Source organism: Xanthobacteraceae bacterium (genome assembly GCA_019454205.1).
Classification (GTDB): Bacteria; Pseudomonadota; Alphaproteobacteria; order Rhizobiales; family Xanthobacteraceae.
The window spans coordinates 2,207,183-2,264,853 of record CP075369.1 but is presented as its reverse complement, the minus strand read 5'-3'; the positions used below and the strand labels follow the sequence as shown (position 1 = coordinate 2,264,853).

Here is a 57,671-nt window from a genome sequence, read left to right as displayed (position 1 = left end):
AAGCGCGATTTTACGCGGGCATCATGCCGCAGTGCCGCCGCGCGAGGCGCTGATCCTGCTGGCCGTGCTCGGCCATCCATGGCTGCTCGCCGACCACGCCGAGGAGTTCGCCGAACTGGAACTCGCCCACGGCGATGCTGTCGCCTTGCGCAAGGCCATTCTGGAGGCAGCGGCGAGGGCCGATATTTCGACCTCCGAAGCGCTAGGAAAGCTGCTGGAAGACGCGGGGGTGGATGCGCTCCGGATACGCATGGAACGTGCCATTTCCCACCGCGCCGACTGGGAAATCCGCCCCGGCTCGGCCGAAAGCGATGTCCTGTCCTGGTGGCATCAAATCGTGAGCTTGCATCGGCGGAAGCGGACGCTATCTAGAGAGCTGCGGGAGGCAGAACGCGCATTGGGCGCCGAGCCGACCGAGGCCAACCTCGCGAGGCTGAAGGACGTGCAGAGCCGGCTTGCGGTTCTGGACGGAACCGAAGCCTTGATCGAGGGCTTTGGCGCGCAGTCGGGCCGTCCGGCGCGTACGATGTAGAAATTGTCAGGCTGATTCGGGTCTCCGGCAGCCTTGGAACACAAGGACTTGCTCGTGGCCTCCAAAGACAAAGCCAAGAAAGCCGACAAGAAGAAAGAAAAAGAAAAGGCTGAAAAGGCCAGGAAGGCAGCTGCTGTAGTGAAGGCGAAAGAAAAAGAGGCCGCTGCGAAGCAGAAGGCCAAGGACAAGGCTGCCAAGGAAAAAGAAAAGGCCGCCGCCGCTGCCTTGAAAGCGAAGGAAGCCGCCGCAAAGAAAAAGCCGCTGACGCCGCTTCAGAAAGCGCTCGCGGCTGCCGACAAGATTCCCGAGAAGAAGACCGAGCCGAAGAGCGTGCCTGTGCCGGCCAAGCAGGCCGGGAAAAGCGGTAGTGCCGGCAAGAACGCGGCCGCGCAGGGCGTGGTCGGCGCCACCTTCGGCAAGGCAAAGGATCTCCTGCGCGCCATCGTCGGCGGCAAGCCGATGCCCGCGAGCGCGCCTGCCGCGAAGGAAGCGGACAAGAGCCGCACCGCCGCCGGCGTCGAAAACCTCAAGCGTGTTTCGGGCGCGGCCACTGCGCCCGCGAAGGGCGGCAATACCGAGCAGCCCGCCGATGGCGAAGGTGAAGCCGGGCCGCTGCTCGATCTCTCCGACGCCGCCGTCAAGAAGATGATCAAGGCCGCGAAGAAGCGCGGCTATGTCACCTACGACCAGCTCAACGACGTCATGCCGTCGGAAGAGGTCACGTCCGAGCAGATCGAAGACGTGCTCGCGATGATGAACGAGATGGGCATCAACGTCGTCGAGGCGGAGGACGCGGAAGAAGCCGACGCCGACGACGATGACGATGATGATGCGGGCGGCGATCTGGTCGAGACCACCTCGAAATCGCTGACCACCACCAAGAAGTCCGAGCCGGGCGAACGCACCGACGATCCGGTGCGCATGTACCTGCGCGAGATGGGTTCGGTCGAACTGCTCTCCCGCGAAGGCGAAATCGCGATTGCGAAGCGCATCGAAGCGGGCCGCGAAGCGATGATCGCCGGTCTCTGCGAAAGCCCGCTGACGTTTCAGGCCATCATCGTGTGGCGCGACGAACTCGCGGAAGCGAAAGCGCTGCTTCGCGACATCATCGATCTCGAAGCGACTTACGCCGGTCCCGACGCGAAGAACCAGCCGGTGAACCCGAACCCGCCGATGGGCGGTCAGGCCGCGATCCGCGAGCAGCAGGCGGCCGCCGCCGCCGCGCGCCAGCAGGCGCCCGCCACCCAGCCGGGCGACGACGAAGACGAAGAAGGCGCGCCGCGTCCGCAGGAGTCGGACGACGACGAAGACGATATGGAGAACGCGCTTTCGCTCGCCGCGATGGAAGCCGAGCTGAAGCCGCAGGTAGTCGCGACCTTCGACAACGTCGCCGATGCCTACAAGCGGCTGCGCAAGCTGCAAGACCAGAACGTCGAGAACAAGCTCAAGAACTCCTCGCTCTCGCCCAGCCAAGAGCGCCGCTACAAGAAGCTGAAGGAAGAGCTGGTCAAGGACGTCAAGTCGCTCTCGCTCAACCAGAGCCGCATCGACGCCCTCGTCGAGCAGCTTTACGAAATCAACCGCCGCCTCGTCGGCTTAGAGGTGCGCCTCATGCGCCTCGCGGAAAGCCATGGCGTCGAGCGCGAAGATTTCCTGAAGAATTACCAGAACTCCGAACTCGATCCGAAGTGGCTGCTGCGCGTCGGCAAGATGGCCGCGAAGGGCTGGAAGGGTTTCGTCAATCAGGAAAAGGATCGCATCCGCCAGATCCGCCACGACATCCATGCGCTCGCGACCGAAACCGGCCTCGAGATTCAGGAATTCCGCCGCATCGTCCACATGGTGCAGAAGGGCGAGCGCGAGGCGCGGCAGGCGAAGAAGGAAATGGTGGAAGCCAACCTTCGCCTCGTGATCTCGATTGCCAAGAAATACACGAACCGCGGCCTGCAGTTCCTCGACCTCATTCAGGAAGGCAACATCGGCCTGATGAAGGCGGTCGACAAATTCGAATATCGCCGCGGCTACAAGTTCTCGACCTACGCGACCTGGTGGATCAGGCAGGCGATCACGCGCTCGATCGCGGATCAGGCGCGCACCATCCGCATCCCGGTGCACATGATCGAGACCATCAACAAGATCGTCCGCACCTCGCGGCAGATGCTGCACGAAATCGGCCGCGAGCCGACGCCGGAAGAACTCGCCGAAAAGCTCGGCATGCCGCTGGAGAAGGTGCGTAAGGTCCTGAAGATTGCGAAGGAGCCGATCTCGCTCGAAACGCCGATCGGCGATGAGGAGGATTCGCATCTTGGCGATTTCATCGAGGACAAGAACGCGGTGCTGCCGATCGACGCCGCGATCCAGTCGAACCTGCGCGAGACCACGACCCGCGTGCTGGCCTCGCTCACGCCGCGCGAGGAGCGCGTGCTGCGCATGCGCTTCGGCATCGGCATGAACACCGACCACACGCTGGAGGAAGTCGGCCAGCAGTTCTCGGTGACGCGCGAGCGCATTCGCCAGATCGAGGCGAAGGCGCTGCGGAAGCTGAAGCATCCGAGCAGGTCGAGAAAGCTGCGCTCGTTCCTCGATAACTGACACTCTTGCGTCATCCCGTGCGTGTCGCGGAGCGACGCAAGACCCGGGATCCAGATACCTGAAATGCAAAAACGCCGGGTAATGAACCCCGCGGTTTTTTACTCGCAAGTTGAATCTATCGAAAACCAGACCATGGGTCCGACTTCGGCGCTCCTTGTTTCGTGGGCAATTTTTGCTCTGGCGCTATTTGTGGGCTTATCACTTGTGGTGCGACCACCTGGGGCAAAATCTCTACTGGAGGGGGCAATTGCGGGATAAGCACCTCACTAGGCTCTGTTTTTTTTGTGTTAGGCGGGAGCGGCTGTTTTGGAGGGCCGTTGGGTAGCATTCGAGGCACTATGTTCTGAGTATTGGGGCGAGTACTTTCGATTTTCGGACTTGGCGGCGCTGGAACGTTTTTGGGTGCAATTACGACCGGAGCATTGTTTTTCGGTAAAGGTTCAAAGGATCGCGAACTTAATAAAGAGCTTTTAAAATTATTAATTCCCAGAACAGTAATCGCAATTGCCAAGATGAATACTCCAAGAACAAGCGCACGATTCTTCTCAAGTATTGTGGGAGCGAATGCGACTTTTAGGTCATGCTCTGCCTGCACTAACGCATGATAGGCATTCTGAGCCGGTATTCGAAGGGCCGCCCGTTTCGCTAATAAGTCGGCACTAGCTTGTCTTGCTCGATGTATTTCACCTCGGGCCTTAGTCAGGCGTTTTGCCTGTTCCTGTGCGACTTTGGTTTTCGCGTCTGCAATTTCTTTTGGGTCAATAGATTCTTTTGCGTTGTAGACAAAGCGCTGCTCAATAGTTTGTCGCCAACTTAGCAATTCACTAGTTATAGTGCTCCCAAAGCCAGAAATCGCTTGGATGCGACTTCGCGAAATATCTGCTGCAGTTTCTATTCCATAAGATGCAAGTTGAAGAGTTCGACCTCGTCCAACGTGTGGAATTCTTGCGGAATCGATTCTGAAGCGCTCTAAGAACTGTCTAGTTTGGTTGGCTCGCTTTTTTTGTTCGAGCTCACGAATCAATTTCTCCTTGTAGCTTGAAATATCAGCTAGCTCGTTTATTGCTCTAGTAGCCTCCTCTTTTGCAGTTCTGAATTGATCGCTATTTGAATACAAGTTCCAGTCAGCAGATATTTTCGCCCAGTTTTTCTCGGCAATTATCTTGTTTGTTTGAAGCGTATTTGCATCAAACGGAGTGCGGGTCGCGAATATTCCTGCTCCGATCAGTGAACCAACTCCTAAAACTTGTATTACACCTGTTGTCGTAAAAGTTAGTATGGCGCCGGCAGCAAATAGAGCGGCCGCTTGAAGTATTCTTCGCTTTCTATTGTCTCGAATAGAAGCAGCTTTTGGACTTACATTTAGATTCTGAACGCTGGCAATTAGAGTGTTTAGTTGCGGCGCAACCCCAGGATCTTTAATCGCAGATAGTGCGCCGGTGAGTCCGCGGATATCAACAGCCGCTACGGTGTAAATCTTCGAAGTAGTACCAAAAAGAAAAATTCCTGGAAAGACGGACTCCATTTTGCACCAAGGGCAGGTGCTTGCTGTGGAGGAATAGTGATGCGAAATATTGCTGCGGCAGGTTGTAATTGACTTTTCCATCTTTTGGAGAAGCTGAACCCAAGTTGCTGCACTCGGTCGTTGTCCACGACTCAAAAACGCACTTTCAAAAGCCGCAGCTACATCTTGGGGAATATCAACAAGCGTCGGTACTCCAGGCGGGGGCAGCATATTTGTAGTGACGCTAGACCGTGCGTAAGCAAATCGGAATGTTCCGATTGCTCTTTCAAGCTCGGGGGCGTCACGGCCGTTCGCTACTCGACCCGCAAAAGGATGACGACCCATGAAAAGCAACTGAAAGACCAGTACCGCTAAACCAAAAGTATCGTGATTAGTAGTCCTCAGTACCTTTGAGAAATCTATGCCCTGTAGTTCTGGAGGCGTGAACTCAGGTACACCGACTTTACATGTAAAAACTGAACTTCCTTGTCGAATCTGAAATGAGTCGCTATCGATTAGCGTAACAGTTCCAGTTTTTTCGGAGACCAGAACTCCAGAATGATTTATGTCACCGATCACGCAGTTGGTTGAATGCACCGCTGCAACCGCGCGCGCGACATTTAAAGCTACGCGCAGGAGAAACTTAAAGTTGGCATTCGGAAAATGAGTTTTGCGGCTAGAGGGGGAGTACAATTCGTGAATGGCCTTATGGCCAGTCACTACGTTCATCGAAAAGCCAGCGAACTTATGCTGGGAGTCAAAGAGTGCTTGTAATGGAAACGCGACAAAATTTGTATCTTTGGCGAGTTTGGCGTCGACCATAGCCTGTATTTTTTGATGTCTGCTAGCGGCTAAATTTGGAAGGTATATTTTTGCGGCAAGGTTGTTGCTATTTTCAATTAAATAAACACTTCCTTCCCCGCCTTGGCCGATTTTCCTTCCAAGACGAATTAGCGAGCCGAGTTGTGTGTAATAAGCCGTCATTGGTGGTGGTTAGCTCTAAGCGCGAGCAACAATGTCTTGTCATCATCGGTGCGATCTAAAACTGCTTTGCTTTGGAGAAAGGTTTTTAAATTCTTGGAAAGATATCTTGATCTGCCTGCGGTCACTCCCTGTAGAGCGGAGAAGAATTTGTCGAAAAAGGGTTGATGCGCCTTCTGAGAGGCCGTTTCTAAAACTAGAGATTCAATCCCGTCGGTAAAGACCGCAATGCGATCAAATCGGCCTTCAAGCGAAACTAGATTCACAGGCGGCAGGGGGTCTTGAGTTACAAAGAAGGTTGTCGATGCATATTCGCCCTGCGCGGGCCAGCTTGGAACTACATAGTTGTTGCTGTTTTCCTCAGCGACCACACAGGCGCCGTCGCCAACGTGAATTAATACGAAATATTCATCGGAAACTATCGCTGCAACCAACGTCGCAGCATAGTCTCGTAAACTTCGACTACTCTTTGACGCAATATGACCAATGGCATCGCGTGTTTGATCGATCCATGTCATGGCGGTCTCTTCGTTTATACTACGAATTGAGCCGCCATCATTTATGAACTTACTCACTGCGTTTGCTATGCTGCGAACAACAATACGCGAGCCAATACGAGCTAACTCAGCGCTCCCCGCGCCGTCCGAAGCAACTGCAATCAGTATAGAGCCTTCGTTGCCACTTTTTTCAAAGCAGACTGCAGAGTCTTCGCAGGGTTTATCTAGTATTACATGTGAAGATCCCGCGACGCTTGCGCTTACAATGGTCCAATAGTTTGATCTAGACACTTGCCCAACCGTTAGGTCCTGTTGGGTTTTGAAGTGGTACAGACTGACCAGGGTTTGATCTCGAAACCGAGCTAAGCGAGGCAGAAAGCCACTTGAAAAGCTCCTTGAACCTAAGTCCTTGCAGGTGCAGGGGCTCACGAGTAGAGATCTTTTTTAATGTATCGAAGTCAGCGCCCTCAACCCCGACCGCAAAAAAACTAAACGCATTACTCGCTTCGCCTTCCCGAACAAGTTGTGCGGCGTTTTGCCAAGCGTCCGTTGGGCCGCCGTCCGTTATTAAAAATACCCAAGGCTTATAGTACGGAATTTGGTTCGCTCTGTAAGCGTCTTTCCTATTTTTAAGAAGTTGTAAGCCTGTCTCGATTGCCTGTCCCATCGGGGTATCGCCCGCTATTGCGAGCGGAGAAGATTGAAACTGATCGGCTGTAACGAATTCTTGTTCTACTTTCACAGGGCCAAAAGTTACAATCGCTACCTCAACTCTTTTTACAGCGAGACTGTCAGACAATAGTTCGTCGCGAAATTGAACTAGCCCTTCATTTAGTTCGTTTATGGGTGCTCCGCGCATTGATCCCGAGTTATCCAGTAGTAGTAGACACGGGCATCTCCGATCCGGATTTTCCGCGAATGTAGTATCTCCAAATGGCTGCTGTTCAAAAGTTGGCTCTGACATTTCACTCCCCCCTACATCGTTAAATCTTGAGCTAAACTGAAAAAATTGACAAACAAAAAATATAGGCCTATATTCCTATCACCTTCCCCTTCAAAGGGGCGTTTCTCGAGGCGTCGTGAAGCGGGGGAGGGTGCGGCGCCCGCTGTCTCAGGTTCGCAGCCTGAAGATACCGGGGAGCCTCGGGTCACCGTCCGCGCGCAATACGACGCGCCGCCGTCCTCGCTCGTCGAGGCGCGAAGCCGCGAAACCGGTTTCGTGATGGCTGGAATGGGGACCGGAAGCGCGGGAGAAATCCCCGCGTTGCGCTTTGCCCGCTTACAGCGGGCCGCGCCAAATTCCGGTCCCGGAAGCACGGTCCTGAGGCGCTAGCAGACGCCGCCTGAGCCGGGCGCCGAGAGGCGTTCCCGCGAGGTTCACCCCTCGCGGGCGGCAACACCCACGCGCCTCCGGCGCCTGGCTCACCCCTTCTCAAGGGGTGCCTTCCCACCGAGGGTCAGCGGTGGATCACGAGAGGGAGCAACCAAAACGCGCGAGGCACTTCGCCCGCGCGAACGAAGGATGCTGCCTGCATGAAACGTTTTTCCGCTTCCATCGACGCGCTCGACAATCCACTCAAAACCGGCAATCCCGTTACGCACGAGCACAACGGCAAGCGCCTCCTGATGCACTCGCGCGAAATTCCGCCCGCGCCGAAAAAGCGTGCGGAGAAGCGCAGGCCGGAGCAGATCGCAATTACCGCGCAGGACAACGCGCCTCCACTGCCTTCGGATTTGCCGCGAACATTGCCGAAATCCATGAAGCCGCCGCGCATTGTCGCGCGCAATCCTTCGCTCGCTGCAAGCGAAGGGTGGCAGTTGCTCGCCAAGGCGATAGTGCGCGCGGCAGGCCATCCGCAGCGTTGTCATCAATCCGGCTGCCGCCGGGCGCGCGTCTGCATCGGCGGAAACGACGCCTGCTATGTCCGGGAGTTCGCCTTCGTCGACGTGTTCATGCAGCGCCATGTGCTGCCGCGGCTCAAGGCCGGTGCGCGGCAAAATGCCGATGTTGAGGATTGAAGATGGCGCTGGAACTTCCGCTTGCTTTCGCCGTTATCGGCTGAACCAGCCGGAAGCGCACTCATGTCCCTCATCTTCGATACCTCGAAAACCCGTAGCGAAGCATCGTTCGGCAGGAAAACCGCCGCCAGCATCGTGCTCGGCCTCGTTCTCCTCGTCGGCATTTATGCGTGGTTTTCGGCGGGGGCTTTCGGCACCATGCTGATCCTGCGCGGTGTCGCGGGCGACAACGCCCCGCGCGGACTGCTCGATGACAACGCCGCGCTCGCCTATGCCCGCAAACACGGTTATGCGGGCGAAGTGATTGACGTCGCGGCCGATGGCGGCCCGCAGGTGCAGCTTGCGCTCAAGCGCATCCGCGAAGGTGGCGTCACCGCGCTCTATGGTTTCTCCGGCGGCGGCTTTAACGCCACCGCAGTCTGGAATGCGCTGAAACCGGAGGAGCGCGCCCGCATCCGCCGCATCGTCGTCGTGGGTGCGCCCGGCATCACGAAAGCGAGCTTCCCCGGTGCGCGTGAAGTGGTCGTGCAGGAAGACCCGCCCGCCGGGCACATGGAAGGCCCGCGCGCGCTGCTGCAGTCTGGCAACTGAACCCCTGTAGAAGTCCGGATTTCGTTCTTTTCGTCCGCCTTGAATAAGGCGTGGATGGCCGGAATAAATCCGGCCACGACGAACCCGATGCATGGCCGCACATGATTCTCCGCACGCTTGTTGTTTTAATTTTTTCGCTCGCCCTCGCATTACCCGCGCACGCCGCCAAGTGCGGCGGCGACTTCGACCGTTTCATCGCCGAATTCTCGCGCGAGGCGCGCCAGCAGGGCATTTCGCAGCGGGTGATCGACGACGAATTCGAGGGCGTCCAGCAGGACGCCAAGGTGTTGCAGTTCGACCGCCGCCAGCGCAACACCTTCAAGCGTTCGTGGGAGGATTACGCGAAAACGCGTGTAACGCCCGCGCGCGTGAAGCGCGCGAAGAACCTGCTCCAGCGCCACGCGCGGCTGTTCGACCGCGTGGAGCAGCGCTTCGGCGTGCCGCGCGAACTCATCATGGCGATCTGGACAATGGAGACCGACAACGGTGGTGATATGGGCCGCCTCTCGGTGGTGAAGACGCTGGCGACGCTCGCGCACGATTGCCGCCGCACCGATCTATTCCAGAAGGAATTGCTCGCGGCACTGCAGATCATCCAGCGCGGCGACCTCACCAACAAGGAGCTGATCGGTGCTTACGCGGGTGAGATCGGCCAGACGCAGTTCCTGCCTAGTTCATACATAAAGTACGGGGTCGATTTCGATGGCGATGGGCACGTCAACCTGCGCCGCTCTGTGCCGGATGTGCTGGCCTCGACCGCGAACCTGCTCGCGACCAACGGTTGGCAGCGCGGTCAGCCTTTTGGCGAAGGCACGCCGAATTTCATGGTGCTGCGCGAGTGGAATCGCTCGGAGGTGTACCGCAAGACACTGCATTATTTTGCGGAGCAGTTGCGGAGAGAGTAGCCGATCAGCCGCAAACTTTGGCTGCTAACGTTTGATAATTGCATCAAGCAACCCACGCGGCGTTAACCTTTTCAAAACCACGAACCGGGTTCCACGCACAGGGGTGATGCTTCCTTAAGCGCGGTCGCGCAGGATTACCGCAATATCGGGGGAGAAGAGCTTCGCGAACGGGAGCCTTCGGAAAAATGCGCCGGACAGATAACTGCAACGGACAATCGCGCGCGCATAACCGCTGCATGGTGCGCCATGCTTAGCGTACCCACGCTGTTCATCGTCTTCTTCATCAATTTCGTGTCGCTGGGACTGGTCTGGTTCTACGTCATGCGCAGCTATCCGAATTTCGGAGCGGCGCGTTTCTGGGCCGCGGCTGCCTCAATCGCGGCATTGGGTGCTGCGACTTCCATCCTGCGTGGCATTGCGCATCCATTGGTGCCGATTGTCGCCGGTGGTGGCCTGTTCGTTTTCGCGGGCTTCCTCGCCTCCATGGGTATTCAGCGGCTGTACGAACGGCCGTTGATGTGGCGTCTGTCGTTTGTGGTCACCGGCATTTGCATGCTCGGCCTGACCGCTTTCACGCTATGGCAGGACAATATGCCGGCGCGCATATTTGTGTATTCGCTCGCGCAAGTAATCCCGCTCCTGGCGGTGCTGCCGCTTCTGCTGTCGCGCAAGAATGGACCGCAGCGTCCGGGCGCACGCATGACCGGGTTCATCACGGTCTTCTGCATGGTTATTTATCTGGCGCGGCCTGTTGCCAGCGCTTTCGATATTGGCGGCGAGGTATCGCTCACGGAATTCAATACGATGCAGGCGTCGTTGCTCGTGTTGCTCGTGTTTTCGAGCATGGCGCTCAACTTCGGTTTCCTGTTGATGGCGATCGACCGTCTGCGCGCGGAAGTGGCCGATCTCGCGCTCTCCGACGATCTGACGGGAGCCGCCAACCGCCGGCAGTTCCAGATGCGGCTGGAAGAGGAATGCGCGCGCTCCGATCGCACGCAGGATCCTTTCGCGTTGTTGATGATCGACCTCGACCGTTTCAAGACGATCAACGATAGCCAGGGTCACGCGGCCGGCGACGAATGTCTGCGGCTGCTGAGGGGTGTCGTGCAGTCCCAATTGCGCAGCGGGGATCTGCTTGCCCGCATCGGCGGGGATGAGTTTTGCGTCGTCATGCCTTCGACGACACTGCGCGAAGGCGCGATGGTCGCGCGGCGCGTGTTGCAAGCCTGCCGCACGAAATGGACGCCGGAGAATGGCGAGCCGATCTCGATCTCGGCGAGCATCGGCGTCGCCCAGTGGCGTAACGACATCGGCCGCCGGTCCGAGCGTTTGATCGCCGAAGCGGATCAGGCGCTTTACGCAGCGAAGCATAGCGGCCGGGATTGTTACCGGTTGCACGAACCCGCACTTGCCGAGCCTCTTCTCAAGCGGGCCTAATCGAACCTTCTATCCTTCGCGGCATGGAACTTTGCTGCCATGCTGCGCGTTACTCTACGCTTTGCGCGAATCCGCCATACCGGCCGCGCACCACGCGGAGGGTTTCGTCATGTCCGGCATTTCCGACGAACAGATCTCGCTGATGGTCGACATTGGCCAAAAGGCGCCGCTTTCGCTGAATAGCGAGAAGCGCCGCGCTATCGAAGGCCTGATTGTAGCGGGTTACGTCACGCCTTCGAACGAGGATGATGCATCGCTCGCGCCTTATGAACTTACGTCGAAGGCGGAGCGTTTTCTCTCCGAGCGCGGAGCGGGTCTGAACGAGGCATAACAATCGCCTATTGCCCGCCCATGAAGAATGTACTCGTTATTCTGAACGAGCGTGCAGGATCGCTGCTCGGCCGTAATGGCGGAGAGATTCGCGACATCGTCGAGAAGACTCTGGCCGGCCCCGGGCGCGAGATTCGCGTCGTTCTGACTCACGGCAGGGAAATTGTTCGCGAAATCCACAACGGCGCGAAAACTGGCTACGATACGCTCATCATTGGCGGCGGCGATGGCTCAGTGAATTGTGCTGCGAGCGCGCTTGCCGGTACCAAGCAGGCTCTCGGCGTACTTCCACTTGGCACCATGAACCTGTTCGCGCGCGATCTGGGGATGCCGCCGAAACTGGAAGATGCTCTTTCGGCGCTGGCTTCAGGCAAGGAACGGCAGGTTGATCTGGCGCGGTTGAACGGGCGGCTATTTCACACTCTGTCGGGTATCGGATTTTTCAGCCAGATGGCGCGCGCCCGTGAGGAGGTGCGCAGTCTTCCGGGCAAGGCGGTGCAGGTTGTAGCGGCTGCATGGCGCGCGTTCTCGCGGACTGGCCATTTCTCGCTAGAACTCGATATCGACGGCAAAAAACGCAGCATCGAAACCTATGCATTACTCGTCACTGTCAACCGCTTCACCGGTGAAGCGTGGCGGCGTGAGACGCTCGACAAGGGCGTGCTGGAATGTCATTTCGCGACCGACAAGGCCACAGCCGCACGATTGAAGGCAGGAGCCGATCTCGTCACGGGGCGATGGCGCGATAATCCCGGCATCGAAAGCTATACGGCAACGCGCGTGCGCGTCGAGCGTTCGCGCCGGCGTGCCTGGGTTGCGACCGACGGCGAACTGATGCGCGAATATACGCCGCTCGAATATATCGTCGTGCCCAAAGCGCTTCGTATCATCGCTCCCATTTGACGTTCGCAAGCGCCTGTCGCACGTTGCCGGAAAGTTTCATGGGCTGCGGGAAGTGCAAAAATCATACGACGTTATTGTGCTCGGTCTCGGTGCGATGGGCGCGGCCAGCGTGTATCAGCTTGTGAAGCGTGGTGCGCGTGTGCTCGGCATCGACCGTCATCACCCGCCGCATACATTCGGTTCGTCGCACGGCGATACGCGCATCACGCGCATCGCCTGCGGGGAGGGGATCGAATACACGCCGTTCGCAAGGCGTTCACATGAAATCTGGCGTGGTCTCGAAAAGGAAGGCGGAGAAAGCCTGCTCACGCAGAACGGACTGGCAGTCATCCAGAGTCCGGGCGGTGCGGCGTTGCATGGCAATGCGCACTTCCTCGAGACCACGGTAGAAGCGGCGGAAGCCGCGAAGGTTTCCTACCGGATGCCTTCGCCGGAGCAATTTCGTGCCCAGTCGCCGGCGTTCGCGGTGAGTGAGTCTGACAGGATTTATCTCGACGACACGTCGGGCTTCGTGCGGCCGGAACGCTGCATCGGCTTGCAATTGCGGTTTGCGAAAGAGCGTGGCGCGGAATTTCGCATGGACGAAACGGTCGTTTCGTTCGCACAGGAAGACGGCTTGGTTCGCGTCGTTACGGACCGCGAGCGCTATGAAGCGGAGCATCTCGTCGTGTGCGCGGGAGCGTGGCTGCGGGAGCTATTGAGAGAGCGCGAGGATGTTGCGCCGAGAATCCTGCGGCAAGTGATCCATTGGTTCGCAATTCGCGAAGGCGAGGCGTTCGAGGATTATTCGCCGGAGAAGTTTCCGGTGTTCTGCTGGCAGGTGCCAGAGCCGCAGATCGTCTACGGTTTTCCCGCACTCGACGGACCGGATGGCGGCATCAAACTCGGTACCGAACAATATCTTCCGGTGAAGTGTGTCGCGGATGTGGACCGCACGGTCAGCGATGCGGAAACGCGCGCGACCTACGAGACTTACGTGCAGCCGTATTTTCCCGGCATCAGCGAAAGATGTCTGCGTAGCGCCGTCTGCCTTTATGCGTACAGGCCGGATGCGCGTTTCATCATCGACCGGCATCCGCATATGGATCGCGTTATGGTGGTCTCCGCGTGTTCGGGGCACGGGTTCAAACATTCGGCGGCGATTGGCGAAACGATAGCGCAGGCACTTGGTGGCGAGCCGCACCTCGACCTTTCCGCGTTTCGTTTCGGTTCCGTCCCCGCGGAAGCGTGATTTGACGCCGCCGCTTGTGGTTTGCGACTTTTAATCCGGGAGTATCGGTACATGAGCCTCAATCAGGAAATCGCGAGACAGGCGCCGGGGCGGTTCTGGTATCTCGTCGCGCTGGTTCTCTTCATCGGCTCGATGCTGGCGCCCGGCGTTATCGTGCTGCTGACTGTGTTCGGGGGCGGCGACAATGTGCTTCGTCTCGTCGCGCCAGAAACGAAAACGCTACGCCTCGAACGCGGTACCTATTCGATTTTCTCCGACAGTCGCGCAGTGGTCGATGGCGAGGTAGTCATATCCCAGGGAAGCATTTCTGGCCTGCGTGTCACGATCCGCAGCGCGGCGGGGGCTGAAATTCCTGTCGTCGCGTCGAGCGTTCCGTCCCGCTATTCTTACGGCGGGCAAAGCGGTTTCAGCATTTTCGAATTCAGGATTCCGGAAACCGGTAACTACAGCGTTTCCGCGACTTATCGCGAGGCGTCGAACAACCAGCGTGGTCTGCTTTCCATCCGCAAGGATTTCCTCGGCGGCTTGCTAGGTTCGATTTTCGCTTCGGTCGGTGTCGCGTTGGTAGGCACTTTTCTCGCGGTCTTCATCTTCCTGCGCACATTATGGCGGCGGGCAAGCGTATTCCGGCAAGTGGCGGTCAAGGCGTTTACCGAACAGGCAACAGGCGGCCGTGGAACGTATACGCCGCCGGGGAGCGTGAAGCGGCCACAGCCGCAACCGGCGCAAAACGACTCGCCGGTGCAACACCAGTACGACCGCGACAAATAGAAGACGATACTCCGCCGTTCTCGCATCCCGCCAAGGCATGGAGCCGATGCGCGCGTGTCATGACTTGACGCCGCATTTCGCTGCAATGCGGCTTGACCTGCGAACAGGACGCGAAGAGAACGGGTCGTCGTGAATTCAATCCTCCAATCATCTCCCGCCACCGGCATCGCCGAGTCCCGCTATGCTTGGGTAAGGCTATGGGTCGCGCTGCTTGCGGGCGCGATCGGTTCGGTGGGCATGTGGTCGGTCGTGGTGATCCTGCCGGCGGTGCAGCGCGATTTCGGCGTACTGCGCGCGGACGCCACGCTGCCATACACGCTTACGATGCTCGGCTTCGGCATCGGCGGTGTTGCGCTTGGCAAGGTCGCCGATCGCTACGGCATCGTCATCCCGATGCTGATCGGCACTGCTTCGCTATCGGCAGGGTATCTTCTTTCCGGCATTTCGCCGACGCTGTTCCTGTTCGCGCTGACTCATATTTTAATCGGGATCGGCGCGTCGGTGACCTTCGCGCCGATGATGGCCGATCTCTCGCACTGGTTCACGAAGCGGCGCGGCATCGCAGTGGCGATGGCGGCATCCGGCAATTACCTTGCCGGGGCGATCTGGCCGCCCATCGTGCAATACATGTCGTCGTCGCTCGGCTGGCGGCAAACGCAATTCTGGATCGGTCTTTTCGTCCTCATCGCGATCCTGCCGCTTACGTTTGTGTTTCGGCCGCGCATCGCGCTGGCGGAAGCCGTGCAGGCCAATGCCGCGGCGACGGGCGCGCGCAACGCGCTCGGCATCTCCTCGAACGCATTGATGATTATTCTCTGCGTCGCGGGCGTCGCCTGCTGTGTAGCGATGTCGATGCCGCAGGTTCATATCGTCGCCTATTGCGGCGACCTCGGCTATGGCGTGGCGCGCGGCGCGGAAATGCTCTCGCTGATGCTGGCGTTCGGGATTATCAGCCGCGTCAGCTCCGGCTTTATCGCCGATCGTATCGGCGGTGTTGCGACGTTGCTGCTTGGTTCGTTCCTGCAGGGCGTCGCGCTGTTCCTCTATCTCTTCTTTAATGGCCTCACTTCGCTTTATGTCGTCTCGATCCTGTTCGGGCTGTTTCAGGGCGGCATCGTGCCGATGTACGCGGTGATTGTGCGCGAATATTTCCCGCCACAGGAATCGGGCGTGCGCGTGGGCATCGTCATCTTCTCGACCATCGTCGGCATGGCGCTCGGCGGGTGGGTGTCGGGCGCGATCTTCGATTACACAGGCTCCTACCAGGCGGCGTTCGCGAACGGCCTTGCGTGGAACCTTCTGAACGTCGCGATTGCGAGCTGGCTGCTCTTTACGTCGCGTTCGGGCAGGTCCGCGGGCGGCGCGGGAACGGCGGGAGCCAAGGCGTAAGCCAGCGAAAGTTTTTCCTGCCGAACCCTTCTGTTTTCCCGCCGCATCACCTACATGGCCGGGAACGGCTTTTCCGGGAATTCGGTCATGGCAGAGAAAGTATCGGTCACGATTTCGCACAAGCTGGGCAAGGAAGAAGCGCGCGGCCGCATCCAGCGCGGCTTCGCGGCGGCCCGCGAGAAGGGCGGCGGACTGATGAAGTTCGCGGACGAAACCTGGGACGGCGACCGGCTCTCCTTCAATGTGTCCATGCTCGGACAGAACGCGGCCGGCACCATCGACGTGCGCGAGGACCATGTGGTCATCGACGTCGCGCTGCCGTGGCTTCTCGCCAAGATGGCGGAGCAGGCGAAGGTTTTGATCGAGAAGCAGGGCAAGCAGCTTCTGCTGGAAAACAAGAAGCCTTCCGCGTAGCGGGCCGCCTCGACACGCGCGGCATGGCAGCACCGCGCGGCTTCCGATTGCGTGGAGACGGGGTTAGCGAATAGGTTGCGCGGCCTCTCTCCGGAACCTTCCCGCAAATGCCGCGCGAATCCCGCATCTTCTACGGCTGGTACATCGTCGCAGCCGTGTGCTTCATCACGACCATCACGTCGGGGCTGGCGTTCTATAACCTGTCGGTGCTGCTGAACGCCTTCGTGGTCGAGCGCGGTTTTCCCGTATCGCTCACCAGCGCGGCGACGGCGACCTTCTTCATCGCTGGTGGTTTTGCGGGCGTCGTGGCTGGCAGGCTGGTCGATAAATTCGATCCGCGCGCGGTGATCGTGGTGAGTGCGGCGCTCGGCGCGGTGTGCCTGTTCTCGGTCGGCTATCTCTATTCGACCTGGCAGTTGTTCCTGTTCCACGCGGCGTTCGGGGCGGCCTATGGCGGAACCGGACTGGTTTCGCTTACCACCATCGTCACGCGCTGGTTCAACGTGAAGCGCGCGCTTGCGCTTTCTGTCGCCTTCACGGGCCTTTCGCTCGGCGGAATTTTCATCGCACCCTTCGTCGCGCTTTCCATCGAGCGTGGGGGGCTGGCGGGCACCGGGCCGTGGATGGCGGCCGTGTTTTTTCTCGGCATCGCGCCGGTGACATGGCTGGCCCTGCGCGGCAGTCCCGCGCAATACGGGCTGGAGCCGGATGGTGGTGCTCGCGCGGCGGACGGAGCGCCGCAGGTACCAGTGCCTTCCGTGACCTACGCAGAAGCGAAGCGTTCCGGGTTCTTCTACGCGGTATCCATCGCTTATCTGTTTCTGCTTGGCGCGCAGGTTGGCGCGATCGCGCATCTGTTCCGGCTTGCGAATGTCCGCGATGGTTCGCGTACTGCCGCGCTTTCGCTGGCGTTTCTCGCCGCCGCCAGCATCACGGGACGGCTGACCGGCGGCTGGCTTCTGCTTCGCGTAAAGCCGCGCACCTTCGCGCTGGTGCTGATGGCGGTGCAGGGTTGTTCGTTGTTCCTCCTGGCGTTTGCCGGAGACCGCTTCGCCATTCTCGCTTGCGTGGTGATGTTCGGGCTGACCATCGGCAATTCGCTGATGATGCATCCGATCCTGCTGGCAGACCGCTTCGGCACGCTGGAATACGGCCGCATCTATTCGATGAGCCAGTTCGTGACCATGGTCGGCGTCGCCGGCGGGCCGGCCGCCATCGGCGTGCTGTACGACTGGAGCGCCGGTTATACGATCCCGTTTCTGGTGATGGCGGCGGCGACCCTGATCGGGCTGCTGGTGCTCATGTTCGGGACGAGGAAATAGAACGGCTTGTCCGCAGGTAGCGGGCGTGACTTCGCCGCCGACGCTACAAGCCGGTTCTCTCTTGTGTTCCCGTCGCCGGAAGCCTAGAGGCGGTCCGTCTTCTCGAAGTGTTTCCGCAGTAGCCGGACGTTGCGCAGGTTGGCGCGGAAGGCGACATCGAAGATGTCGCCGAGCACCGGAACTGTGCCAACCGCGCCGTCAATCGCGATATTCCCGACCATGCGCGCGACCAAATGACCGGGCGCGCCCATGCGCCGGGCTTCGAGCACGATCAGGCTGGAGATCGCGGCGGAGACCAGATCGCCCGCGCCGGGGATCAGGCCGATCACTGCATCGGCGCCGAAACGGATGTTGGTGCCGGGCACGACCAGCGCGGCGTCCATCAGCGTCGCCAGCCGCTCCAGCCGGACGAGGCGTTCCTCGACGCTTGCGCCGGTGGCGCGGTCGAAATCGCGTGCAGAATCGAAAATACGGGCCATCGAGGCTCTCCCTGACGCGGCGTCACATAGGTAAGGAGAACCATTCCGCAAGCGCAGGGTTGCCTCTGCGCAAAAAATACTGACGCGGGAAGGGAAAGGCGCTATACGCCCGCCCTTCGCAGGAGACCAGGAGACGGAGTCATGCTGCTGACGCTGATAAAAGGCAAGATCCACCGCGCCGTAGTGACCGGTGCCGACCTTCATTACGAAGGTTCGATCGGGATCGACCGCGCGCTGATGGACGCGGCCGGGTTTCTGCGAAATGAGCGGGTGGAAATCTACAACATCTCGTCGGGCGCGCGTTTTGCGACCTATGTGATCGAGGAGCCGTCGCAGTCGGGCGCGATCACGCTGAACGGCGCGGCCGCGCGGCTCGTCCAGAAAGGCGACCATGTCATCATCTGCGCCTATGCGCAGATGGACGAACAGGAAGCCAAGTCCTTCAAGCCGCGCGTCATACTCGTGGACGAATTCAATCGCGAGAAGGGCGAGAAGCCCGACTCTTGCCTGATGAAGACGTAAGCGACGCGGTTACTTCGGCGCGACTTCGAACGACATATTCACCTGCACGGTAACGGCAAGTTCGCCTGCCTCGACCGGCACATCCGGGCGTCCCGGCGCGGCTTGCCGTTGCAGCATGATCGGCTGCGGGAAGTTCACGCCGCTCTCGCTGATGGACAGGATGCGGACGAGGCGCAGGTTCGCGGCTTCCGCGTAAATGTTCGCCTTACGCAGCACGTCCTTGATCGCGAGCTTGCGCGCTTCCTCGATCAGCGGCGCGCGGTTGTCGATCGAGAAGCGGATGCCCTGAATGTCGTTGGCGCCGGCCACGATCAGGCGGTCGAGCAGGCCGCCGAGTTTCTCGATGTCGCGGACGCGGATCGAGAGCATGTTGTTGGCTTGATAGCCGACGATGCGAACCGGCTGATTCTTGTCGGGGCGGACCGTATCGGGGGAGAGCGACAGGCCCGCGGTTTGCAGGTCGCGCGGTTCGATGCCGGAGTCCTTCGCAGCTTTCAGCGCCGCGCCGAGCAGGGTAGAGTTTTCGGCAATTGCTTCCTTCGCGGTCTTGCGGATGACTTCCACGCCGACCTGCACGGTTGCTACATCCGGTTTTGCGGTAACCACACCCTGACCGGTGAGCGAAAGCGTCGAGATCCGCGGGCTGTCCGATTGCGCGAGAGCGCTGCCGGCGAGCAATGCGCTGGCCGTCAGCGTCAGGATGAGCGAGCGAAGCGAGATCATTGTTGGTCCTCCCTTGATGCGGGCAAATAGCCAAGGCAACGCGGCTCATTTACGGTCACAGCGTGGCCGTTGTACGAAGCGGTGGCGCTTGATAGTTTGCCGCGCATCTTTCCGGGCCTGTAGCTCAATGGTTAGAGCCGACCGCTCATAACGGTCTGGTTCCTGGTTCGAGTCCAGGCAGGCCCACCAATCTTTTCAATCGGTTGCGAAGAAGGCTGACGCGGCACTGGTTGCGCGGCCAATGATTGGGCCAATGATTCCCGGTGCCGGTGGCCAATAGCATTCGCTGCGTTGCGCAGATGGTCAGGATGATGGTGACCGTAAACGCTCTCCAGCGTCTCCTGCGTCATGCCGAGAAACCCGCTGGCTTCCCACATCGATACGCCAGCCTGCATGAGCCGCCGCCGTATGGCGCAGCGTATGGGGCGTTACCTTTCCTTTCAGCCCGGCACGGCGGACCGCGCTCCGAAAGCCAACTGTAACCGACTTGACCGGCTTGTCGTGCCACTCGACAAAATGCGATTTGGCAATCTTCTTATTGGCCCAGCGCCTCATGTGGCTCAGCAGTTGAGAGGGCAAGGGAACCGGAGGCTGCCGCTTCTTGGTCGCCTTGGCACCCTCCGCAAGCCGGTAGAACAGCCCTCGTTCGAGATCGACGTACGATCGGCCTTCCGCTCGATAGGGAGATGCAGCAGCGACGGCAGCGGCGCGGGTTCCCGTATAGAGCGCGATAAGGATAAACCGAGCGACGTGCTGTAACGGTCGCTTATCGGTCGTGATCCTCTGTCCCCTTAAACGCCCCCGGTGCTGGGTCTGAATCTCCCGAGCTCGCCAACAGGCCCAGACCAGCGCAGCCACTTCGCCGCGTGTCAGCCAACGGTCGCGTGGTGGTCCCTTTGGCGGCAGCGTTACGCGAACAATGCCGCGATGCAGACCTTCCTTACTGTGGTGGTTGATGGCCGCGCGAAGGTCCTCGAGATCGCGACGGCTTCCGCCGGCTGATCCCGACCATTGCACGTATGCCCGGCAAGTAGCTCCGTTCACGTCGGAGAGGCGGAGCGCCCCCCAATACTCGTTCAGACGACGAATTCGATCGCGAGCGCACTCTGGACGGGCTTGAAGCGGCACGCGGTCATCCATGTAAATCGAGAGCACATCGGCAATCACGATACTTTCGATGTCGCGCGCTTTGCGAGACGGCTGGTATTTTCCCCCGATGTATTCGGCGAGCATTTGTTCGGCGCGCTCAGTTTCTGCCGGAGCGCATCCTGTGGCGATCTGCCTGACGCCATCGAGAATGAACCAGGCAGCGCGTCGCCGGGTTCGGTCAGTCTTCCGGGGTTTTCGTAACCAGAGTCTGGGGCCTTTCTTTCTTCGCGGCATAACCTTCTCATCCTCTCAATGTCGGCTAGCGTTGTGTAGAGTTTTCCAGCGATACGCTCGACGACCAAGCGTCCGCGCTCGTGCTCACGGCGAAGGCCGGAAGCGGTCATCGATCCATCGGGAAAGGCGAGCGCAGCCGCCACGGTCAGCCGTAGGGGCGTAGTCAGCGTTGCCTGGTCGATTGTCAGATTGGCAGATGCGCCAAGACGCTTGCCAGCAGCTCCATTCATCCGCGATTTTATACGGGTATTTTGTCGTCAGATGAATGCCACCAGCGGCTTCCAACGGCCTTAGGCGAACAGCACGTTTTGGAGCATCGCGGCGGATATCAACTTCTTGCAGCGCCACGAACTTCGACTCTATTCTATCATACTCTGACGAACGTCTGCGAACTTATTAAGAAGTTCTGCAAATCAAATAAGTTGGAAACTCAAGGCATCTCCAAGCGCCGCAGTGCCTAAAAAATAGTTTCATTCGCGTAGCGTTCGATGATTTCTCTAATACGATCAACAGACCACGTGGGTCAGGCTGGAGAGTTCCTTGAAGGATCGTTAGTCTGGCAGGCAGTGCGCCGCGGCGAACGAGAAAATCTCTTCGTTACCCAACATGTGAGCGAAGAATTCTCCGTCCATGATGCCGAGGAAGGCTGTGTCGCGAATATTAAAGCCCCCGGTTAGCGATCCAAAGGCCGGAAGTACCATCCTGCGTTCGGATGCCGCAAAGCAACGGCGCCGAACCGTCCGCCCCCGAACATAAACTCTCGCGACCGGATGGAAATGTCCGACGATTTCAAAGGCTCCGCTGCCGGGCTGATGCTGAAATGTAAGATTCCTGCGCTGAAAAACCTCTGAAAAGCGGCCGCCGATTTCTTCGATAATATCTGGATCGTGATTTCCGGAAATCCAGACCCACTCTCTGCTGTGTTGAAGGGCGAGCAGCGCGGCCCTGCTTTCAGGCGAAAGCCTTGCACCGCCTCCGCCGTCGTGAAAACTATCACCCAGTGCGATGACACGGATAGGTTCATAGACCTTGAGCACTTGGGAAAGCGCCTCGAGTGTCGCGTTTGTGTCGTAGGGCGGCAGCATCACGCCGCGAGCTGCGAAAAACGAAGCCTTTTCGAGATGAAGATCGGCAACGATAAGGGTGCGTTCCGCCGGCCAATAAAGCGCGCCGCTGCGATCAGCAAGGAACCGCTCGCCGCCGAGCGCGAGTTCCATTGCTCTTGGTCGCGGGCTTTCGTTGCGCATCGGACATCGCTTCCCGAATCAAATCTTCCGCAGCTTCTGAAAGAACCGCGTCGGCGGATTCGCCATAAACCGTTTCGCGCCCGATCTCCAGCATTACCGGCACGGCAAGCGGCGAGACGCGTTCCAGCGCTTTATGGTCGATCCGACCCTTGATGCGAGAAAGCATTTCGCCGAGACGGCGGATGTCGAGCAGTCCGGATGCCGCGTCCGCGCGGGCGGCGCGAAGCAGCAGATGATCGGGCTGATGTTTGCGGAGCACATCATAAATAAGATCCGTCGAGATGGTCACTTGCCGGCCGGTTTTTTCCATTCCCGGGAAGCGGCGCTCGACAAGGCCGGAGATCAGCGCGCAGTTGCGGAAAGAGCGCTTCATCAAAGCGGTCTCGGCGAGCCAGGTTTCGAGATCGTCGCCGAGAATGTCCTGATCGAAAAGATCGTCCAGCGCCAACGTACGAGACTTGATCGCGCCGTCGATGTCGCCGAGGCACCAGACAGCAAGCGAATATTCGGTCGCGACGAAGCCCAGCGGTCTCAGTTTTGCGCGTTCGAGGCGGCGAGTAAGCAACATGCCGAGCGTTTGGTGGGCGAGGCGACCTTCAAACGGGTAACAGACGAGATAACTTCTATCTGCACGCCAGAATGTCTCGACCAGTAGATTGTCCAGCTGCGGCAAAGCGGAGCGTATCTTCTGCAGTTCGAGCCATTCACGGACAGCATCCGGTAGTTCGCGCCAGCGTTTCGGTTCGGAAATCAGTTCACGCACGCCTTCCGCAAGAAAGGTCGACAACGGAAACTTTCCTCCGTCGTAGGCGGGAATTTTCGGGTCGGCGGATTTTGCCCGCGACGCCAGTACGTCATTCTCGCTGATTCCTTCGAACTGCAAAATCTCCCCGCCGAAAATAAAGGTGTCTCCCGGCACGAGATTTTCCGCGAAATATTCTTCGACCTGTCCGAGCACACGACCAGGCCGCGCGACCACGCGTTTCACCTCTTTTGCTTTATTACGCCCCGAATGAGACGAACGCGCAGCATCTGCGATTCGACGATCGTTCCGACGTTCATCCGATATTGACGCGCAAAACGCGGGTTCGTAAGGCGCCACAGATTGTCGGCGCCTTTCCGAATGCGGGCGAAGCGCTCGTAAACGCGAAGCGCATAACCGCCCGTCGCGACGAAATCGATCGCGTCGTCGAAGTCCTTGCGGCTCAAGTTACGATAGGGCGCTGCGCTTTTCACTTCGTCGTGGAGCCGGTCGGCTTCAAAGGCACCTGCGCAGGCCATTCCGAAGATGTGCTGCGACAGCACGTCAAGCGCGCCGGTGCGCAGCGGCGGCGTATCTTGCTTGCGCTTCGCGAGGGCCGCGACCGCTGCCCGGCATTCGAGCACTTCAAAGCGGTTGGACGGCACGAGAATGCCGCGGGATGGCTCGTCGAGTCTGTGATTGGCGCGGCCGATGCGCTGCTGAAGCCGCGAAATACCTTTCGGCGCGCCGACGTGGATGACGAGATCGACGTCGCCCCAATCTATGCCGAGATCGAGCGACGAAGTGCAAACCACGGCGCGCAATTTGCTGGCACCCATTGCGGCTTCGACTTTGCGACGTCGCGTCGCGTCGAGCGATCCGTGATGCAAAGCAATAGGAAGATTGCTTTCGTTGATATTCCAGATTTCTCGGAAAACTATCTCCGCCTGGCTTCGCGTGTTGACGAAAATCAGCGTCATCTTCTGCTTTTCGATCAGTTTGTAGATTTCTTCGTAGGCATAGCGGGCGGAATGCCCGGACCATGGCATCTCGGCACCGAAATCGAGCACCGAAACGTTTGGTTCGGCGCCTTCACGGGCGAGCACGAGATCGGCGGTCTTGTCGCCCGGGACCAGAAAATCGCAGAGTTCGTCGGGATTTGCGACGGTCGCGGACAAACCGACGAATTGCAGATCGGGGGCTAACGTCTTTAGTCGTGCGAGATCGAGCAAAAGCAGATCGCCGCGCTTGGATACGACCAGCGAATGCAATTCATCGAGTACGACTCTTTTGAGGTCAGCAAATAAAAACGGCGCGTCCGGCGAAGCGAGCAGCAACGCGAGCTGTTCCGGGGTAGTGAGCAATATGTCCGGCGGCCGCCGCCGCTGCCGCTGGCGAGCAGATAGGGGCGTGTCGCCAGTGCGCATTTCGACCGAGATCGAAAGCTTCATTTCACCGATCGGGCGCTCGAGATTTCGCTGGATGTCCGCGGCAAGCGCCTTCAGTGGCGAAAGATAGAGCGTGTGCAGCCCGCGTGTTCTCCGAAGTGAGCGGCCTGCGGATTTAAGGCTGAGATTCGAAGTCAGAGTGCCCGCAAGCTCGATCAGGCTGGGCAAAAATCCGGCGAGCGTCTTGCCGCCTCCGGTCGGCGCGATCAAAAGCGCCGAGCGGCCCTCCCGCGCTTTCTGCAAAAGCGCAAGCTGATGCGGATGCGGTTCCCAGCCGTTTTTTGCAAACCAGGCTTTGAACCGCGGCGGCAATGGCGGGTTATCGAGCGCGATCACAAATAGAGAGATAAGGCGAATGCGCCGTCACCGCTACGGGAGCCGAGCAACCTCGCAATCCACGCGCCCTATACCTATTCTCAGAAAATGCGCCCTGAACAATTGCTGACCCCGACACCGTCGGGGGTCTTTTGTAAGTCCGGAAAGTTCCATATCGATCCAACGCGCCCGGTGAACCGCGCTCTGATCACGCACGCACATTCCGATCATGCGCGCGCCGGCCATAAGCATGTGCTGGCGACACCCGAAACCCTCGACATCATGCGGTTGCGCTATGGCGAGAATTTTGCCGGATCGGTGCAGAAAATCCGCTACGGCGAGACCGTCAGACTCGATGGCGTGAAAGCGACCTTCCATCCGGCGGGCCATGTGCTTGGCTCCGCACAGATCGCGGTAGAAGCGGATGGCTGCCGGATCGTGGCGTCCGGAGACTACAAGGACGTGGCCGATCCAACTTGTACGCCGTTTGAGCTTGTGCCGTGCGATGTGTTCATTACAGAGGCGACGTTCGGCCTTCCGGTGTTTCGTCATCCCGAACCGGAAGAGGAAATCCGAAAGCTGCTCGAGAGCGCGAGACTGTTTCCTGACCGCGCGCATCTCGTGGGCGCGTATTCGCTGGGCAAGGCACAGCGCGTCATCGCGCTCATCCGCAACGCCGGGTATGACCAGCCGATCTACATTCACGGCGCGCTGGAAAAGATCACCGCCTACTATGAAGAACGCGGCATTCCGCTCGGCCCCATCGAACTCGTGAAAGGGGCCAAGAAAACCGAGCTAGCGGGAAAAATTGTAATCTGTCCGCCATCGGCGATGAGCGATTTGTGGTCGCGCAGATTTTCCGATCCGGTGACTTGCTTTGCGTCGGGCTGGATGCGCGTGCGCGCAAGGGCGCGGCAAGGCCAAATCCATTTGCCGCTTGTGATCTCGGATCACGCCGATTGGAGCGGCCTCATCAAGACGATTACGGCGACCGGTGCGGGCGAAGTCTGGGTGACACACGGGCAGGAAGACGCAATCGTACATTGGGCGAAGTCCAAAGGCCTGAAGGCGCGGCCGCTTGCAATTGTCGGCTATGGCGACGAAGAGGCGGAGAACCAACTCGACAAACCTGCGGAGGATTCCGCGTGAATCGTTTTGCCGAGTTGCTCGACCGTCTCGCTTATGAGCCTGGACGAAACAACAAGATTAAGCTGATTTCCGATTATTTTCGTAGCACGCCGGACCCAAGCCGTGGCTATGCGCTTGCTGCATTCACCGGCGCTTTATCGTTCAAGCATGCCAAGCCGGCGCTATTGCGCTCGCTTATTTCGGATCGTATCGATCCGGAGTTGTTCGCGCTGAGTTACGATTATGTCGGCGATCTCTCGGAAACGATCGCGCTGCTTTGGCCGTCGAACGAAGAACGCCGCAATTACGTTCCGACGCTCGCCGAAATTGTCGAGACACTGACTACGCTCGGAAAGCTCGAAATGCCGGGGCAACTCGTCCGCTGGCTCGATGCCCTCGATGAAAAAGGCCGATGGGCCTTATTGAAACTTGTCACCGGAGGATTACGCATCGGCGTGTCTGCGCGGCTTGCGAAAACCGCGGCCGCCGCACTCGGTCGGCACAATGTGACCGACGTTGAACTGATCTGGCCCGGCTTAGAACCGCCTTATGAAAAGCTCTTTGCCTGGCTGGAAGGAAACGGCGACGCACCGGAATCGGACAATCCAGTACTGTTTCGCCCCGCGATGCTTGCCCATGCGATCGATGAAGCCGATTTCGAAAAGCTCGATCCGAAAGAGTTTTCAGCGGAATGGAAATGGGATGGGATCCGCATGCAGGCGGCGAGTGGCCTGGATAAATCCGGAAAGCGCGTTACCCGGCTTTATTCGCGGACCGGAGAGGAGATCACGAAGAGTTTTCCGGATCTGGTTTCTGCGCTCGCGCTCGACGCCGTTATCGACGGTGAGTTGTTAATCCTTCGCGAGGGCAGGGTGCAGACGTTCAACGTCCTGCAGCAACGCCTAAACCGGAAAGCGATTTCATCGCAGCTGCTCGAAGAGTTTCCTGTACATATTCGCGCTTACGACCTTCTGTCCGAAGCCGGCGAAGATCTTCGGGATCTACCTTTTGCCGAGCGGCGCAAACGCCTCGAGAAATTTATTCGCAAGTTGAACGATTCCCGCGTCGATATTTCTCCGGTGGTTGCATTCCGGACCTGGCAGGAACTGGCAGAGGCGCGCGCAAATCCGGAAGCCAATGGAGCAGGAGAAGACGCCGATGCGGTCGAGGGCGTCATGCTCAAGCGCCTCGATTCCATTTATCAGCCGGGACGGCCGAAAGGGCCGTGGTGGAAATGGAAGCGCGATCCGAAACTGATCGATGCGGTTCTGATGTATGCGCAACGCGGACACGGCAAGCGGTCCTCTTTTTATTCCGACTACACGTTCGGTGTCTGGAAGAATGGCGATGAAGGCGAACAACTCGTTCCCGTTGGCAAGGCTTATTTCGGTTTCACCGACGAGGAACTGAAAGAGATCGACCGGTTCGTGCGGCGGAACACGGTGAACAAGTTCGGTCCCGTGCGAGAAGTCGCCCACGAAGCGAATAAGGGCCTCGTGCTCGAAGTGGCCTTCGAGGGACTGGCGCGCTCGAAACGGCACAAGTCCGGGGTCGCGATGCGGTTTCCAAGAATCAATCGATTGCGCTGGGACAAACCGCCAAAAGAAGCGGATCGTATCGAGGCGCTTGAAGCGCTTCTGGAACCGAAGTGACGACTACGCCGCCCGGATTTCCGTTTCCACATAGCGATGCGCGATGGTCAGATCGCGCAAAAAGGCTTTGTATTCGCGCTCGCGGTCCTCGGGCAAAACCCGCAGCAGGAACGAAGGATGCACAGTGATCAGTGCGTGCGTACCATCCGCGAGTTTCACGATTTCGCCGCGGCTTTTCTGAACTGGCATCGCCTTGCCGAATACGGAATAAGCGGCGGTCGCGCCAAGCGCGACAATAAGTTTGGGTCGAACGATGCCCCGCTCACGCTCGAACCACTGCCGGCAAATTTTAATTTCGCTCGTGTTCGGCTTCTGGTGGATACGCCGCTTGCCGCGCGGAACAAATTTAAAATGCTTCACTGCATTTGTGATGTACGTTTTGCCTCGCTTGATGCCGACCTCGGCGATAGCTTTATCGAATAGTTGCCCGGCCGGACCGACAAATGGCTTTCCTGCCAAATCTTCCTGATCTCCCGGCTGCTCGCCGACGAACATCACTTCCGCATTAGCAGGCCCTTCACCAAATACAGTTTGGGTGGCGTCTTTCCACAGCGGGCAGGCGCGGCAACCTGCTGCCTCTTCACGCAAAGTATCGATCTGGTCGGATTTCGGTTTGGGTGAGGCGGGCATCAGTTCCAGCTTTTGCATATTAGCCTTTGCCGCCGATGCACCCGCGCGCACCATATCCATGGCCCGCCGTCCTGCATCAGCCGTCAAAGACTTAATCAGCGGAGCTTCCGGAAGGTTCCGCCAGTATTTTTGAGGCATTTCCGCTCGCATCGCGTCGAGTTTGAGACGTGCGGGATTGAAGATGCTGGCGTAATAGCTGCGCCAGAATTCTTCCAGCGCGTCTTCGGTCGGTGCGTCCTTCTTGCTCGCGCCTGGTGTGAAAGCGAGCTTATGCAAATCCCAATACGCGCAGGCCTGCGGTGTCAGGATTGACCAGCGCATCGAGCCAAAACGTTTCACAAAGAAATCAGCGGTCGCTTCGACAATGTGATGCTCCGGCTCGAACCATGCGACGAAATGCGGGCCATCCGGCGTTTCCATTTCCCGGAAGCGAACGAAGGCGGTCATTTTATGCTGGTCGCGACGAACGGATTTTACGAGATCGCGTAGCCTCGACACATCCGGGTCGAGGCTGACTTCCATCAAGCCGCGCTCGCGTTGCAGGCGCCAGAGCAGGCGATAGAGCAGGGCATAGCGCTCAGGATCGCGGTGTAATGCCGCTTTCTTCGCCAGAGATAGGAAGGAAGCCGGAACCGCAGGTATGCCGGCGGTACCTGAAAATATCCGTGCGCCATCGTATTTTGCGTCCAAGCCAAACAAATCGTCGGCTTCGCCATCCGCAAGCCAGCGCACTTCATTCGGATGCACTCGTTCGATCAAGAGCGCGCGCGCATGTGCGCGCCAGCCGGCAAAGTCGATGGCAGATTTTAGACGGATCACCCGCGTGATAGGGCCAGCGCAAGTTGCTTCGGTTGGGGCACGAAATAGCTTTTCAGATTGTCGGCATCGATTAGCCGGATGGATGGCGTGTGATCGGCCAATGCCAGAAACGGCAATACCTTCCGCGGTGATACATGAAGCCGTTTCAGATCATCGGCGCGGATGGTACGAAAGCGGCGGGAGGAAAGAATGCGGTCAACGCTCCTCACACCCAGCCCCGGAACACGAAGCAATTCCTCGCGCGAGGCACGATTAATGTCGAGCGGGAAGCGGTCTCGGTTTGCAAGCGCCCAGGCAAGTTTCGGGTCGATGTCGAGCGGTAACATGCCGTCGTTGCCGGAAGCGATTTCATCGACATTGAAGCCGTAAAAGCGGACGAGCCAATCGGCTTGATACAGGCGGTGCTCGCGAACGAGCGGCGGTGCCTGCAAGGGCAGCGAGCGGCTCGCATCAGGGATCGGACTGAAGGCGGAGTAGTAGACGCGCTTCAGGCGATAGGATGCGTAAAGATTAGTGCTTGTTTCTAGAATCTGGCGGTCATTCGTTGCATCCGCGCCGATAATCATCTGCGTGCCCTGACCGGCGGGAGAAAAGCATGGTGCTTTCTTTTCGGCTTTCGCTTCTTCGATTTTCAGCCGCAGCTTGCCCATTGCCGCGCGGATCGCGCGCACATTTTTCTCCGGCGCAAGTTTCTGCAGGCTCTGTTCGCGCGGCAGCTCGATGTTGATGCTCATGCGGTCGGCATAGCGGCCTGCTTGTTCGATCAGCTTCTCATCGGCATCGGGAATGGTTTTCAGATGGATATAGCCGCGGAAGTGGTGCTCCTCGCGCAAGCTGCGAGCGACGCGCACAATCTGCTCCATGGTGTAGTCCGCGCTGCGAATGATCCCGGAGGAGAGAAACAATCCCTCGATGTAATTGCGCTTGTAAAAATCGAGCGTGAGCTTGACGATTTCTTCAACAGTGAAGCGTGCGCGGGGCACATTGCTCGATGCGCGGTTCACGCAATAAAGGCAGTCGAAGGCGCAGGCATTCGTTAGAAGCACTTTCAGAAGCGAAATACAGCGTCCGTCCGGTGCGTAGGAGTGGCAGATACCGGCGCCGGTGATGGAGCCAAGGCCTTTGCCATCAGCGGAGTTGCGCTTTTCGCCGCCGCTTGAGGCACAAGAAGCATCGTATTTGGCGGCATCTGCCAGGATTTCAAGTTTTCGCTTTAATTCCATTGTCTTATGCCGCCTTCAAAGCCATTGACTCTTCCTTCAGTTCTATAGAACATAACATGAACATAGGAAATAGGTTTTTGATGGCCCGCGTTTCTCTTGCAGCACTGCGCGAGACCATTGCTCGTATCGAGCGCGCGGGCGTGTCGCTCGCTGAAGAAAATAAAAAAGTTCCGCTCGGTCATGACGGTGCGGACCAGGCGCTCTTGGGCGGAATTCTTCCGGGCGCGCTGCACGAGATTTACGCGGAGGAGCGTGATGTGGTTTCGGCTTCCGCGTTTGCAGCGATGCTTTCGCTGCGCGTTTCCAATGAGCGGAAGTTCCTGCTTTGGGTGAGACAAGACTTCACCTCGCAGCTCTGCGGACAGCTTTCCGCGCAAGGACTCCACGATCTGGGCGTTGATCCGAACCGTTTGCTGCTCGTGCAGACGAGAAGCGCAAACGAAGCACTGCGTGCGGCTTCCGACTCATTATCCTGCAAGGCGCTCGGCGCGATCGTGCTGGAAGTGCGCAAGCAGCCGAAAGCGCTCGATCTCGTCGCCTCGCGCAAGTTCACGCTGCGCGCGGGCGCGTCTCGCGTGACGCTTTTTTTAATTCGCATTGCTGCGCCGGAAATCATGCCGAGTACGGCAGAAACCCGCTGGTTCGTTCGCGCGGAACGCACGCCTGATTTTGTCGAGGACTGGGGAAATCCTCTGTTTGCAGCAACGCTTGCACGCAACCGGCATGGGCAGACCGGCGCGTGGGCGATGGAGTGGAGTTGTGATGCCCGCGTATTCCGAGAAGTCCCGCAGAATTCTCGCCCTCGAATTCCCTATGCTCGCGTTGGATCGCATCAAGCGAAATCGCAAGCGCCTTGGAGAGACGTCGGCTGACCTGCCGCTTGTCGTCGTCGCGAAAATCGAAAACACTTTACAGCTGACGGCCGTGGACGAATGCGCAGTACGGGAAGGCCTGCATCCTGGCTTGCCGCTGGCGGATGCGCGTGCGCGCGTACCGGCGCTTGATGTCGTCGAGGCGGATGACGTGGCGGACATCGCGCTACTCGAAGCGATTGCCGACTGGTGCGATCGCTTCACACCGCTGGTCGCGATCAACCGGCCTTATGGCTTGTATCTCGACATTTCCGGCTGCGCACATCTTTTCGGAGGCGAGGCGAAGATGCTGCACATAATCTGTGATTTTCTGCATAGGCAGGAAATCGATGTGCAAGCGGCAATTGCCGGCACGGCGGTGGCTGCCAATACTCTGGCCAGAGGCGCGAGTGGCAGCATCATCGAGAATGGAAAAGAAAAGGACGCCGTTTCCGCGCTTCCCGTATCCGTACTCGGCATTGACGAGAAAATCGTTCATGCGTTGAAGCGCGCAGGGCTGAAAACCATCGGCGAGGTGGCGAGCCGTTCTTCTTCCGAACTGACCGCGCGCTTTGGAGCGGGATTTTGTTTTCTGCTGATGCAGGCACTTGGACGAAACGGGCAGCCTATTATCCCGCGCCGGGCACTGCCGGATTATGTAGCCGAGCGGCGCTTCGCCGAGCCTGTAGCCACGAGCGAAGTGATCGGCAGAATTATCGCCTCGCTCGCTGCTACTCTGCAGAGCCTGCTTGAAGAACGCGGGCAGGGTGCGCGCAGGTTTGAATCCTCCTTCTTTCGTACTGATGGGGCCGTGCGCCATATCGCGCTCGATGTCGGCAGGCCGCTCCGCGACGCTGCTGCTATCGGCACTTATTATGCCGAGCGGCTGGAAGTGCTAGCAGATCCGGTCGATCCCGGTTTCGGTTTTGATCTGATCCGGCTTGCCGCGCTTGCGACGGAAAAACTCGAATATTCTTCCGTCGCGTTTCAGTCTTGGCAGGATGAACGGCAAATCGCGGACCTGATCGACCGCTTATCTGCGCGCTTCGGCCCGAGCCGTGTCACGCGTTTTTTGTCGGTAGATACGCATGTCCCGGAATATGCCGCTGCATTCTGTCCGGCGCAGCGTGGCACCAATCCGAGTCCATGGCCGCAACTCCGTCTGCCGCAGGATACACCGCGCCGCCCATTGCACATGCTCTCACCTCCGGAGCCAATCGAAAGCAAATACATCGATGTGCCGGATGGCCCGCCGAAGCTTTTCGTCTGGCGGCGCGCGACTCATGAGATCGTGAGATCCGAGGGACCAGAGCGTATTGCCATGGAGTGGTGGCGCGATCTGGAGGCGAAAACGCGCGATTATTTTCAGGTTGAGGACAAGGGGGGCCGCCGCTTCTGGCTCTATCGTGATGGCTTCTACGAACGGGATACCGCCGCACCGCGCTGGTTCATGCATGGGCTATTCGCATGAACGCGCCGCACATTCCTTATGCTGAAATCGGAGTCACGACGAATTTCTCTTTTTTGCGGGGCGCGTCGCATCCACAGGAATACGTCGCGCAGGCGGCAGATTACCGGATGGAAGCGATCGGTATTGCCGACCGCAACACGCTTGCCGGTGTAGTCCGCGGCTTTGCCGAACTGGAGAACGACAAGCTGCCCGGGCCTGCGCCGAAATATCTCGTTGGGGCGCGGCTCGTATTCACAGACACCACACCTGATATTCTCGCCTATCCGAAAGATCGCGCGTCTTACGGCAGACTTTGCCGCCTTATCACCAAAGGCAAGCTTGCGACGAGGGAAAGCGGGCAGTGCATTCTCAAACTCGAAGACTTGCTCGAGTTTCGCTTGGGCTTGCAACTTGTTCTCATGCCGCACGCGAAGCTCGATGAAGAAACATTGCGATTGCTGGACCGGCTTCGCGATTGCAGCGAAAGCAATGTTTGGCTCGGCGCGACGATGCCGCGACAAGGCAGAGACCGCCGCCGTCTAGATCAGTTGAGAATGTTCGCCCGCCAGACTGCCGTTCCGCTGCTCGCGACCAACGACGTGCTCTATCACCACCCCGATCGTAGGCCGTTGCAGGACGTGCTGACCTGCATTCGTGAGAAAACCAGTGTCGAGAAAGCCGGCAGGATTTTGGAATCAAATGCCGAGGGGCATCTGAAGCCTGGCTATGAAATGGCACGGCTGTTTCGTGATGCGCCCGAAGCCGTCACGGAGACTCTGCGTTTCGCGCGCGGCATCTCCTTTTCACTGAAGGAACTGCAATACCAGTATCCTGATGAACCGGTGCCGCCGGGCAAGAGCGCGGATCAGCATCTGTCCGATCTGGTGTGGGAAGGCGTGCGAAAATTCTATCCAGCGGGCGTTCCTGAAAAAATAGAGAAAAATCTCCGCAATGAACTCGCGCTGATCGCCGAGCTGAAGTGTCCGCATTATTTTCTCACCGTTCATGACATTGTGCACTTCGCGAGGTCGCAGGACATTCTCTGTCAGGGGCGAGGCTCTGCCGCTAATTCTTCAGTTTGCTATGTGCTGGGCGTTACCGCCGCCGACCCAAGTAAAACCGACCTTTTGTTCTCTCGCTTTCTGTCGCGCGAACGCAAGGAACCTCCCGATATCGACGTCGATTTCGAACATGAGCGCCGCGAAGAAGTCATGCAATATGTCTTCAAGCGCTACGGCCGCCACCGTGCCGGTATTACTGCGACCGTCATTCACTATCGGCCTCGTAGCGCAATCCGCGATGTAGGCAAGGCGCTCGGGCTTACCGAGGATGTCACCGCAGCACTCGCGAACACAGTCTGGGGAAGTTGGGGCAGTGGTATCCCCGAGCAGCATATCAGGCAGGCGGGGCTAGATCCCGACAATCCCGCGATCCAGCAGGCGGTCAGGCTTGCGACCGAACTGCTCGGCTTCCCGCGTCATCTTTCGCAGCATGTCGGCGGCTTCGTACTCACACAGGATCGCCTCGACGAAATGGTGCCGATCGGCAATGCCGCGATGGACGATCGCACTTTCATCGAATGGGACAAGGACGACATCGATCATCTGCGCATGATGAAGGTTGATGTGCTCGCGCTTGGCATGCTGACTTGCATCCGGAAGGCCTTTGATCTTTTGAAGCTACACAAAGACATGGCGCTCACGATCGAGCAGCTTCAGCGCGAGGACGACCCACAAGTTTACGCTATGCTATCGCGCGGGGAATCGCTTGGCGTGTTTCAGGTAGAGAGCCGCGCGCAGATGAACATGCTGCCGCGCCTGAAACCGCGCTGTTTCTACGACATTGTGATCGAGGTCGCGATCGTGCGACCCGGTCCGATCCAGGGCAACATGGTGCATCCTTACCTGAAACGGCGGAAGAATCCGAAGCTCGTTAGCTATCCGTCGCCTGCGCCGGAGCACGGGCCAGAGAACGAACTTGAAAAAGTGCTGGAGCGCACGCTCGGCGTTCCGCTGTTCCAGGAACAGGCCATGCAGCTTGCGATCACCGCCGCCAAGTTCAGCGACGAGGAAGCAAATGGTCTTCGCCGTGCGATGGCGACCTTCCGCAACGTGGGCACGATCTATGATTACGAATTCATGTTCGTCGAGGGCATGGTGCGGCGCGGCTACGAGCGAAAATTCGCCGAGGCTTGTTTCAAGCAGATCGAAGGCTTCGGCAGTTACGGCTTTCCGGAAAGCCATGCCGTGAGCTTCGCCATTCTGGTTTACGTTTCGGCCTGGCTGAAGTGCCGTCACCCGGAAGTGTTCTGCTGCGCGATCATGAATTCGCAGCCGATGGGATTCTACACGCGCGCGAGCCTCGTGCGCGATGCGCGGCAGAACGGTGCCTTGGTGTACGAGGCGGATATCAATTTCAGCGCGTTAGACAACATGCTTGAGCCGGTAGGCGGGAAATTTGCAGTGCGCCTCGGCTTCCGCAATATCGAAGGATTCCAGGACAAGTGGGAAGAACTGATCGTGACGCGGCGCGGCGACGGATTCCGCTCGCTTGAATATTTCGCACAGCGCACGGAACTTCCGAAGAAGGCAATTCTGCTCTTGGCTGACGCCGATTGTTTCCGCTCGATCGGCCTCGACCGGCGCGCGGCACTTTGGGCTGCGCGTCGGCTCCCGGATGACGCAACGCTTCCTCTGTTTGCGGCGCTCGAGGAAAGCGAACATCCTCGAGAGGAGATCAAACCATTACCGGTGATGCCGCTTCCCGAACACGTTGTGGCGGACTACCAGACGCTCGGCCTTTCGCTCAAGGGTCACCCAATGGAATTCCTGCGCGATCTATTCAAAAGCGAGGGTGTCTTTTCCTGTCGCGATGCTACCGAAATGAAAGATGGGAAGTATCTTCGTTGCGCGGGCGCCGTGCTCGTCCGCCAGCGGCCCGGCACTGCGAAGGGTGTCGTCTTCATGACGATTGAAGACGAAACCGGAATTGCAAATGTCGTGGTCTGGCAAAAAACCTTCGAAAGCTTCCGTAAGGAAGTCATGGGCGCGCGTATCGTGCTCGTCGAAGGCCGCATCCAGCGTAGCGAGGAGGGTGTTGTCCATCTTGTTGCGGATCGCCTGCAAGACCGCAGCGGCGAGTTGCGGAGGCTTTCGGAGGCGAATGCCTTTGTGCCCTTAAGCCATGTCGACGAAGCGACGCGTCCCGCACAGGATCACCGCACCGGCCGCCAGCATCCGCGGAATATCCGGATTTTGCCGAAGTCTAGGGATTTTCACTGACCAAACGGAAGGAACAAATCCCCAAGGATCGGTGTTTCGCATAAAGGTTCCAGACCCCATTTGCGGAGTTAAGGTAATGCCCGCCCGCGCATATTGGTCAGGCCGAATTCGCCTGTCACTGGTTTCTATTCCGGTTCAGCTATTTGCAGTCACAAAAAGCGGGTCCCGCATATCGTTCAACCAAATCCACGAACCCACCGGCAAACGCATCCGCTATGAGAAAGTAGTGCCAGGCGTAGGGCCGGTTGATACCGACGACATTGTCAAAGGTTATGAAGTCGATAAAGGGAAGTACGTGCTTCTCTCCGACGAAGAGATCGACAGCGTAAAACTCGAAGCGAAGCGCACAATCGATTTGGTACAGTTCGTCGATCAATCCGAGATTGACGCGATTTATTTTGACCGGCCTTTTTATATTGCTCCGGAGGGCGAAGAGGACGGTCAGGAAGCTTACGTCGTATTGCGAGACGCGCTTCGCAAAACAAAGAAGGCAGGGCTCGGGCAGATCGTCGTGCGTGGACAAAGTTCGATCGTTGCGATCAAACCTTGCGGCAAAGGCCTTCTATTGGAGACGTTGCGCTATCCTGACGAACTCCGCAAAGCCGACCCCTTCTTCGATGACGTCCCGGCGAAAAAGCCGCCTTCGGAAATGGTAGATCTGGCCGAGGAACTGATTGCGAAGAAGTCGAAGAAGTTCGATCCCAAGGAGTTCAAGGATTCCTATACGGTAGCGATGCACGAACTGATCGACGCAAAGCTAGAGAAACGTCCTCCGCGTGAAATCGAGGAGCCCGAAGTCGCAAGCAACGTCATCAGTCTGATGGACGCGCTGAAACGCAGCGTCGGAAAGCAGAAGTCGGGCGAAGGTGCAGCGAAGAAGCCGAAGCCAGCGAAGCGGGCGTCGAAAGGAGCGGCCAAGTCGGCGCGCCGAAGCAAGCGCAAGGCAGCGTAGTCATGGCCGACCGGCTCGCCACATATCGGGCGAAGCGAGATTTCAAGGAGACTCCCGAGCCCGCCGGAAAAATAAATTCAAAACGTGGAAGGCGCAGTTACCTGATTCAAAAACATCAGGCCAGACGCCTGCATTTTGATTTCCGGCTGGAGCACGACGGGGTCTTGAAAAGCTGGGCGATTCCGCGCGGCCCCAGCTTCAGTCCGTCCGACAAGCGGCTTGCGGTAAGGACGGAAGATCATCCGATTGCCTACGGCTCGTTCGAGGGCTCGATCCCGAAGGGACAATATGGCGGCGGTACTGTCATGCTCTGGGATACCGGCACGTGGTCGCCGATCGGCGATCCCGACGAAGGATTGAAGAGCGGTAAGCTCAAGTTTGAGGTTCACGGTAAGCGCATTCAGGGCGCGTTTACGCTGGTCAAGCTGCGTGCGGACAGACAGAAGAAAAACGGAAAGGAAAACTGGCTGCTCATCAAAGAGCGCGATGAGTTCGCGCGCGCAGATGGAAACTCGACAGTAGAAACAGAACTGACCAGCGTCAGCAGCGGCAGAGATATGAACGAAATCGCCGGAACAGATCGGATCTGGCATTCGAAGAAATCCGTTGCCGAAAACATTGCCGCTCTAAGTTCTGAACGGCGTCCGCGCGGCTTGCGCGCAAAGCACCCGCAGCCGCGAAAACCAAAGATCAGTGCGAAAAAAGCAAGGGGTAAACGTGCGCGAAAGAGCGCGCCCCCGCCGGACTTCATCAAGCCGCAACTAGCGACATTGGTCGATGCAATCCCGCACGGCGACGAATGGCTGCATGAAATTAAGTACGACGGCTACCGCGCAATAGCAGCGGTCGGCGGCAGAGCAACACGGATTTATACCCGCAACGGTCATAACTGGACCAGAAAATTCGCAGCCCTCGTTCCCGCGCTGGAAAAACTCAGCTGTGAAAACGCGCTCTTGGATGGTGAGATCGCGATCGCAGACGCGCAGGGACATACCGATTTTGGGGCGCTGCAGGATGCACTTGCAAGCGGCCGCAGCGAAGACTTCAACTACTACATTTTCGATCTGGTCGAATTGAATGGCAGCGACCTGCGCAAGCATGCACTATTGGAGCGCAAGCAGTTGCTGAGAGAACTGCTCAACACAGCGCCGAAAAAATCTCCATTGGTTTACTCCGATCATCTGACTGGTGGCGGCGCACGCGTCTATGCACATGCCTGCGACATGAAATTGGAAGGAATTATTTCGAAGCGTGCCGACGCCCCATATCGCTCGGGCCGCACCCTGCAGTGGCTCAAGGTCAAGTGCGGCATGGAGCAGGAGTTTGTTATTATCGGCTGGCGGCCATCCCCCAAGCCGCAGCGTCCGTTTTCTTCGCTGTTACTCGCGATCCACGAGAACGGCAGTCTGCGGTATGCGGGTCGCGTCGGTAGCGGCTATTCGATGGCGGGACTTGCAAAGCTGGAGGAAAAATTTTCCCGCTACGCCCGCAACAGGCCTGCGATCGCGGGCATTCCCCGCTCTATCGAGCGGCAGGCGCGGTTTTTGGATCCCGTTTTCGTCGCCGAGATCGAATTTCGTGGATGGACGCGCGAAGGCGTAATCAGGCAGGGAGTCTTCAAGGGATTGCGTGAGGACAAGCCGCCGCGTGAGATCGTAAAGGAGACGCCTATGGCTGTATCAAAAGCCGCGCAATCCAGAAAATCAGGCAGCGACGAAGAACTCATTGAAGGAGTGCGGGTCACGCATCCCGATCGGGTGCTGTTTTCTGCGCAGGGCATCACCAAGCGTGAACTGATCGACCACTACCTGCGGGTTGCGGATGTGATGTTGCCGCATATCGTCAACCGTCCATTGAGTCTGGTGCGCTGTCCACGTGGGCAAGAGAAAGACTGCTTTTTTCAAAAGCATGCTTCACAAGGCTGGCCGGAAGAATTCCGTGCGGTGAAAATCAAGGAGAAAAGCGGCAGCGGCGAGTATCTCTATATCGAGGACGTGAAAGGTTTGATTGCCGCGGTCCAGATGGGCGTGCTCGAGCTACATATTTGGGGATCGCACGCGGACGAGGTCGAAAAGCCGGACCGGATGGTATTCGATCTCGATCCGGATGAAGGCCTGAAGTTCAGCGCCGTAATCGATGCCGCGCTCGATCTTCGAAAACGGTTGAAAGCCATCAGCCTGGAAAGTTTTGCTATGGCTTCAGGAGGCAAAGGTATTCATGTGGTCGTGCCTCTGCGTTCCGGACATTCATGGGACCAGCACCGCGAATTCGCGGAAGCGATGGCGCGCGTCATGGCAGAAGAAAATCCCGAGCGCTATGTAGCGACCATGTCGAAGGCGCGCCGTAAAGGAAAGATTTTCGTGGACTACCTGCGCAATCAACGCGGTGCTACGGCGATTTCTCCCTATTCATCCCGTGCACGTAAAGGCGCGTCCTATGCTGTTCCGGTTTCATGGGCTTCTCTGAAAAAGCTTAAGAACGGTCGCCCGGCGTCGGTTGGCGACAAGTCCAAAGCAAATCCGTGGAACGACTACGAGAAGGTCGATCAGCCTTTACCAATCGGAAAGCACTTGCGTTGAGCAACGCTGCAAGTACGTTCGAGTGTCGGAAAAACACTTAAGGTCCATCGCTCCGCCAATGTTTCGCCAATGATATCCGCGTAAGAACGTCAAAAATCGCGATCAAACGAGCCAAATTCGTCTGTATTTTCAACGTCAGTCGAATTATCGTCTGCGCTCATAACGGTCTGGTTCCTGGTTCGAGTCCAGGCAGGCCCACCAATCTCGTTCCTGAATAAAAAAACCTGCGGCCGCCGCGAGGCAGCCGCAGGCATTTTTCGTTACGGCTTTACTGTGCGTTCAATGAAGCCTGTGCGCGGCCCGGCCAGCGCGAACAAACGATGCGCGAAACCGGTTCGCACATGATCGAGACGCGGCGACCGCTGGCGTTGCCGGAAATCGTCGCGACGCGGCCCGGAGGACAGTTGCCGGCAACGACCTTGGAGACGTGGCCGCGCGATACGAAGATCGAACCGACCGCGCCGACCGGCGCGGGCGAACCGATCTTGCACCAGTGACTGACGTGATTGAATGCTTGTCCCGGGTCTCCGTATCCCTGCGAGATCATTTCCATGCGCATCGCATAGCCGCACCACGCGCCGGGCGCGCCTTGCGGACGCGTCGCGCCCATGTTCGATGTCAGCCATGAACCGCCGAGATTCAGGCCGGTGAATGCAACCTGCTCGTTCTGGCGCTCACTATGGCGGGGCCGCATCGCGGCGGGCCGTTGCGATTGCTGGATACGTTGCGCACCGTGATCGCCGCGCATCTCGTTGATAAGAAACTCCTGCGCGTTCTGCGCACTCGCCACACTCGCAGTTTGCACTGCTGCCGTAATGGCAAAAAGTAGCGGGATGATTTTAGTACGCTTCATCTCGTTCTCCTTTGCCCCAACCGCGGCGGAAGAAGACCGAGCAATGAGTCTGCGATGTGTGCCGGAAAAGGAATTTTGGCGATAATGGAACTTTACGCGCGAATATTCACGGGCACGTTCGCCGTCAGGAAAGGTCTATGACGAAAATCAGGCGATAGTGAGTGCTAACCAGTCACGCACCCGCTGATCCGGATTCTGATTCAGCGTGACATCGCTCACCACAGCGATCGAATCGGCGCCTGCGGAGAAAATATCCTTCGCGTGTTCCAGCTTGATGCCGCCGATGGCGACCAGCGGAATCTTGCCGATGAGCTTCTTCCATTCCGTGATGCGCGCATAGCCCTGTGGCGCGAAGCGCATCTTCTTCAGCGTGGTTTCGTAGATCGGTCCAAGCGCGACGTAATCGGGCTTGTGACGGAGTGCGATGTTCAACTCGTCATGGTCGTGGGTGGAAATGCCGAGCGTGATTCCGGCTTTCTTGATGGTCGGAATGTCGGCGGTCTCGATGTCTTCCTGACCGAGGTGGAGATGATCCGCGCCTTGCGCGATGGCGGCCTGCCAGTAGTCGTTGACGACGATTTCGCAGGCCGTGCCTTCTGCGGCTTTCAGCGCATCGCGCACGATTTCGTTCGCAGCCGTTGCGTCGAGGTCTTTCGCGCGTAGTTGCACGGTGCGCACGCCGAGTTTCGCGAGCCGTTCGATCCACGCCACGCTGTCGACGACGGGATAGAAGCGGTCAGGATATGCGGGCATTGGCGGCTGCGAACGGTGTCCCGGTTACGGGAGTGGAGGCCTGTGCGATCTCGCGTGGCTTCATCATGCCGGCTTCGAACGCGGCGCGTCCGGCTGCGATGGCTTGTTTGAAGGCCTGCGCCATCTTCACCGGATCGCCGGAGCCTGCGACCGCGGTGTTGAGCAGTACGGCGTCGTATCCCATCTCCAGCGCCTTCGCGGCGTGAGAGGGTGCGCCCAGACCGGCATCAATAATGAGTGCTACGCCGGGAAGCTCGGCGCGCATCCGGCGCAATGCTTCTTCATGCACGATGCCCTTGCCGCTGCCGATCTGCGAACCCCACGGCATGACGACGCGGCAGCCGGCATCCACCAGCCGCCGCGCGAGCGTGAGATCTTCGGTGCAATAGGGGAAAACCTCGAAGCCGTCGGCGAGGAGGATTTTTGCCGCTTCCAGCGTGCCGACCACATCGGGTTGCAGGGTGGTGCGGTCGCCGAGCACTTCCAGCTTGATCCATTTGGTGTCGAACAGTTCTCGCGCGAGTTGCGCGGTGTTCACGGCGTCTTCCACCGAATAGCAGCCCGCCGTATTCGGTAGCACCTTCACGTTCAGTTCGCGGATGATGTTCCAGAAGGTGTCGCCGTCCTTGCCGCCCGCGTTCTCGCGGCGGACCGAGACGGTGACGATTTCCGCGCTCGATACTTTTACGGCTTCCTGCATGACGGAGAGCGAGGGATAGCGCGCGGTGCCGATCAGGAGGCGGTTGTCGAAGGCTTCGCCGTAGAGATTGAGCTTGCTCATGGATGTTTCCTAGCCGCCCTGCCTGGGCGTGACGATTTCGATGCGGTCGCCTTCGCTGAGCCTGGTCTCAAGCCAGCGCCGGCGAGGGATAACGGTGCGATTGACGGCGACCGCGACAAAGCCGCCTTCGTGACCGAGCACAGCAAGGAGTTCCGTGACGTTCACCGCGCGGACGCGCACGGGTTCGCCGTTCACGGTAAGAGCCAGGCCCTCGCTCGCAAGCGCATCGGTGTTTCGCATGTCCGGTCCCTCCGCCGATCTTAGTCGGATCAGGTTCAAAGGGTTTGGCTCCTCGCCATCTCAGCCCGTCCGGGCACCCCTCGGATGGAACACACATAATGTTCCGGCCCGCTTCGGGCAAGCCGTGCGGGGGCAGCACGGGGCGACTCATTTTTCGTGATACATAAAACCGCCCCGTTCGGACGCGAATCCGGGGCAGGGCGCGGCAGAGGCGGACGAAGCGATGGCACGGGCTTTCCGATGGATGGCCGCATTTGCGGTGAGCGGCGCCATGCTCCTGTTCGCCGGGCACGGATACACGCAGCCTGCGCCGGAAAAGAAGTCCGAGAAGGCCGAACCTGCCAAGAAGAAACCGGCAAAAAAGAAGAAGGCCGAGACTTCCGGCGACGACCCTGCGGCCACGGATAATAAAGAGAACAAGGAAAAGGCCGCGGCGAGAACCACGCCGAAAGGCGTTTGCCTGACGCCCGACCAGTTCTACGACAGGGATGGCGACGTGCAGCGCAATGCGAAGCGGCTGGCTTCGCCCGATCTGTGCCTGCGGCTGGAAGTCTTCACCGAAGGTAATCTGCGCTGGGTCCTCCAGATCGTCGAGAACCGCAAGAATCCGAAAGGGCCGCTCTGGGCCATCCCGCACGACAACGAGAATGCCGCGTTCGACAGCGGCGTCTACGGCGTGCTGCGTTACGGCGGCACCATGGTGGCGGTGGAAACCGGCGGCAAGCGTTTCAACGCTACGCAGGACCCTAACCGCAACTTCGACGCCGACACGGGCGAGAAATGCCCGCAACAGAACGCCGCTTCGCCGGAATACACGAAGCGCTTTCTGCGGTTATGGGATCGCAGCCAGCCGATCATGGCGTTGCATTCGAACGAGCGCGGCTATGAAGGCGACCAGAAGGGCGGCAAGGGGCATATCTCGATGCAGAAGCCGCCACGCAGCGCGATGCCGTTCCGCGCCGTGCATCCAATGGCGGCGCAATCGCCGGACGATACGCTCATATTTGTAGCTTCCATCCGGCGGCCCGACGCAAATCCGGACCTCGCCGCCTTCGTGAAGGCGCTGAACGAAAGAGGGATCAACGTCCTCTACGAAATGGTCTCGCCGAAGAACGACTGCTCCATGTCGAACTATGCTGCACTCAAGGGCATCAGCAATTACATCAATATTGAAGTGCTGCACGGCGACCGCGACAGCCAGATACGAATTCTCGATATTGTGATGGAGTTGAAAGGCATCCACGGCATCGGCGGGCCGCACAAGAGGGACGAATAGCGCAGCGGCTGCGAGCGCTACCCCGGACTTCGGAACTTTTTCCACGCCTACGGGGGTAATCCCGCCTTCTCACTAAAATTCCATTTGGCGCGTCCCTCTTCTTTGCGCACAATCCCAGATAGGGACAGAGGGAAGGGGAATGACTGATCACCCCAAACATGCGCTGCCTGTGGGTCACGCCATTGGTGGCTATGCAATTGTTCGCGTCATCGGGCAGGGCGGCTTCGGGATCGTTTACGAGGCCTATAACAGCGACACCGAACAGCGCGTCGCGATCAAGGAATATTACCCAAGCTCGATTGCGAGCCGTCAGGACGGAACCATCGTCCTGAACAGCGAGCGCGAGCGGGACGTGTTCGACAAAGTGCTGGCGCGCTACCGCTCCACCGCGCTGCTGCAATTGAAGTTCGATCACCCGAATATCCTGAAAATCTACGATTATATCCGCGCCAAGAATACCGGTTACATGGTGACGGAGTTTATCGACGGCGAGCCGATGCGCGCCGTCCTGAACCGGCACGGCGGACGCGTTCCGTCCTACGACATATTCCGCAAGATGTTCGAGCCGATGATCAGCGCGCTCGCCTACATTCATTCGCGCGGTTATCTGCATCGCGATATTGCGCCCGACAATATCATGTGGACCAAGGACGGGCGTCCGGTTCTGATCGATTTCGGTGCGCTCAAGGAAGATGTCGGACAAGATTCCCGTATCAGCAGTCTGGTCGTTGTGAAGGAGGATTATTCGCCGCCAGAACAGCAGGTACCGGACAAGAAGCGTCCGATGGGTTTCTACACGGACATTTTCGCGCTCGCCGGCACGATGTATGCGGCGTTGGCGGGTCACCCGCCGGCGCGGGCCATGGCGAGGGCGCTTAACACAGGGTGCCGATCTTTATTCACCGATGGCAGAAGCCTCCCGCGTCAAGGTGCCCGAAGAGATTTACGCCGCGATCGATCGCGCTTTGTCTCTCGATATTACCAAGCGCCCGAAAGATCTGGCGGAATTCACGAAGCTGCTGGGATGGGACGTAAAGGAGTCGCGGGTCGAATATCCGGAAAAACTTGCGCCGGAAATGAACGCGCCGAACCTTTATGACAATCAGCCGGCGCCGCTTCCGCATCAGTCGAGCGGCCATTCGATGGCGTTGCCGCCGAAGCAGCATAAATCGCGCTTCGCGCTGATCGCATCGCTTTGCGTCGCGGCGGTCATCGCCGGGAGTCTTCTATTTTATTTCTCCTCGCGGGAACCTTCGTTGCCGTCGCAAACGCAGCAAACAACACAAACGCCGCAAGTGCAGCCGCAATTACCTCCCGAAAAGAAGGAGGGTGAATCTCCCGCGGATGCCGAGCGTAAGCTGCGCGAAGCTGCTTCGGAAGCCGAGCGCAAAACCTACGAAAGTGCGCGAGGAAACATTGCCGCGCTGCGCGCTTATCTCGCAAGCTGCAAGGAATGCCGCTTCCGCAACGAGGCCTCGGCAGAAATCGAATCTCTGGAAAAGGCGTTACTCGCCGAACGCGAATCGACGGAATTTTCGCGGGCAAGGGGCAGTCGCGAGCGCCTGCAAAATTACCTGACGACCTGCAAAATCTGCGCGCACCATGAACAGGCGAAAACCGAGATCGATGCAATCAAGGTCGAGGTGGCGGACGGCAGGTACGTCGGAACGATGGAAGTGGTCCGGGCGGTGCCGAACAACCCTTCCCTGCCGGTGAATGGCTGCAGCCCCGGCGAGCCACGTCCGATCGAATTCATCGTTTCGGGCGGCAGCGCCACGTTTAATATCAATCAGCATGCGACACCGGTGGAGTTGCAGGGCGGCGCGCTGAAATATGAGGGAAGTCGCGCGGTCAACATCAAAGGCACGAGCATCAATCAAAGACTATTGGTGAACGTGCTGTTCAAGGAGAAAGAGGCCGCCGGCGAAGTAAGCGTTACGGGGCCTCGCGGCGTTTGTCATTTCAAGGTCGCGGCAGTATTTCAATCCGCCGACGTTTCTACGAAACTGTATTTTACGGGTACGAACAGAATTGTGCGCGAAGTACCGCTCAACGCCGGGCGTCCCTTGCAGGCTTGCAAGACCGGCGAGGTCTACGGGATCGCCTTTAATGTCGAGGACGGAAAAATCACCTTCGGCAACCGCGAAGACCTGCTTCAGGGCGTCGTCAAGGAAGACGGGAGCTTCAGGGTAGAGATCGTTCGCCAGAGGACGAACCAGAAAGGTTTCGCCTTCAAGCAGCACCTGCTTTATGTCGGCAAAGTGCTGGATACGAAGGTGGAAGGTACGTTCACCGGCACCGGGCCGCTTGGAAGTTGTTTTGGCGTGATAGAGGCCGCGCGAAAGTAAGGTCTGGCGCGGTTGCCTCGGCACGGTAAGATGAGGTTGGGGAAGCCGCGTAACGGGCCGGGATGAGTATCTTTCCGCATGCATTGCCGATCGGTACCCGGATAGCCGGGTATGAGATCGTGCGCGTGATCGGCCGCGGCGGTTTTGGCATCGTGTACGAAGCCTATAACCCCGATACGGAAGTCCGTGTTGCCATCAAGGAATTTCTGCCGGCTTCGATCGCCAGCCGGCACGGCGGCACCATCATCGTCAACGACGAGCGCGAGCGCGACACTTTCGAAAGCGTGCTGAAGTCGTATCGTAAGACCGCGCTATTGCAGCGCAAGTTCGACCATCCCAGCATCCTGAAAGTGATCGACTACATCGGTGAAGACAACACCGGGTACATGATCACCGAATTTATCGACGGACATCCGCTGGCGAAGATGTGGGTCGACAAGGGCGGCCACGTTTCCTCTCTCGAAGAATTACGCAAGACCTTTAGTCCGGTGATGGACGCGCTTGAATATCTGCATGGGCGCAAGCATCTGCATCGCGACATATCGCCAGACAACATCATGGTCGATAAAGCCGGACGCACGGTTCTCATCGACTTCGGTGCGCTGAAGCAGGACCTGCATGCGAGCGGTACGTTTTCGAGCGCGGTGCAGTTGCGCCCCGATTATTCGCCGCCCGAACAGCAGCATCCCGATCACGACCGGCCGATGGGGATGTATACCGACATCTTCGCGCTGGCCGGGACCATGTACTTCGCACTTGCCGGGCGTCCGCCGGGAAAGGCGATGCAACGTCTCGCGTCGCGTGGCAAGGATCCTTACGCATCAATCGGCGACACCGCGAAGATCGCGGTGTCGGAATCGATGGCGCAAGCCATCGACAAGGGACTAAGCCTCGCGCTCAATGATCGTCAGGCAAGTATCGAGGAATTTCGCGCCAATCTCGGATGGGGTCCGGCCGGCATATTGCCAACGGTGGCCGAGACGAAAGAGAAAAAGGGCGACGAAGAAAAAACCGGGAAAGACGAACCAAAAACAGAGATCGACACCGGTAATGCAGGGAAAGGCGAAGCAAAGAAAGACCAGGCGCCGCCACCACCTCCTCCGCCACCGCCGCCGCCAGAGCCGGAAAGGTCTTCGAAGTCTCCGGTGTGGCCCTTCATCGCGCTTGGCATCGCAGGTGTAATCGCGGCCGGTGTATTCCTGCTGCCCCGGTTCGCTGCGAAACAGGAATTACCGCAAACCGCGTTCTGCGAGCAGGCGCAGCCATATCAGGATGCTTTACGCGACGGCGGCGCGGCGCTCTCGAGTTATGTCGTGCGGTGCGGGAATGTAAGTCAGGGTTTCGGTCCGCAGGCGAAGATTGCGCTGGTCGATCGCAAGTTCGCGGAAGCGCTTCAGTGCATCAACGCGGCGACATCCTGCAATTTCGATAAATGTCTCAGCGCGTATCAAAGCGCGATCCCGGACGGTACCGGCATCGAGCGCGTACGCTCTGAAATCGAGCAGACCAAGCGCCGTCCGCAGTGTCAGGCGGGGCCGAAGGAAGTGCCCTATTGCGAGCAGAGTACTCCTTATAACAACGCGATTTCAGGTTCGGAGTCTCTTCTCACAGAGTATGTCAGCCGTTGCGGTAATTCCGGCGGCTACGGTCAGCAGGCGCGCACCGTTCTGGAGAACCAGCTTGCGCGTGTTGCATCGCAGTGCATCAGCAGTGCTTCCAGTTGCAGCTTCGACCACTGCCTGAGCCGCTTGCAGAACCAGTTTCCGTCCAGCTCCCGGCTTTCCGGGCTGCGTGACGAGATCAGGAATGCGCAGAATTCCGATCGCTGTCTGGAAGTTCCGAACGGCATATACAACGCTATCCGCGGTTATGTCGGGACCAATACCGATACCTGCCGGGCGCGGTACGACATCAGCAATGTCGTCGTGCAGAACGGTTCGATCACCTTCGTAAGCGACGACTACCGCTGGACCGGTACCATCGACCAGCGCACGGGCTATATCGACATCCGGGACGAGAACATCGTCGTACTGCGTACCGGGCAGCGTTCGCGGGACGGAATCTCGGTCCAGGGGCATTACCGCAATGCCCGGCTCTGGAGCGGGTTCTGCACGAAGCAGGGAGCGCGGGAAGGGTATTTCAGGCTGATCAAATAGCAGCCAGCAGGGGCGATTCCGGCGTTCCCGGAGGCAGGGAAAAGGTCGTAAGCCGTTGCTTTCCGCCAGTTTTGGCGACTATTCTTTTGGGGCCGGGGGGCTCTCAACAAGACGCGCTCGTGCGGGAAAATTCTGACCTCGCCGCCAGGGAAAGCAGCTTCCGGGTGGCCAACGCGAAGCGACAAACATGGACGACTTCGTCGATGTCGAGATGATCAAGGACGGGCAGCGGACGCACGGCCGTCACAAGCTGCCGCTAAAAATTGGTCGCGGGAACGGCAATACTATCCGCATCGGCCACGAGCCGAATGATCAGACCATTTCGCGCTTGCATACTGTTGTCGATTTGAGTGGCGGTCACCTGCAGATCACCGACAAGAGCACGAACGGGACGAATTTCAACGGCCGGATCATGAAGACCGGGGAGACGCAGGCGCTCGCCGACGGCGGCACGTTCGAAGTGCGCGGACACCAGTTCCGGGTCTCCCGCGTCCAGCGCGATCCCAACGCGCCGGTGGTATTTTATGTGGTGGCCGAGGGCGGCGGCAACGAGAAGGCGTTTCCGATCGGCGAAAGCCTGCTGCTCGTCATCAAGAGCGGGGACCGCATCCGCTTCGAGGAAGCGCCGTTCTCGGAAGACACCAATTATACCGACATCATCGCGCGCCAGCGCCTCGACGGCGAGCAGTTGCTCGGCATGATCTTCAAGGGCGGCAAACTTGGCGTATTGCGGGCGGCCGCAGAGCCTGCCGCCAGAATCAACATCAATAATCACCTCGATGTGAGGGGAGGATCGCACGAACTGCGTCCTCTCGATGTTGTGAACTTCGGAGGGGTCTCGGTCGACATCATGTTACCCGACATGAAGGCCAGCCGGTGCCACAATCATACCTGCCGCCTGCTCAATCCGTATGACCCGCACGGAAATTGCAGGTGGTGCGGCCACCGCCTGACCGAAAGCGAAACCCGGTTCGTACTCAAAAAGAAGCGTTGATGTTTCATGCAAACGATTGAAATCGAAGTTTCCCGGAACGGAGAACGTGCGACACGCTCATTCCGCTTGCCGGTCCGCATCGGACGCGGCGCCGAAAACGAAATCCGCATCGGTCATGATCCCGAAGACCGGTCGATTTCGCGCACCCATGCGGTGATCGAGGAGTCCGGTGGCCGGATAACGATCACCGACAAAAGCACCAACGGCATGTCGCTGAACGGCAGCCGGATGAAGTCCGGGCAGGCTACCGAGCTTGCCAGCGGCGGCCGCTTCGAGATCGGCCAGCACAAGTTCAAGGTGAGCGTGCCGGAAGCCAGTCGCGGCGCCGGCGGCGAGTTCTTCGTGAAGGTAGGCGAGGGCAAGAACGCGAAGCGCTTCGAAATCGGCAAACAGACGCTCGGCGCGTTCAAGGACGGCAACAGGATCGTATTCGAGCGCGGCGAACACATCGATGCCAACAGCGGACCGGGACAGTTGCTCGGCACCATTTCCACGGGCGGCAAATTCGGCGTGCTGACGACTTATGGCGAGCGCGGCGTGAAGCTGAACAACGCCGAGTGCCCGCCGGATAAAAGTTTCCATTTGCACGCGCTGGACGTCGTCAACTTCCACGGTATCGCCGCCGACATTCTGGTGGAGAACAGCAAGGCGACCCGCTGCCACAACTGCGAACTGCTGAACGCGCACGACTGGCACGGCAACTGCCGCTGGTGCGGACACCGTCTGACCGAGCACCTCGGTACCGTCATCCTGAGATAAACACGCCTTCCGGAGAAAACGATGATCAGATTTCCCATCCTGCTCGACATCTATCAGCGCGGCGAAGGCCCGCTGAAGCGCGTCGAACGAATCTCCCTGCCGGAGGTCGGCGACTATGCGATCGGCAGGACCGACGACAACCAGATCATGCTGGACGCGCCCGAAGTCTCGCGCAGGCACGCGATGCTTGTCGTGCGCGAAGACGGCATGGCAGTTGCCGACCGCGGCAGCACCAACCGCACTTATATCGGTGACGCCGAAGTAGACCAGGAGAAGTGGGACGGCGCGCTCCCGATCCGGATCGCGCAGTTCGAAATCCATCTGGTGCAGTCTTCGGTTCTCGAAAAGCCCAAGCTGGCCGCCGATCCCGGCAGCACGCGGGTCGTCGAACAGGCAGGCGCGGCCACCACCGCCGCTCCCGCGCCGAAGCCGGCGAAACGCGACGAGTCGATCGAGTTCGCCATCGGCGGCAAGAGCGATTCGAAAGAGCTGCGCTTTCCGCGCAACATTTTCACCAGCGAGATGGTCAACGCGCAGGAAATCAAGAGCAGCGAATATTTCGCCGGCGAGGTGATGTATATCTCGGTCGGTGCGGGTCTGGGCAGTTTCGTATGGGCCGATCACCTTCGCATCTTCGGCGTGGGCGCGGGTTCGATCCGTGCCATCGGCGACGACGTCATTCCCTATGCGAACTACCAGCGGCTATGCCGCAACTCGCAGATTCCGCCGCACGAGCGGCTGCGTTCCAATTCGCAATCGACGCCCGACAACATCTGGGGTTTCCCCGGTTACGCGAGCCGCGAGACGTGGAGAGACGTGACTTCCTTCCGTTTCGGCGGCTTCAAGCACATTTTCCAGGTGTTCGGCGAAGCGTCGCTCGCGCAAACCTACACGCCGCGTTCGGGCGATGTGTTCAAGTCGATCGACCGCGAAGCCCAGCGCATCAACTGGCGCGAAATCTTCACGGCCGGCCGCGTGCTCGGCATCCGCAAGACCAACGACGAACGCTATGCGGTCGCTTATCGCGTGCCGGAAGACCAGGCGCGCGGCGGTTCGCGCGAGCGCATCATGATCGGCAAGTTCCTGCATATCTCCACCGGCTATCCGGCGACCCGCTTCACCGAAGACCTGCAGGCGTTCAAGGCGCGCTATCCGGAAGAATCGCGCGTGTTCAACGCCTACGAAAACCATGAAGTCGTGTATCGCGCGCTGGTGAGCGACCAGCGGCCGGTAGGGGTTGTCGTTCGCGGCCGCGGCATCGTCGCTTCGCGCATTATTCAGCGGCTGTTCGAATGCCGCGACAAGAACAAGAACATCACGATCATCCACCAGATGCGAAATCCGGTGGGCCGCAACGAGGGCCTGAAATACGGCCGGACGCGCCGCTACACCTACAACAACATCGAAAATCAGGGCTTCAACTGGCCCAAGTCGACCTGGGGCGGGCAACATCTTCGCGAGACCGAGCGCGCGTCGCCGGAAGAGCGTTCGAAGATTTACGACGCGATCGGCGGCACCACGACCGCCGACCGGCGCGACTGGCGCAACATCATCCAGCTCGGCCTGGGCGACGGCTGGTACAAGCCGGTGTTCGGCCATTTCGAAACGCTCGAACTGGTCAAGACCGATCAGGGCACCAAGATTCAGATGAAGCTGAAGGGTGCAAAGGGCGCGCCGCCGACCGAGGTGCTCGCGGATTACGTGGTCGATTGCACCGGTCTGATCGGCGACGTTACGCATTCGCCGTGTCTGAAAGACCTGCTCGAAACCTACAAGCTGCCGCGCAACGAAATTTTCGGCGGACCGAAGCCGGCTTACGGAGGAATTTTCGTGACGCCGGATTTCGAGATTCCGGGCATGCGCAACGGCACAGGGCGCACCTATGCGGCGGGACAGATTACAGCGCGCGGGCCGATGCCCGGCGTCGATACCTTCCTCGGCATGCAATATTCAGCGCTCCGCTCGGTCGATCATATGGCCACGCTCGGCGCGCCGGAAATTTCACTATTCGGGCCGCTACGCTCGTTCGGTCAATGGATGCGCTGGTGCACGGGACGCGCGCCGTAGAGCGCGCTTCTCCGCATCGGCACTCGAATTTTTGGGGGATTGAATGGTACCGTCTCTGAAAGGCCGCTGGTTGACCCGAATCCTTTTGTTTCTCTGGATCGGCGTTCCGGTCACGTTTCTCTTTTCGCTGTTCGCGGCCGGTCCCGGCAGTCCGCGGCTTCCCTTGCTCGGCTGGCACTACGAGATCGTGCCGTTCCAGATCCTTTCGCTTCTGCTGATCGTCGGGCTGATCATGGACATGGTCTACATCTACTTTCAGCAGTGGCGATGGGAGCGCGACTGGCCGTTCGCGCTCTTCTTTTTCTTCTCGATTATCGAGTTCGTCATCGTGCTCGGCCTGGTGTGGTGGGGCGTGCTCGATTTCGTGCGCCCGCGCAATGCGTCCCCGCACGATTACACTCTTTACGTCATTCATTTCGCTTGCGTCTTTATTCCGTCCTTCATCGCGGTACTCGGTATCATCCAGATTTTCATGATCCGGTGGCGCTTCAAGGGCGGTGAGTGGGGCAGGCTATGATCGCCGCCCGCCGTTTGCGGCCTGCATCTTTCCTCGTTGCAGGAGCGCTGCTGGCCGTTGCGGCGGGTTATTCGGGATCGTTGCTCGCCCAAAGCCCGGCGGTTACTTCGCCGGTCGCCACCAACGTCCGCGACAACATCGCGGGCAAGATCGAGAATATCCAGCGGCGGCAGGTTCGCGGCGGCACCGTGTTCTGCCGCGGCAACCGCGCCGGGCAGCGTCCTACGCTTCGTTGCGATTTGCGTTTCATCGATCCGGTGTCCGTGCTCGGCGTCGAGATCGAGGAACGCGGCAATCCCGCGAACCGCTGGACGGTCGCTTTCCGGCCGCACAACCTCGCCGACGACGAAACCGTTTTTCTCCTGATGGTGGATCGCAGCGATCCGGCCCGCCTCGATACGGTGCGCCGCTCCGCGCGCGATCTCGCGGATATTTTCCGTCAGTCTGGTCCGCGGCAGCGGGTGGCGGTGGCTTCGTTCGACGGCAAACTGGATTTTCTGCAGGATTTCACCACCGACAAGACAGCGGTTGCATCGGCGCTTGAGAAAATTCAGGCCGGCGGCCAGATGACCGATCTCTATCGCCTTTCGATCGAAGGCATGCAGCGCCTTGCGCAAACGCCGGGTCCGCGCAAAGTCCTCGTCATCGCAACCGATGGCAAGGCTGAAGACAAGGACACTACGCTCCAGCAGGTCATCGAGACCGCGCAGCGGCTCAACATCCGCATCGTCACCATCGGCTATTACGAGACGCAGCGCGACCTTACGGCGCTCAAGAGCCTGACGACGCTTGCGGACCAGACGCAAGGTTTCTATGTGCAGTCACCCGGTCCGCGGCTGGCACTCGCGCCGCGCACGAAACTCGATTTTCCGAGACGCCTGATCGCGGGCGTTCTCATCGAGGCGGAAGCGCCGGAGAAGAATATCCCGCAAGCGGTGAACGTGAGTATCCGCCACCCGGAAGGCGGGCGTACATCGTTCAGCACGGTGTTGTCTCCCGGCGTCGCCAGCCCCAGCGTGAACGGCGAGGATCAGGCGACCCCGATGGGGATCGACTACGAAGGCTACTTCAACGAGGTCATTGCCTGGTTTAGCGAAGACATCACCCGCATCGCGGGCGCGCTGATCGCAATTGCGATAATCCTGATTGGCTTCATCATCACGGGTTCGATCCGCCGTTCGGTGCGGCGCCGCAAGGCTGCCGCCGCGAAGCCTGAACCGGTGCCTGCGCCACGCATCCTGCAGGAAGACGCGCCGACCTCGGCACGGCCATCCGGCACCGCGCCGGCGCCCGCGTGGGAGGAGCCGAAAACTTCTGCCGGGCCGGCCAGAGAGGATCCGCGAACGGCGTTCTCCCCGGTCGACGCGCCAACCGCCGCGAGACCTGTCGATGCTCCGACTGCGGCCCGGCCCGTCGATGCACCAACTGCCGCCAGACCGGCCGAAGCGACAACCGCAACGGCTGCAAAGCCGAAAGGCCCGGCCCCTGCGACCCAAATCCGGGAAACGCCCCCGATTGCATTCCTGGAGTTCAACGGCGAACCGGGCACCGTGCCGGTCCGCAAGGAACGGGTCGCGATCGGCCGCGAAACCGATAACGATGTCGTGACCGATCCCAATGAATTGACCGTCTCCCGGCACCATGCGGTGCTATGGGTAGGGGCAGACGGGACGTTCCAGATCATCAACCGGACGAAGGAATATCGCGATCAGATCAATCCGATCCTCGTTAATGGCGCCGCCGTGGAGTCTGGTAAGCTGACGGATGGCGACGTAGTGAAGCTGGGGACCGGCAATTACGGCTTTTTGTTTCGTGATGCCCGCGGCACGACCGCTCCGCGGCGCAGCTAACACTGGTTTTTCAGAACAGGGTGTAACGTCATGACAAATAAAGACGATGACAGCTCTTCGGCTCCGACCCGAATTCGTGAGGTTCGTCCCGCAGGCAAAGCAGCCAGCCCGGAACCCAAGGTGGTAAAGCCGTCGGCTCCTCCGGCGTCTCCGGCATCCCCGCCGCCTCAGATGCAGCAGCCTAAGCCTGCGATGATGGATCACTCCTCGTCCAGCGGTGGCGGCGGTAGCAGCGCGGCAACGCAGATTCGCGGCTATGGTGGCGGCGGACAACACGAAGACACGATGGCGATGGGCAAAATGGAAGATAAAGGCGTATTCGATCCGGTGGTTGGCTGGCTGGTTATTACCGATGGGCCGGGCCGCGGCAAATCCGTGAATGTATTCGCGGGCATGAACAGCGTCGGACGCGGCGCGAACCAGCGCGTGCGTCTGGATTTCGGCGATAGCCAGGTATCCAGCGAAGGTGCCTGCTTCATCACGTTCGAGCCGAAGCGCCGCACTTTCCACATCAGCCACGGCGGTAAGGCCAACATCGTTTACCTGAACGACGAAGCCGTGCTGACGCCGATGCCACTGGCAAGCGGTAATGTAGTTACAATCGGCGATACCAAACTTCGCTTCGTCGCGTTGTGCGGTCCGGACTTCAATTGGGAAGATATGAAATGAATTTTCAGGCTGCCGCCCGGGCAATTACGGGCAGCAAAGACAAGCAGGAAGACGCCTGGAGGGTCTACGACCTGAAAGGCGATGTCGGCGGCGTGGCGCGCAGCGATGTGGGCAGCGCCGTTACCGGCGGCGGCCTGATTCTGGTAGCGGACGGCATCGGCGGTCATCACGGCGGCGAAGTCGCCAGCAAGATTACCGCCGATACCTTCGTGCAGACTTTCTTTTCTCTTTCCGGCAATGCCGAAGACCGTTTGCGCCAGTCATTGAAAGGCGCGAACGACGCTATCGCTGCCGCGCAGGCGAAAGAGCCGGCGTTGAAGGATATGGGCGCTACGCTGGTGGCGGGATTCTTCGAGGACGACCGCATGGCGTTCGTCAGCGTCGGCGACTCGCTGATTTATCGTTATCGCGACGGCGAATTGCATCGCGTCAACATGGATCACTCGTACTTCGAGATCGCGGACCGCGAGGCGCTCGGCAAGGACGATCGCAACCTCTGGCGGGAAGTGATCTCGCGCAAAGGGCGCGACTCCATCACCATCGCAGTGCTCGGCAGGGCGCTCGAGGATTTCGGCCATAGCCCGCAGATCGACACCCGCAAGGTTCTGCCGGGCGATCTGATGATCTTCTCGAGCGACGGTCTCGAGACGCTTTCGCCGGTACAGATTCAGAACTTCATCCGCGAATTGCTGCCGCAGGGTGTCGGCGCCGTCGCCGACGGTCTGATCAAGGCGGTTGATGGCATCGGCGGCAACCGCAACTATCAGGACAATGCGACGCTTGTCGTATTGCAGGCGGATGCGGGTGGCGCGATCTCTACCGCCAAGGTTACGCAAACCGAAGAAGCCGCGAAGACAGCGCCGACTGCACCTATCGCGCCGAAGACGGCGATGATCCCGCCAACGAAGGCGGAGGCGCCGCAGGCCGCCAGCGCATCGGCACGCGCGGCTGCTGGTTCGACAGGCACGATTAGTTCTGCCGCTCGTAGCGGAAAGTGGTCGCCGACGAAATTCGTGCTTCTCATTGCCATTGCTTTGATTGCGGTAGCGGCGGTGCTTTACGGCGTCGGTGTTTTCGGCGGACGCACGCAAACCGATGCGACCAAGATTACGCCGCCTCCTTCGGACACCACCAAGGTCACGCCGGCGCCCGACCAAAAGAATGCGCCGTCGAAGAACTCGGACCGGCCGAATACGGAACGGCAGCGGGAGCGCCAGCAAAGCGACTCGCCCGCACCTCCGAAGCAAGAGAGAACGGCGCCGCCGGCCTCCAGCCCGTCGCCGACCCGCGAGCAGAATTACCTGAATCCGCGTGGTGAGGAACGCAAACCCGTCGTTATTCATCTCGACGGCGGACCCATGCTGCCGCAAGGCGAGGTGGAGGAGTTTTCGTCTTCGGCGTATCCGCGCTCCGGTTATACGGGCAGCAATGGCTACTATGCGCCGGGCATGCGGGAAATCGCTCCGGCCGAGCGCTATGCGCGGTATCGCGCGCCATATGAATACGACTGCGAATAACGCTGGTTCGTGTTTCTGCCCGTGAGCGGGTGATGCGTTTTCGTTCCATGAAGCTTTCAGGAATTGCGCCGCTCGCCGCGGCGCTTTTCGTTTTTCCGTTCGCCGCACCGGCCGCGATGGCGCAGAGCGTGGACAAGGAGCTTGCCGCGCAGGCGATCGCTTCTAGCTATCCGGAGTTTGTAAAGTCAGCGGATGCGGAAAAGATTATATGGCTTGACGGTAGCGAGATGCCGCTCGGCCAAGTGCGCCAGCCCGACCAAGCCGCGAAAATTCTGGAAACGCCGAGCGTCGCCGAGCAGTTTCTGTTCGGCTATCCGCTCAGCGACAGTAAGCCGGAATTGCCGAAGCATGATCCTGGCCGCACCCGCAACGAACTCTTCTTCGTGAAAATATATGGTGATTGCCGCCGCACTGGACTGCGCGGGAAACTGCGAACAATCCGCTGGCTGCCGAAGACCGCACCCCAATCGGTCACGGTTACGACCACGAACGGCATCGACCGCAAGCTGGAAGCAATTTCCGCCGAGATCGAGAAGCTGCCCGTCGAGAAACGGCGCGCAGCGGTGTCGCTTTCCGGCTCCTATGTTTGCCGCGTGATCGCGGGAACGAACCGCCTCAGTATGCATGCGTATGGTGCCGCGCTCGATCTGCATGGGCGCACCGGGCGCTACTGGCGCTGGTCGGGGCTAAGCGAGAAAGCACGCGCCGTTCATTTCGTGCCGCAGGAAGTCATCGAGATCTTCGAGCGTCACGGATTCATCTGGGGCGGCAACTGGTATCACGTTGACAGCATCCATTTCGAATATCGGCCGGAGCTGATCGCCTATGCGCGGCTTCTGAAGGCAAAGTCGCCGCCGCAATAGCGGTGAAAATCCGGCGCGAGAGTTCCTGCTTTCTCTTGCTGCGACAATTTTAGTCTCGCGCTGGGCAATCTTCATGCACTCCGTGCGGGAACGTTTCCTCTCCAGCGCCGTTCGCTTTTCATGTTGCGTCGCAAACAGGAGAGGCGAGGGACAGAATGAAGATCGCGCAAATCAGCCCGTTGATCGAAAGCACGCCGCCGAAACTATATGGCGGAACCGAACGCATGGTTTCCTGGCTCACCGAGGAACTCGTGCGGCAAGGACATGACGTAACGTTGTTTGCGAGTGGCGATTCCGTCACCAATGCAAATTTGGAAGCGATGTGTCCGCAGGCGTTGCGTCTCGACCCACGCGTGAACGACACCAATCCGTATTATCTCGTGATGTTAGATACGTTGCGCCGCCGCGCGCACGAATTCGATATCCTGCATTTTCATATCGACTTCTTCCATTATCCGTTGTTTCGCGACATCGCGAACCGGACGCTGACCACGCTGCACGGACGCCAGGACACGCACGATCTCCAGCCGCTGCATCGTGCATTTCCGCAGATGCCGGTGGCGACGATCTCGGATTCGCAAGCGGAGTTCGTGCGTAGTCGTAATGTTGCGGGCACGGTGTTGCACGGGCTTCCCGAAAATCTGTTCAGGCCGAATTATGAATCCAAGGGCGGTTATCTCGCCTTTCTCGGCCGCATGGCACCGGACAAGCGTCCCGATCGTGCCATCGAGATCGCGCGCAAGCTGCGCATTCCGCTGAAGATGGCTGCCAAGGTCGATGCGGTGGACCGGGAATATTTCGAGCAGAAAATCAAACCACTACTCGACGGTGAAGGCATCGAATTCGTCGGCGAGATCGGAGAGCGCAAGAAGCAGGATTTTCTCGGCAACGCCGCGGCGCTCCTGTTTCCCATCGATTGGCCGGAGCCGTTCGGTCTGGTCATGATCGAGGCGATGGCTTGCGGTACGCCGGTGCTCGCCTTCCAGAACGGCTCGGTGCCGGAAGTGATCGATGATGGGGTTTCCGGTGTGATCGTGAACTCCGTTCGGGAGGCCGTGCAGGCGTTTCCGGAACTGATGGCGATTGACCGCCGCGTGGTGCGCGCGGCATTCGAGCGGCGTTTTACCGTGCGACGCATGGCAGAGGATTATGTCGCGCTCTATCGCAGCCTGCTCGCCAAAGGCAC

The 57,671-nt window shown here is 59.0% G+C and carries 45 protein-coding genes, 1 tRNA gene, 2 pseudogenes and 1 riboswitch (2 of these 49 running past the window's edge); of the genes and pseudogenes, 34 read left to right on the top strand and 14 right to left on the bottom strand.

Annotated features, from left to right (window positions below):
• Nucleotides 1–532: the end of a DNA primase gene (gene dnaG / locus KF794_11310; GenBank protein QYK44359.1), read on the top strand. Its footprint begins 1,382 nt before the window's first position; the window shows 532 of its 1,914 coding nt (coding positions 1,383–1,914); its start codon lies beyond the left edge, outside the window; its stop codon occupies nt 530–532.
• 459 nt (nt 533–991) lie between these two features.
• Nucleotides 992–3,124, top strand: coding sequence for an RNA polymerase sigma factor RpoD (rpoD, locus tag KF794_11305; protein ID QYK46683.1), 2,133 nt, complete (start codon nt 992–994; stop codon nt 3,122–3,124).
• A gap of 115 nt (nt 3,125–3,239) precedes the next feature.
• On the opposite strand, the gene KF794_11300 is transcribed toward rpoD, so the two are convergent.
• The 3 genes from KF794_11300 to KF794_11290 are packed head-to-tail and all read right to left on the bottom strand — an operon-like array spanning nt 3,240 to nt 7,070.
• Nucleotides 3,240–5,612, bottom strand: coding sequence for a hypothetical protein (locus tag KF794_11300; protein QYK44358.1), 2,373 nt, complete (start codon nt 5,610–5,612; stop codon nt 3,240–3,242).
• On the bottom strand, nt 5,609–6,397 hold the full coding sequence (locus KF794_11295) for a protein phosphatase 2C domain-containing protein (protein ID QYK44357.1): 789 nt from the start codon (nt 6,395–6,397) through the stop codon (nt 5,609–5,611). Before KF794_11295 ends, KF794_11300 begins: the two co-directional genes overlap by 4 nt.
• Nucleotides 6,390–7,070, bottom strand: coding sequence for a VWA domain-containing protein (locus tag KF794_11290; GenBank protein ID QYK44356.1), 681 nt, complete (start codon nt 7,068–7,070; stop codon nt 6,390–6,392). Before KF794_11290 ends, KF794_11295 begins: the two co-directional genes overlap by 8 nt.
• Before the next feature lie 569 nt (nt 7,071–7,639).
• On the opposite strand from KF794_11290, the gene KF794_11285 reads away from it, so the two are divergent.
• The 11 genes from KF794_11285 to KF794_11235 all read left to right on the top strand — a co-directional run bounded on the left by KF794_11285 (nt 7,640) and on the right by KF794_11235 (nt 17,418).
• Nucleotides 7,640–8,125, top strand: coding sequence for a hypothetical protein (locus KF794_11285; GenBank protein QYK44355.1), 486 nt, complete (start codon nt 7,640–7,642; stop codon nt 8,123–8,125).
• A 63-nt stretch (nt 8,126–8,188) separates the two neighbouring features.
• Nucleotides 8,189–8,716 (top strand): hypothetical protein, encoded by a 528-nt coding sequence (locus KF794_11280; protein QYK44354.1) that lies wholly within the window; start codon nt 8,189–8,191, stop codon nt 8,714–8,716.
• 101 nt (nt 8,717–8,817) lie between these two features.
• Nucleotides 8,818–9,621, top strand: a complete 804-nt coding sequence (locus KF794_11275) for a lytic murein transglycosylase (protein QYK46682.1) — start codon at nt 8,818–8,820, stop codon at nt 9,619–9,621.
• Between the two features lie 246 nt (nt 9,622–9,867).
• A complete protein-coding gene (locus KF794_11270; protein ID QYK44353.1) occupies nt 9,868–11,058 on the top strand; it encodes a GGDEF domain-containing protein in 1,191 nt (396 codons plus the stop codon).
• A 109-nt stretch (nt 11,059–11,167) separates the two neighbouring features.
• The gene (locus KF794_11265; GenBank protein QYK44352.1) at nt 11,168–11,389 is read left to right on the top strand and encodes a hypothetical protein; all 222 of its coding nucleotides are present in this window, start codon (nt 11,168–11,170) and stop codon (nt 11,387–11,389) included.
• A gap of 20 nt (nt 11,390–11,409) precedes the next feature.
• The gene (locus tag KF794_11260) at nt 11,410–12,291 is read left to right on the top strand and encodes a diacylglycerol kinase (GenBank protein QYK44351.1); all 882 of its coding nucleotides are present in this window, start codon (nt 11,410–11,412) and stop codon (nt 12,289–12,291) included.
• Between the two features lie 52 nt (nt 12,292–12,343).
• A complete protein-coding gene (gene solA / locus KF794_11255) occupies nt 12,344–13,522 on the top strand; it encodes an N-methyl-L-tryptophan oxidase (GenBank protein ID QYK44350.1) in 1,179 nt (392 codons plus the stop codon).
• 51 nt (nt 13,523–13,573) lie between these two features.
• Nucleotides 13,574–14,293, top strand: coding sequence for a hypothetical protein (locus tag KF794_11250; protein ID QYK44349.1), 720 nt, complete (start codon nt 13,574–13,576; stop codon nt 14,291–14,293).
• A 237-nt stretch (nt 14,294–14,530) separates the two neighbouring features.
• Nucleotides 14,531–15,682 (top strand): MFS transporter, encoded by a 1,152-nt coding sequence (locus KF794_11245; GenBank protein ID QYK46681.1) that lies wholly within the window; start codon nt 14,531–14,533, stop codon nt 15,680–15,682.
• 87 nt (nt 15,683–15,769) lie between these two features.
• Nucleotides 15,770–16,096 carry a polyhydroxyalkanoic acid system family protein gene (locus tag KF794_11240; protein ID QYK44348.1) on the top strand — a complete coding sequence of 109 codons (327 nt, stop codon included), beginning with the start codon at nt 15,770–15,772 and terminating at the stop codon, nt 16,094–16,096.
• Nucleotides 16,097–16,203: 107 nt separating this feature from the next.
• On the top strand, nt 16,204–17,418 hold the full coding sequence (locus KF794_11235; protein ID QYK44347.1) for an MFS transporter: 1,215 nt from the start codon (nt 16,204–16,206) through the stop codon (nt 17,416–17,418).
• An 83-nt stretch (nt 17,419–17,501) separates the two neighbouring features.
• On the opposite strand, the gene KF794_11230 is transcribed toward KF794_11235, so the two are convergent.
• Nucleotides 17,502–17,897 (bottom strand): DUF4112 domain-containing protein, encoded by a 396-nt coding sequence (locus tag KF794_11230; GenBank protein QYK44346.1) that lies wholly within the window; start codon nt 17,895–17,897, stop codon nt 17,502–17,504.
• A 141-nt stretch (nt 17,898–18,038) separates the two neighbouring features.
• On the opposite strand from KF794_11230, the gene KF794_11225 reads away from it, so the two are divergent.
• Entirely contained in the window at nt 18,039–18,419 is a 381-nt protein-coding gene (locus tag KF794_11225; protein ID QYK44345.1) for an aspartate 1-decarboxylase, read from the top strand.
• Nucleotides 18,420–18,428: 9 nt separating this feature from the next.
• Here the strand turns inward: KF794_11225 and KF794_11220 are convergent, their stop codons facing one another.
• The gene (locus KF794_11220; GenBank protein ID QYK44344.1) at nt 18,429–19,142 is read right to left on the bottom strand and encodes an SIMPL domain-containing protein; all 714 of its coding nucleotides are present in this window, start codon (nt 19,140–19,142) and stop codon (nt 18,429–18,431) included.
• A 113-nt stretch (nt 19,143–19,255) separates the two neighbouring features.
• Between KF794_11220 and KF794_11215 the strand changes: the two genes are divergently transcribed.
• Nucleotides 19,256–19,331: transfer RNA gene (locus KF794_11215), tRNA-Ile, on the top strand.
• A gap of 77 nt (nt 19,332–19,408) precedes the next feature.
• On the opposite strand, the pseudogene KF794_11210 reads toward KF794_11215, so the two are convergent.
• From KF794_11210 to KF794_11200, 3 genes and pseudogenes are all read right to left on the bottom strand, one after another.
• Nucleotides 19,409–20,525 (bottom strand): annotated as a pseudogene (locus tag KF794_11210) (tyrosine-type recombinase/integrase).
• 551 nt (nt 20,526–21,076) lie between these two features.
• Nucleotides 21,077–21,772, bottom strand: a complete 696-nt coding sequence (pdeM, locus tag KF794_11205; protein ID QYK44343.1) for a ligase-associated DNA damage response endonuclease PdeM — start codon at nt 21,770–21,772, stop codon at nt 21,077–21,079.
• Nucleotides 21,705–24,310: pseudogene (locus KF794_11200) on the bottom strand (ligase-associated DNA damage response DEXH box helicase). The gene pdeM and the pseudogene KF794_11200 overlap by 68 nt, the downstream one beginning before the upstream one ends.
• A 75-nt stretch (nt 24,311–24,385) precedes the next feature.
• On the opposite strand from KF794_11200, the gene KF794_11195 reads away from it, so the two are divergent.
• Both KF794_11195 and KF794_11190 read left to right on the top strand, forming a co-directional pair.
• Nucleotides 24,386–25,426 carry a ligase-associated DNA damage response exonuclease gene (locus tag KF794_11195; protein ID QYK44342.1) on the top strand — a complete coding sequence of 347 codons (1,041 nt, stop codon included), beginning with the start codon at nt 24,386–24,388 and terminating at the stop codon, nt 25,424–25,426.
• Nucleotides 25,423–27,057 carry a cisplatin damage response ATP-dependent DNA ligase gene (locus tag KF794_11190; GenBank protein ID QYK46680.1) on the top strand — a complete coding sequence of 545 codons (1,635 nt, stop codon included), beginning with the start codon at nt 25,423–25,425 and terminating at the stop codon, nt 27,055–27,057. Before KF794_11195 ends, KF794_11190 begins: the two co-directional genes overlap by 4 nt.
• A gap of 3 nt (nt 27,058–27,060) precedes the next feature.
• Here KF794_11190 and KF794_11185 read toward each other — a convergent pair whose 3' ends face one another.
• Together KF794_11185 and KF794_11180 are read right to left on the bottom strand one after the other, a co-directional pair.
• A complete protein-coding gene (locus KF794_11185) occupies nt 27,061–28,506 on the bottom strand; it encodes a UdgX family uracil-DNA binding protein (protein QYK44341.1) in 1,446 nt (481 codons plus the stop codon).
• Nucleotides 28,503–29,729, bottom strand: coding sequence for a putative DNA modification/repair radical SAM protein (locus KF794_11180; protein QYK44340.1), 1,227 nt, complete (start codon nt 29,727–29,729; stop codon nt 28,503–28,505). Before KF794_11180 ends, KF794_11185 begins: the two co-directional genes overlap by 4 nt.
• On the opposite strand from KF794_11180, the gene KF794_11175 reads away from it, so the two are divergent.
• The 5 genes from KF794_11175 to ligD all read left to right on the top strand — a co-directional run bounded on the left by KF794_11175 (nt 29,663) and on the right by ligD (nt 38,842).
• Nucleotides 29,663–30,601, top strand: a complete 939-nt coding sequence (locus tag KF794_11175; protein QYK44339.1) for a DNA repair protein — start codon at nt 29,663–29,665, stop codon at nt 30,599–30,601. The two genes, KF794_11180 and KF794_11175, sit on opposite strands and share 67 nt — an antisense overlap.
• Nucleotides 30,492–32,051, top strand: a complete 1,560-nt coding sequence (locus tag KF794_11170) for a DNA polymerase Y family protein (protein QYK46679.1) — start codon at nt 30,492–30,494, stop codon at nt 32,049–32,051. Before KF794_11175 ends, KF794_11170 begins: the two co-directional genes overlap by 110 nt.
• Nucleotides 32,048–35,311 (top strand): error-prone DNA polymerase, encoded by a 3,264-nt coding sequence (locus KF794_11165; GenBank protein QYK44338.1) that lies wholly within the window; start codon nt 32,048–32,050, stop codon nt 35,309–35,311. Before KF794_11170 ends, KF794_11165 begins: the two co-directional genes overlap by 4 nt.
• A 76-nt stretch (nt 35,312–35,387) precedes the next feature.
• A complete protein-coding gene (locus tag KF794_11160) occupies nt 35,388–36,263 on the top strand; it encodes a Ku protein (protein ID QYK44337.1) in 876 nt (291 codons plus the stop codon).
• A 2-nt stretch (nt 36,264–36,265) separates the two neighbouring features.
• A complete protein-coding gene (gene ligD, locus KF794_11155) occupies nt 36,266–38,842 on the top strand; it encodes a DNA ligase D (protein ID QYK44336.1) in 2,577 nt (858 codons plus the stop codon).
• A gap of 268 nt (nt 38,843–39,110) precedes the next feature.
• On the opposite strand, the gene KF794_11150 is transcribed toward ligD, so the two are convergent.
• The 4 genes from KF794_11150 to thiS form a co-directional block, all read right to left on the bottom strand.
• Nucleotides 39,111–39,695, bottom strand: a complete 585-nt coding sequence (locus KF794_11150; GenBank protein ID QYK44335.1) for a hypothetical protein — start codon at nt 39,693–39,695, stop codon at nt 39,111–39,113.
• Between the two features lie 147 nt (nt 39,696–39,842).
• Nucleotides 39,843–40,448, bottom strand: coding sequence for a thiamine phosphate synthase (locus KF794_11145; protein ID QYK44334.1), 606 nt, complete (start codon nt 40,446–40,448; stop codon nt 39,843–39,845).
• Nucleotides 40,432–41,229 carry a thiazole synthase gene (locus KF794_11140; protein QYK44333.1) on the bottom strand — a complete coding sequence of 266 codons (798 nt, stop codon included), beginning with the start codon at nt 41,227–41,229 and terminating at the stop codon, nt 40,432–40,434. The genes KF794_11145 and KF794_11140 overlap by 17 nt, the downstream gene beginning before the upstream one ends.
• A gap of 9 nt (nt 41,230–41,238) precedes the next feature.
• Nucleotides 41,239–41,436: a sulfur carrier protein ThiS gene (gene thiS, locus KF794_11135; protein QYK46678.1), complete on the bottom strand. Its 198-nt coding sequence runs from the start codon at nt 41,434–41,436 to the stop codon at nt 41,239–41,241.
• A gap of 21 nt (nt 41,437–41,457) precedes the next feature.
• Nucleotides 41,458–41,560: riboswitch (TPP riboswitch) on the bottom strand.
• Nucleotides 41,561–41,713: 153 nt separating this feature from the next.
• Here thiS and KF794_11130 point away from each other — a divergent pair.
• From KF794_11130 to KF794_11075, 12 genes are all read left to right on the top strand, one after another.
• Entirely contained in the window at nt 41,714–42,745 is a 1,032-nt protein-coding gene (locus tag KF794_11130; protein ID QYK44332.1) for a hypothetical protein, read from the top strand.
• 139 nt (nt 42,746–42,884) lie between these two features.
• Entirely contained in the window at nt 42,885–43,844 is a 960-nt protein-coding gene (locus KF794_11125) for a serine/threonine protein kinase (GenBank protein QYK44331.1), read from the top strand.
• A gap of 1,311 nt (nt 43,845–45,155) precedes the next feature.
• Nucleotides 45,156–47,249 (top strand): serine/threonine protein kinase, encoded by a 2,094-nt coding sequence (locus tag KF794_11120; protein ID QYK44330.1) that lies wholly within the window; start codon nt 45,156–45,158, stop codon nt 47,247–47,249.
• Between the two features lie 187 nt (nt 47,250–47,436).
• Nucleotides 47,437–48,243 carry an FHA domain-containing protein gene (locus KF794_11115; protein QYK44329.1) on the top strand — a complete coding sequence of 269 codons (807 nt, stop codon included), beginning with the start codon at nt 47,437–47,439 and terminating at the stop codon, nt 48,241–48,243.
• Nucleotides 48,244–48,249: 6 nt separating this feature from the next.
• Nucleotides 48,250–49,002, top strand: coding sequence for an FHA domain-containing protein (locus KF794_11110; protein ID QYK44328.1), 753 nt, complete (start codon nt 48,250–48,252; stop codon nt 49,000–49,002).
• A 21-nt stretch (nt 49,003–49,023) separates the two neighbouring features.
• Nucleotides 49,024–51,069, top strand: a complete 2,046-nt coding sequence (locus KF794_11105) for an FHA domain-containing protein (protein QYK44327.1) — start codon at nt 49,024–49,026, stop codon at nt 51,067–51,069.
• 43 nt (nt 51,070–51,112) lie between these two features.
• The gene (locus tag KF794_11100) at nt 51,113–51,586 is read left to right on the top strand and encodes a hypothetical protein (GenBank protein ID QYK44326.1); all 474 of its coding nucleotides are present in this window, start codon (nt 51,113–51,115) and stop codon (nt 51,584–51,586) included.
• Nucleotides 51,583–53,436, top strand: a complete 1,854-nt coding sequence (locus KF794_11095) for a VWA domain-containing protein (protein QYK44325.1) — start codon at nt 51,583–51,585, stop codon at nt 53,434–53,436. Before KF794_11100 ends, KF794_11095 begins: the two co-directional genes overlap by 4 nt.
• Before the next feature lie 30 nt (nt 53,437–53,466).
• On the top strand, nt 53,467–54,105 hold the full coding sequence (locus KF794_11090) for an FHA domain-containing protein (GenBank protein ID QYK44324.1): 639 nt from the start codon (nt 53,467–53,469) through the stop codon (nt 54,103–54,105).
• Nucleotides 54,102–55,622, top strand: a complete 1,521-nt coding sequence (locus tag KF794_11085; protein QYK44323.1) for a protein phosphatase 2C domain-containing protein — start codon at nt 54,102–54,104, stop codon at nt 55,620–55,622. The genes KF794_11090 and KF794_11085 overlap by 4 nt, the downstream gene beginning before the upstream one ends.
• A gap of 32 nt (nt 55,623–55,654) precedes the next feature.
• Nucleotides 55,655–56,485, top strand: a complete 831-nt coding sequence (locus tag KF794_11080; GenBank protein QYK44322.1) for a M15 family metallopeptidase — start codon at nt 55,655–55,657, stop codon at nt 56,483–56,485.
• A 155-nt stretch (nt 56,486–56,640) separates the two neighbouring features.
• Nucleotides 56,641–57,671, top strand: the 5' portion of a protein-coding gene (locus tag KF794_11075; GenBank protein ID QYK44321.1) for a glycosyltransferase family 4 protein. Its footprint extends 73 nt past the window's final position; only the first 1,031 of its 1,104 coding nucleotides appear in the window; its start codon is at nt 56,641–56,643; the stop codon falls past the right edge of the window.

What these genes read in the sequence shown, in the direction of transcription:
- KF794_11145 (QYK44334.1), bottom strand. Translation starts at nt 40,448, where the DNA reads ATGCCCGCATATCCTGACCGCTTCTATCCCGTCGTCGACAGCGTGGCG.
- KF794_11140 (QYK44333.1), bottom strand. Translation starts at nt 41,229, where the DNA reads ATGAGCAAGCTCAATCTCTACGGCGAAGCCTTCGACAACCGCCTCCTG.
- KF794_11230 (QYK44346.1), bottom strand. Translation starts at nt 17,897, where the DNA reads ATGGCCCGTATTTTCGATTCTGCACGCGATTTCGACCGCGCCACCGGC.
- KF794_11100 (QYK44326.1), top strand. Translation starts at nt 51,113, where the DNA reads ATGGTACCGTCTCTGAAAGGCCGCTGGTTGACCCGAATCCTTTTGTTT.
- KF794_11080 (QYK44322.1), top strand. Translation starts at nt 55,655, where the DNA reads ATGCGTTTTCGTTCCATGAAGCTTTCAGGAATTGCGCCGCTCGCCGCG.
- KF794_11195 (QYK44342.1), top strand. Translation starts at nt 24,386, where the DNA reads ATGCGCCCTGAACAATTGCTGACCCCGACACCGTCGGGGGTCTTTTGT.
- KF794_11180 (QYK44340.1), bottom strand. Translation starts at nt 29,729, where the DNA reads ATGGAATTAAAGCGAAAACTTGAAATCCTGGCAGATGCCGCCAAATAC.
- KF794_11120 (QYK44330.1), top strand. Translation starts at nt 45,156, where the DNA reads ATGAGTATCTTTCCGCATGCATTGCCGATCGGTACCCGGATAGCCGGG.
- KF794_11280 (QYK44354.1), top strand. Translation starts at nt 8,189, where the DNA reads ATGTCCCTCATCTTCGATACCTCGAAAACCCGTAGCGAAGCATCGTTC.
- KF794_11110 (QYK44328.1), top strand. Translation starts at nt 48,250, where the DNA reads ATGCAAACGATTGAAATCGAAGTTTCCCGGAACGGAGAACGTGCGACA.
- KF794_11250 (QYK44349.1), top strand. Translation starts at nt 13,574, where the DNA reads ATGAGCCTCAATCAGGAAATCGCGAGACAGGCGCCGGGGCGGTTCTGG.
- KF794_11085 (QYK44323.1), top strand. Translation starts at nt 54,102, where the DNA reads ATGAATTTTCAGGCTGCCGCCCGGGCAATTACGGGCAGCAAAGACAAG.
- KF794_11150 (QYK44335.1), bottom strand. Translation starts at nt 39,695, where the DNA reads ATGAAGCGTACTAAAATCATCCCGCTACTTTTTGCCATTACGGCAGCA.
- KF794_11125 (QYK44331.1), top strand. Translation starts at nt 42,885, where the DNA reads ATGACTGATCACCCCAAACATGCGCTGCCTGTGGGTCACGCCATTGGT.
- KF794_11245 (QYK46681.1), top strand. Translation starts at nt 14,531, where the DNA reads ATGTGGTCGGTCGTGGTGATCCTGCCGGCGGTGCAGCGCGATTTCGGC.
- KF794_11270 (QYK44353.1), top strand. Translation starts at nt 9,868, where the DNA reads ATGCTTAGCGTACCCACGCTGTTCATCGTCTTCTTCATCAATTTCGTG.
- KF794_11275 (QYK46682.1), top strand. Translation starts at nt 8,818, where the DNA reads ATGATTCTCCGCACGCTTGTTGTTTTAATTTTTTCGCTCGCCCTCGCA.
- KF794_11105 (QYK44327.1), top strand. Translation starts at nt 49,024, where the DNA reads ATGATCAGATTTCCCATCCTGCTCGACATCTATCAGCGCGGCGAAGGC.
- KF794_11265 (QYK44352.1), top strand. Translation starts at nt 11,168, where the DNA reads ATGTCCGGCATTTCCGACGAACAGATCTCGCTGATGGTCGACATTGGC.
- KF794_11285 (QYK44355.1), top strand. Translation starts at nt 7,640, where the DNA reads ATGAAACGTTTTTCCGCTTCCATCGACGCGCTCGACAATCCACTCAAA.
- pdeM (QYK44343.1), bottom strand. Translation starts at nt 21,772, where the DNA reads ATGCGCAACGAAAGCCCGCGACCAAGAGCAATGGAACTCGCGCTCGGC.
- KF794_11260 (QYK44351.1), top strand. Translation starts at nt 11,410, where the DNA reads ATGAAGAATGTACTCGTTATTCTGAACGAGCGTGCAGGATCGCTGCTC.
- KF794_11130 (QYK44332.1), top strand. Translation starts at nt 41,714, where the DNA reads ATGGCCGCATTTGCGGTGAGCGGCGCCATGCTCCTGTTCGCCGGGCAC.
- KF794_11090 (QYK44324.1), top strand. Translation starts at nt 53,467, where the DNA reads ATGACAAATAAAGACGATGACAGCTCTTCGGCTCCGACCCGAATTCGT.
- KF794_11160 (QYK44337.1), top strand. Translation starts at nt 35,388, where the DNA reads ATGCCCGCCCGCGCATATTGGTCAGGCCGAATTCGCCTGTCACTGGTT.
- KF794_11170 (QYK46679.1), top strand. Translation starts at nt 30,492, where the DNA reads ATGCCCGCGTATTCCGAGAAGTCCCGCAGAATTCTCGCCCTCGAATTC.
- KF794_11290 (QYK44356.1), bottom strand. Translation starts at nt 7,070, where the DNA reads ATGTCAGAGCCAACTTTTGAACAGCAGCCATTTGGAGATACTACATTC.
- KF794_11095 (QYK44325.1), top strand. Translation starts at nt 51,583, where the DNA reads ATGATCGCCGCCCGCCGTTTGCGGCCTGCATCTTTCCTCGTTGCAGGA.
- KF794_11225 (QYK44345.1), top strand. Translation starts at nt 18,039, where the DNA reads ATGCTGCTGACGCTGATAAAAGGCAAGATCCACCGCGCCGTAGTGACC.
- KF794_11220 (QYK44344.1), bottom strand. Translation starts at nt 19,142, where the DNA reads ATGATCTCGCTTCGCTCGCTCATCCTGACGCTGACGGCCAGCGCATTG.
- ligD (QYK44336.1), top strand. Translation starts at nt 36,266, where the DNA reads ATGGCCGACCGGCTCGCCACATATCGGGCGAAGCGAGATTTCAAGGAG.
- KF794_11115 (QYK44329.1), top strand. Translation starts at nt 47,437, where the DNA reads ATGGACGACTTCGTCGATGTCGAGATGATCAAGGACGGGCAGCGGACG.
- KF794_11240 (QYK44348.1), top strand. Translation starts at nt 15,770, where the DNA reads ATGGCAGAGAAAGTATCGGTCACGATTTCGCACAAGCTGGGCAAGGAA.
- KF794_11300 (QYK44358.1), bottom strand. Translation starts at nt 5,612, where the DNA reads ATGACGGCTTATTACACACAACTCGGCTCGCTAATTCGTCTTGGAAGG.
- KF794_11235 (QYK44347.1), top strand. Translation starts at nt 16,204, where the DNA reads ATGCCGCGCGAATCCCGCATCTTCTACGGCTGGTACATCGTCGCAGCC.
- KF794_11165 (QYK44338.1), top strand. Translation starts at nt 32,048, where the DNA reads ATGAACGCGCCGCACATTCCTTATGCTGAAATCGGAGTCACGACGAAT.
- rpoD (QYK46683.1), top strand. Translation starts at nt 992, where the DNA reads ATGCCCGCGAGCGCGCCTGCCGCGAAGGAAGCGGACAAGAGCCGCACC.